The organism is Pseudomonas sp. S2_C11, from assembly GCF_054668395.1.
In genome coordinates, this window is record NZ_CP162765.1 from 4,292,780 (window position 1) to 4,350,450 (window position 57,671).

47 protein-coding genes and 1 pseudogene (2 of these 48 running past the window's edge) are annotated in these 57,671 nt (G+C 59.9%); 21 read left to right on the top strand and 27 right to left on the bottom strand.

The window, feature by feature from the left end; translation table 11 throughout:
- The 3 genes from ptsP to AB4N48_RS19510 form a co-directional block, all read left to right on the top strand.
- A protein-coding gene (gene ptsP / locus AB4N48_RS19500) for a phosphoenolpyruvate--protein phosphotransferase (protein ID WP_460094189.1) crosses the window boundary here: on the top strand, positions 1-259 show its 3' end. Its footprint begins 2,255 nt before the window's first position; the window shows 259 of its 2,514 coding nt (coding positions 2,256-2,514); its start codon lies beyond the left edge, outside the window; its stop codon occupies positions 257-259.
- A 23-nt stretch (positions 260-282) separates the two neighbouring features.
- The gene (gene nagE / locus AB4N48_RS19505) at positions 283-1,998 is read left to right on the top strand and encodes an N-acetylglucosamine-specific PTS transporter subunit IIBC (protein WP_460094190.1); all 1,716 of its coding nucleotides are present in this window, start codon (positions 283-285) and stop codon (positions 1,996-1,998) included.
- Between the two features lie 129 nt (positions 1,999-2,127).
- Positions 2,128-7,851 carry a membrane-targeted effector domain-containing toxin gene (locus AB4N48_RS19510; RefSeq protein WP_460094191.1) on the top strand — a complete coding sequence of 1,908 codons (5,724 nt, stop codon included), beginning with the start codon at positions 2,128-2,130 and terminating at the stop codon, positions 7,849-7,851.
- A gap of 57 nt (positions 7,852-7,908) precedes the next feature.
- Here the strand turns inward: AB4N48_RS19510 and AB4N48_RS19515 are convergent, their stop codons facing one another.
- The 3 genes from AB4N48_RS19515 to purL form a co-directional block, all read right to left on the bottom strand.
- Positions 7,909-8,268, bottom strand: a complete 360-nt coding sequence (locus tag AB4N48_RS19515) for a DUF6124 family protein (protein WP_406228332.1) — start codon at positions 8,266-8,268, stop codon at positions 7,909-7,911.
- 930 nt (positions 8,269-9,198) lie between these two features.
- Positions 9,199-9,510: a YqfO family protein gene (locus AB4N48_RS19520; RefSeq protein ID WP_041479517.1), complete on the bottom strand. Its 312-nt coding sequence runs from the start codon at positions 9,508-9,510 to the stop codon at positions 9,199-9,201.
- Positions 9,511-9,515: 5 nt separating this feature from the next.
- Entirely contained in the window at positions 9,516-13,412 is a 3,897-nt protein-coding gene (purL, locus tag AB4N48_RS19525) for a phosphoribosylformylglycinamidine synthase (protein WP_056783101.1), read from the bottom strand.
- Positions 13,413-13,697: 285 nt separating this feature from the next.
- On the opposite strand from purL, the gene mltF reads away from it, so the two are divergent.
- Positions 13,698-15,158 (top strand): membrane-bound lytic murein transglycosylase MltF, encoded by a 1,461-nt coding sequence (gene mltF / locus AB4N48_RS19530; RefSeq protein WP_081932530.1) that lies wholly within the window; start codon positions 13,698-13,700, stop codon positions 15,156-15,158.
- Positions 15,159-15,241: 83 nt separating this feature from the next.
- Here mltF and pdxJ read toward each other — a convergent pair whose 3' ends face one another.
- The 8 genes from pdxJ to lptF all read right to left on the bottom strand — a co-directional run bounded on the left by pdxJ (position 15,242) and on the right by lptF (position 23,647).
- The gene (gene pdxJ, locus AB4N48_RS19535) at positions 15,242-15,988 is read right to left on the bottom strand and encodes a pyridoxine 5'-phosphate synthase (RefSeq protein ID WP_016771560.1); all 747 of its coding nucleotides are present in this window, start codon (positions 15,986-15,988) and stop codon (positions 15,242-15,244) included.
- A gap of 39 nt (positions 15,989-16,027) precedes the next feature.
- Entirely contained in the window at positions 16,028-16,717 is a 690-nt protein-coding gene (gene recO / locus AB4N48_RS19540) for a DNA repair protein RecO (protein ID WP_056783095.1), read from the bottom strand.
- A 166-nt stretch (positions 16,718-16,883) separates the two neighbouring features.
- On the bottom strand, positions 16,884-17,786 hold the full coding sequence (gene era / locus AB4N48_RS19545; protein WP_016771562.1) for a GTPase Era: 903 nt from the start codon (positions 17,784-17,786) through the stop codon (positions 16,884-16,886).
- Positions 17,779-18,468 (bottom strand): ribonuclease III, encoded by a 690-nt coding sequence (gene rnc, locus AB4N48_RS19550; protein WP_024011703.1) that lies wholly within the window; start codon positions 18,466-18,468, stop codon positions 17,779-17,781. The genes era and rnc overlap by 8 nt, the downstream gene beginning before the upstream one ends.
- Before the next feature lie 169 nt (positions 18,469-18,637).
- Positions 18,638-19,492 carry a signal peptidase I gene (lepB, locus tag AB4N48_RS19555; protein ID WP_460094192.1) on the bottom strand — a complete coding sequence of 285 codons (855 nt, stop codon included), beginning with the start codon at positions 19,490-19,492 and terminating at the stop codon, positions 18,638-18,640.
- Between the two features lie 9 nt (positions 19,493-19,501).
- Positions 19,502-21,298 (bottom strand): translation elongation factor 4, encoded by a 1,797-nt coding sequence (lepA, locus tag AB4N48_RS19560; protein ID WP_016771564.1) that lies wholly within the window; start codon positions 21,296-21,298, stop codon positions 19,502-19,504.
- A gap of 173 nt (positions 21,299-21,471) precedes the next feature.
- Positions 21,472-22,533 carry an LPS export ABC transporter permease LptG gene (lptG, locus tag AB4N48_RS19565; protein WP_056783092.1) on the bottom strand — a complete coding sequence of 354 codons (1,062 nt, stop codon included), beginning with the start codon at positions 22,531-22,533 and terminating at the stop codon, positions 21,472-21,474.
- Complete coding sequence (lptF, locus tag AB4N48_RS19570) at positions 22,526-23,647, bottom strand: LPS export ABC transporter permease LptF (RefSeq protein WP_125918301.1); 1,122 nt, start codon at positions 23,645-23,647, stop codon at positions 22,526-22,528. The genes lptG and lptF overlap by 8 nt, the downstream gene beginning before the upstream one ends.
- Before the next feature lie 296 nt (positions 23,648-23,943).
- On the opposite strand from lptF, the gene AB4N48_RS19575 reads away from it, so the two are divergent.
- The 6 genes from AB4N48_RS19575 to rlmF all read left to right on the top strand — a co-directional run bounded on the left by AB4N48_RS19575 (position 23,944) and on the right by rlmF (position 31,840).
- Complete coding sequence (locus AB4N48_RS19575) at positions 23,944-25,434, top strand: leucyl aminopeptidase (RefSeq protein ID WP_150636214.1); 1,491 nt, start codon at positions 23,944-23,946, stop codon at positions 25,432-25,434.
- A gap of 60 nt (positions 25,435-25,494) precedes the next feature.
- Entirely contained in the window at positions 25,495-25,923 is a 429-nt protein-coding gene (locus AB4N48_RS19580; protein WP_125918303.1) for a DNA polymerase III subunit chi, read from the top strand.
- 8 nt (positions 25,924-25,931) lie between these two features.
- Positions 25,932-26,318: a hypothetical protein gene (locus AB4N48_RS19585; protein ID WP_056783087.1), complete on the top strand. Its 387-nt coding sequence runs from the start codon at positions 25,932-25,934 to the stop codon at positions 26,316-26,318.
- A gap of 331 nt (positions 26,319-26,649) precedes the next feature.
- Positions 26,650-27,621, top strand: coding sequence for an IS110 family RNA-guided transposase (locus AB4N48_RS19590; protein WP_056786210.1), 972 nt, complete (start codon positions 26,650-26,652; stop codon positions 27,619-27,621).
- Between the two features lie 119 nt (positions 27,622-27,740).
- Complete coding sequence (locus AB4N48_RS19595; RefSeq protein ID WP_457264285.1) at positions 27,741-30,587, top strand: valine--tRNA ligase; 2,847 nt, start codon at positions 27,741-27,743, stop codon at positions 30,585-30,587.
- 233 nt (positions 30,588-30,820) lie between these two features.
- Positions 30,821-31,840, top strand: coding sequence for a 23S rRNA (adenine(1618)-N(6))-methyltransferase RlmF (gene rlmF, locus AB4N48_RS19600; RefSeq protein WP_016771571.1), 1,020 nt, complete (start codon positions 30,821-30,823; stop codon positions 31,838-31,840).
- A 194-nt stretch (positions 31,841-32,034) separates the two neighbouring features.
- Here the strand turns inward: rlmF and AB4N48_RS19605 are convergent, their stop codons facing one another.
- Positions 32,035-32,316 (bottom strand): HU family DNA-binding protein, encoded by a 282-nt coding sequence (locus tag AB4N48_RS19605; RefSeq protein WP_003221909.1) that lies wholly within the window; start codon positions 32,314-32,316, stop codon positions 32,035-32,037.
- Between the two features lie 396 nt (positions 32,317-32,712).
- Between AB4N48_RS19605 and yejK the strand changes: the two genes are divergently transcribed.
- Positions 32,713-33,717 (top strand): nucleoid-associated protein YejK, encoded by a 1,005-nt coding sequence (gene yejK, locus AB4N48_RS19610; RefSeq protein ID WP_039759184.1) that lies wholly within the window; start codon positions 32,713-32,715, stop codon positions 33,715-33,717.
- Positions 33,717-34,067, top strand: a complete 351-nt coding sequence (locus AB4N48_RS19615; protein WP_056783081.1) for a glutaredoxin family protein — start codon at positions 33,717-33,719, stop codon at positions 34,065-34,067. Before yejK ends, AB4N48_RS19615 begins: the two co-directional genes overlap by 1 nt.
- Before the next feature lie 116 nt (positions 34,068-34,183).
- Here the strand turns inward: AB4N48_RS19615 and AB4N48_RS19620 are convergent, their stop codons facing one another.
- The 5 genes from AB4N48_RS19620 to AB4N48_RS19640 all read right to left on the bottom strand — a co-directional run bounded on the left by AB4N48_RS19620 (position 34,184) and on the right by AB4N48_RS19640 (position 38,161).
- Positions 34,184-35,119: a glutathione S-transferase family protein gene (locus AB4N48_RS19620; protein ID WP_457264288.1), complete on the bottom strand. Its 936-nt coding sequence runs from the start codon at positions 35,117-35,119 to the stop codon at positions 34,184-34,186.
- A gap of 84 nt (positions 35,120-35,203) precedes the next feature.
- Complete coding sequence (locus AB4N48_RS19625) at positions 35,204-35,506, bottom strand: GIY-YIG nuclease family protein (RefSeq protein WP_095180433.1); 303 nt, start codon at positions 35,504-35,506, stop codon at positions 35,204-35,206.
- Between the two features lie 40 nt (positions 35,507-35,546).
- A complete protein-coding gene (locus AB4N48_RS19630) occupies positions 35,547-36,017 on the bottom strand; it encodes a nuclear transport factor 2 family protein (protein ID WP_041479505.1) in 471 nt (156 codons plus the stop codon).
- Between the two features lie 190 nt (positions 36,018-36,207).
- Complete coding sequence (locus tag AB4N48_RS19635; RefSeq protein ID WP_460094193.1) at positions 36,208-37,512, bottom strand: CynX/NimT family MFS transporter; 1,305 nt, start codon at positions 37,510-37,512, stop codon at positions 36,208-36,210.
- A complete protein-coding gene (locus AB4N48_RS19640) occupies positions 37,502-38,161 on the bottom strand; it encodes a FadR/GntR family transcriptional regulator (protein ID WP_076565984.1) in 660 nt (219 codons plus the stop codon). The genes AB4N48_RS19635 and AB4N48_RS19640 overlap by 11 nt, the downstream gene beginning before the upstream one ends.
- Positions 38,162-38,327: 166 nt before the next feature.
- Here AB4N48_RS19640 and AB4N48_RS19645 point away from each other — a divergent pair.
- Positions 38,328-38,639 (top strand): annotated as a pseudogene (locus tag AB4N48_RS19645) (type II toxin-antitoxin system MqsR family toxin).
- Entirely contained in the window at positions 38,636-39,124 is a 489-nt protein-coding gene (locus tag AB4N48_RS19650) for a type II toxin-antitoxin system MqsA family antitoxin (RefSeq protein ID WP_252885402.1), read from the top strand. The pseudogene AB4N48_RS19645 and the gene AB4N48_RS19650 overlap by 4 nt, the downstream one beginning before the upstream one ends.
- A gap of 57 nt (positions 39,125-39,181) precedes the next feature.
- Here AB4N48_RS19650 and AB4N48_RS19655 read toward each other — a convergent pair whose 3' ends face one another.
- The 4 genes from AB4N48_RS19655 to AB4N48_RS19670 all read right to left on the bottom strand — a co-directional run bounded on the left by AB4N48_RS19655 (position 39,182) and on the right by AB4N48_RS19670 (position 43,344).
- Positions 39,182-39,946, bottom strand: coding sequence for an amino acid ABC transporter ATP-binding protein (locus AB4N48_RS19655; protein WP_016771581.1), 765 nt, complete (start codon positions 39,944-39,946; stop codon positions 39,182-39,184).
- A gap of 13 nt (positions 39,947-39,959) precedes the next feature.
- Positions 39,960-41,054, bottom strand: coding sequence for an amino acid ABC transporter permease (locus AB4N48_RS19660; protein WP_016771582.1), 1,095 nt, complete (start codon positions 41,052-41,054; stop codon positions 39,960-39,962).
- Positions 41,055-41,064: 10 nt separating this feature from the next.
- The gene (locus AB4N48_RS19665; protein ID WP_041479500.1) at positions 41,065-42,246 is read right to left on the bottom strand and encodes an amino acid ABC transporter permease; all 1,182 of its coding nucleotides are present in this window, start codon (positions 42,244-42,246) and stop codon (positions 41,065-41,067) included.
- A 66-nt stretch (positions 42,247-42,312) separates the two neighbouring features.
- Positions 42,313-43,344, bottom strand: coding sequence for an amino acid ABC transporter substrate-binding protein (locus AB4N48_RS19670; RefSeq protein ID WP_016771583.1), 1,032 nt, complete (start codon positions 43,342-43,344; stop codon positions 42,313-42,315).
- A 468-nt stretch (positions 43,345-43,812) separates the two neighbouring features.
- Here AB4N48_RS19670 and AB4N48_RS19675 point away from each other — a divergent pair, with 468 nt between their 5' ends.
- From AB4N48_RS19675 to AB4N48_RS19695, 5 genes are all read left to right on the top strand, one after another.
- The gene (locus AB4N48_RS19675; protein WP_056783069.1) at positions 43,813-44,469 is read left to right on the top strand and encodes an alpha/beta hydrolase; all 657 of its coding nucleotides are present in this window, start codon (positions 43,813-43,815) and stop codon (positions 44,467-44,469) included.
- A 96-nt stretch (positions 44,470-44,565) separates the two neighbouring features.
- The gene (gene rhlB, locus AB4N48_RS19680; protein WP_056783067.1) at positions 44,566-46,044 is read left to right on the top strand and encodes an ATP-dependent RNA helicase RhlB; all 1,479 of its coding nucleotides are present in this window, start codon (positions 44,566-44,568) and stop codon (positions 46,042-46,044) included.
- A 117-nt stretch (positions 46,045-46,161) separates the two neighbouring features.
- Positions 46,162-47,106, top strand: a complete 945-nt coding sequence (locus AB4N48_RS19685) for an ornithine cyclodeaminase family protein (RefSeq protein WP_150742840.1) — start codon at positions 46,162-46,164, stop codon at positions 47,104-47,106.
- Between the two features lie 149 nt (positions 47,107-47,255).
- Positions 47,256-48,383: an NAD(P)/FAD-dependent oxidoreductase gene (locus AB4N48_RS19690; protein WP_431078335.1), complete on the top strand. Its 1,128-nt coding sequence runs from the start codon at positions 47,256-47,258 to the stop codon at positions 48,381-48,383.
- An 84-nt stretch (positions 48,384-48,467) separates the two neighbouring features.
- Entirely contained in the window at positions 48,468-49,094 is a 627-nt protein-coding gene (locus AB4N48_RS19695) for a helix-turn-helix transcriptional regulator (protein ID WP_016771588.1), read from the top strand.
- 101 nt (positions 49,095-49,195) lie between these two features.
- Here the strand turns inward: AB4N48_RS19695 and AB4N48_RS19700 are convergent, their stop codons facing one another.
- From AB4N48_RS19700 to AB4N48_RS19725, 6 genes are all read right to left on the bottom strand, one after another.
- Entirely contained in the window at positions 49,196-49,972 is a 777-nt protein-coding gene (locus AB4N48_RS19700) for an ABC transporter substrate-binding protein (RefSeq protein ID WP_056783062.1), read from the bottom strand.
- A 262-nt stretch (positions 49,973-50,234) separates the two neighbouring features.
- A complete protein-coding gene (moaE, locus tag AB4N48_RS19705) occupies positions 50,235-50,687 on the bottom strand; it encodes a molybdopterin synthase catalytic subunit MoaE (RefSeq protein ID WP_016771590.1) in 453 nt (150 codons plus the stop codon).
- Between the two features lie 2 nt (positions 50,688-50,689).
- The gene (locus AB4N48_RS19710) at positions 50,690-50,932 is read right to left on the bottom strand and encodes a MoaD/ThiS family protein (protein WP_024011686.1); all 243 of its coding nucleotides are present in this window, start codon (positions 50,930-50,932) and stop codon (positions 50,690-50,692) included.
- Positions 50,929-51,402 (bottom strand): cyclic pyranopterin monophosphate synthase MoaC, encoded by a 474-nt coding sequence (gene moaC, locus AB4N48_RS19715; RefSeq protein ID WP_041479492.1) that lies wholly within the window; start codon positions 51,400-51,402, stop codon positions 50,929-50,931. The genes AB4N48_RS19710 and moaC overlap by 4 nt, the downstream gene beginning before the upstream one ends.
- A 240-nt stretch (positions 51,403-51,642) precedes the next feature.
- A complete protein-coding gene (locus AB4N48_RS19720; protein ID WP_024011685.1) occupies positions 51,643-53,037 on the bottom strand; it encodes a PhoH family protein in 1,395 nt (464 codons plus the stop codon).
- Between the two features lie 338 nt (positions 53,038-53,375).
- Positions 53,376-54,452, bottom strand: a complete 1,077-nt coding sequence (locus AB4N48_RS19725) for a polysaccharide deacetylase family protein (RefSeq protein ID WP_460095571.1) — start codon at positions 54,450-54,452, stop codon at positions 53,376-53,378.
- A 363-nt stretch (positions 54,453-54,815) separates the two neighbouring features.
- On the opposite strand from AB4N48_RS19725, the gene yaaA reads away from it, so the two are divergent.
- Positions 54,816-55,595, top strand: coding sequence for a peroxide stress protein YaaA (gene yaaA, locus AB4N48_RS19730; protein ID WP_150636190.1), 780 nt, complete (start codon positions 54,816-54,818; stop codon positions 55,593-55,595).
- A gap of 809 nt (positions 55,596-56,404) precedes the next feature.
- Positions 56,405-57,671: the 5' portion of a nucleotide sugar dehydrogenase gene (locus tag AB4N48_RS19735; protein ID WP_016771595.1), read on the top strand. 50 nt of this gene lie beyond the right edge of the window; the window shows 1,267 of its 1,317 coding nt (coding positions 1-1,267); its start codon is at positions 56,405-56,407; its stop codon lies beyond the right edge, outside the window.

The following is a 57,671-nucleotide window of genomic DNA, read 5'->3' on the forward strand; positions in this document are numbered from 1 at the left end:
GACCTGCGAGGGTGCGGCAGTACACAAGCGCTGGGTTGGTGTCTGCGGCGCCCTCGCCTCCGACCCGTTGGCCACGCCGGTGCTGATCGGCCTGGGCGTCACTGAACTGTCGGTGAGCCCGGTGCAGATCGGTGAAATCAAGGAACGCGTGCGTCAGCTGCATGAAGCCGAATGTCAGCGCCTGAGCCGCGACTTGCTCAAGCTGTCCAGCGCCGCCGCCGTTCGCCACGCCTGTCATCAACATTGGCCTCTGCGCTAACAAAAACAAAAAGGACAAACGCCATGTACCAACTCTTCATCGAAGGCCTGCAACGCCTGGGCCGCGCGCTGATGCTGCCGATCGCGATCCTGCCGATTGCCGGCCTGCTGCTGCGCCTGGGCGACACGGATCTGTTGAACATCGCGATCATTCACGATGCCGGGCAAGTGATCTTCGCCAACCTGGCGATGATCTTTGCCATCGGCATCGCCGTCGGTTTCGCCAAAGACAACAACGGCACCGCCGGCCTGGCCGGAGTGATCGGTTATCTGGTGATGATCTCCACGCTCAAGGTGCTCGATGCGAGCATCAACATGGGCATGCTCGCCGGGATCGTCAGCGGCCTGATGGCCGGTGCGCTGTACAACCGCTTCAAGGACATCAAGCTGCCGGAGTATCTGGCGTTCTTCGGTGGCCGGCGTTTCGTGCCGATTGTCACCGGTTTTGCAGCGGTGGCGCTGGGCGTGCTGTTCGGCTATATCTGGCCGCCGATCCAGCAGGGCATCAATGCGTTCGGCGCGCTGATGATGGAAAGCGGCAGCATCGGCGCCTTCGTCTTCGGCGTGTTCAACCGCCTGCTTATCGTCACTGGCCTGCACCACATCCTCAACAACATGGCGTGGTTCGTCTTCGGCAACTTCACCGACCCGACCACTGGGGCATTGGTGACCGGCGATCTGTCGCGTTATTTCGCCGGCGATCCGAAGGGTGGGCAGTTCATGACCGGCATGTTCCCGATGATGATCTTCGGCCTGCCCGCCGCGTGCCTGGCGATGTATCGCAACGCGTTGCCGGAGCGGCGCAAGGTGATGGGCGGGATCTTCCTGTCGATGGCGCTGACCTCGTTTCTGACCGGTGTGACCGAGCCGATCGAATTCGCCTTCATGTTTCTCGCGCCGTTGCTGTTCCTTCTGCACGCGCTGCTGACCGGGCTGTCGATGGCGATCACCAACGCCCTGAACATTCATCTGGGCTTCACCTTTTCCGGTGGTTTCATCGACATGATTCTCGGCTGGGGCAAGTCGACCAATGGCTGGCTGGTGGTGCCGGTCGGGCTGGCTTACGCGGTTATTTATTATCTGGTTTTCGACTTCTGTATTCGCCGCTTCAACCTGAAGACGCCGGGGCGCGAAGACGTCGCCAGCGCCGAAAAAGCCGTGCTCTCGGAAACCGAACGCGCCAGTGCGTATATCAAAGCCTTGGGCGGCGCCGAGAATCTGCTCACCGTCGGCGCCTGCACGACCCGACTGCGCCTGGAGATGGTCGATCGCAACAAGGCCTCGGATGCCGAGCTGAAAGCGCTGGGCGCGATGGCGGTGGTGCGCCCGGGCAAGGGCGGCAGCTTGCAGGTCGTGGTCGGGCCGTTGGCTGACAGCATTGCCGATGAGATTCGCTTGGCCATGCCTGCGCTGGGCCGTACAACTTTGGCAGAAACCGTAGTAGTTGCCGATGTGCCGACGACTGTTGCGCTTACCCGCAACGAGGCGCAGCAATGGCTGAATGCACTGGGCGGTCGCGACAATGTGCTGCAACTCGATTGCATCGCCATGACCCGTATTCGCCTGCAACTGGCCGATGCCAAGGCGCCGTCCGAGGCGCAGCTCAAAGCGCTCGGCTGCCTGGGTGTCAGCCGGTTGGACGGTGGCGTCTGGCATTTGCTGGTGGGGGACAAGGCCGCGAGTTTGAGTGGCGCGATCGAGGCGTTGCTGAGTCGCGGGGAGGTCAGCGCGCAGGTTTGATCTGCGCGGGTGGCGGGAGGGCTGGAGCGGGCGCCGAAAATACGGCACGCGCACGATACATGAATACCACCCTCCTCCACGCCCTGCTCGCCATGCTGGCCCTTCATCCCCAGCATGGAAATCGTGCCCATGAGCACCCCCAACGCACCCACACCCGATGAGCTCAAAAACGATCTCAACCAGATCGGTCGTCTTCTCTTCAACACCGAAACCCCGCTGTTGCCCGAGCACAAACCGAGCACCGAGCAGGCTCATCTCAAACGCCTCGAAGAGCAGCTGAAAACCTATCGCGACGGCTATCTGCAACGCAGCCGCGCGCTCTATCAGGCGCTGGCAACCACCGACCTGCAGAGCGAGGCAGGCAAGCAACTGATCGCCACGCTGAAGGTGCGCCTCAACACGCAACTGATCAACATGGATCTGCGTGACGAGATCGACGGCAAAGCGGCCAAAACCTTCCTCAAATACGACGCCGGTTTCACTGCGCTTGAGTACGAGGCGAAACAGGCCGTCACCGATCGCCTGCTGCACCCACAGGCCGGCGAGCTGATACAGAAACTGGCACTCGGCCCGCTGTTGCGTCCGGCCATGTATGCGTTGCAGTTCACTTATCAGCAAACCACTGTCGAGCTGGCCGGGGCCTTTGTTGTGACGCAAAAAGACACCCCGAAAGTAAGCGATCTGTTGACCGACCAGAACGCTGGCTTCGTCGTGTTGTTCACACCGGCCAGGGGCCTGGAGCTGTTCAGTTCCCTGGCTGATCTCGATGCCCATCTGCTCAAGACCATGCAGCACAGCATCAGCCGTGGCGAATTGATGCAGCTGCTGCCCAGCCGCTACCACGATGTCGGTACAGCGGGAATCTGGCCATTGCAGCTGGCGCCCATCGACAGCAAACCGCTGTTCGAACACATCTACGATGCCTTGATCGAAAAGCGCACCCTGGATATCGAACATGCATTGAGTTTCGCCGCCAATCCGCAGCAGGATGCCGCTGTATTGATCGCCGAGCTGGAGCGCGCCATCGGCGCTGCGCTGCCGGATCTCACCCCGCGCCTGGCACTTCAGGCACAAACCCTGTTCGAGCGGCATTTGCGCAACAGCGCCCCGGACTGGTACCGCAGCGCCGACGCCGCCAAGCGGGCCGAACTGGCGTTGCACCTGGGCAACTACAATCAGGCCCGGCAAAACCTGCTTGACCTGATGGGTCCGGCGGTCAGCCTGATGGCCGTGGCCCGCCACCAATGGCTGGAACGGCTGAGTGATGATCTGCAAATCGACGACCTGGAACCGGACAAGCTGCAGATCATTACGGATCGGCAGGTCCCCGGATTCGGCGCTTATGTGCACAAGAGCAATTTGCTCGAGCTGACCTTGCGCGGCCCGCACACCGGCGATGAGTTACCAGGCTCGGCGTTTCTCAGCCACACCCGGCTGACTTACAACGACCTGCCGTTATCCGACGAGTACGCGGACGTAACGCCCGCCTGGGTGATCAAGCAGGCACTGGAGCTGGAACCGCGCGTCGACTTCGCACGCTTGCAAACGCAGATGCAGGCGAGATCCGCGATCAAACCTGCGATCGAGCAGATGCTCGATCAGCGCATCGTCGCGCTCGCCCATGCCGCAGCGCTGCAAGGGCACCTGCTCGACGGCGATCTGCAAATGCTCCAGCGCCTGCGTAACGGCAGCGATCCACAGCTGCGCGCCGCCACCCTGTCTTTGCACGGCGCCCAGCTGCAGGATCTTTGGGTGCTGCGTCAGACCGACGAATCCGGTGCGATCCGCCGCCTGCTGCTCTGCACACCGCAGGCGCCCCGTGAACGCCAGTTCGAGGCGTTCGACAGCGAGCGCCAATTGCAGACCCATCTCTTGGGTTGGGCCAAGCAGAATGACGCCGCCGAAAGCATGGCCGGCTATCTGATCAGCCGCGCGCCGATGCGCTTTCGTTCGACCCTGCGCAAGGTGTTGTCGGGGCTGAGCCTGAAGCCGGAAGCAGCAGAGCACCAGAAAGTCACGTTCGACCACCTCGGCAACCATCTCGATTGCCTCAAAGCGATGGCTGAACACATGCTCGCCACACGCATCGACGACTACGATTTCAGCACCCCGGTGTGGTATCGCTCGACCACTGCGGCCAATCGCCGAAAACTCTCGACCCTGAGCGACGACGCCGAGGGGGCTTTGCGCGCGTTCAATCAGCATCCGCTGTCGGGCGGACGTTTTCAGGCGTTTGACGATTTCGTGCATGCGCAAGCGAAGATCAGCCTGAACCGCTTGCTCAAACGCCCTGCCAATGACGTCGATCCGGACACCGTCTGGGCCTATTCGCCAAAGTCGATCGTGCCCTCATGGACGCCGAAACCGCTGACCTATACCCGGCTGTATCGCGACGGCTATGCCGACGGCGTCGGTTTTCTCGACCAGAAATTCTCACGCTCGGCGCGCTTCAAAGGTCCGACAGGCGTCGATATCAGTAGCCTGACCGCGCAGAATGTAGCCCGCTCGGTCACGGGGGTCTGGATCGGCAAACGCTATACCGACAAAGTCAAAAACGAGCTGCAGGATTCGAAAAGCGAAGGCTACGCGTTCCGACGCAACGCGACGCTGGCCATCACTCAGCGCCAGATGCAGAGCGCCGCGCTGGAATGCCAGCTGCAAGGACATATCGCCAGCAGCGACCTGCAATGGCTGCAGCAAAGCATCAGCAGCATGGATCAAACGTCGGGGCAGACCCGGACGAAATACCCGATCCACCGGTTGATGATCGACGGCGAATGGGTGATCGATGCCTGGTTGTTCAGCCATGGCGGCGATCCGGTCCTGCTGTATACGCCGGACGCACCGGACGGCGTGCGTTTTCGCGAAGCGCGCCTGTTCAATTACCTGCTGCTGCAGTCCGGCATGATCGAGTACCTGACCCAGCGGGTGGGTGTCAGTGCCCAGACCCGGGTGCGCACGTACCTGGAAAACATCCGCAAGAAACTGCCCAAAGACCTCAACAGAACCAGCCCCAGCCCCGCCCGTTATGACTCGATGCGCCCGGCCGACGCCGTCAGCGACCTGCGTACCGCGCTCTACGACATGAAGTTGCAACGGCGGATCGACAACGTCCATGCCACGACCACCAGTCGCGCCGAAATGATCGCCGGCCTGATCTGGACGAGCGTCGAATGGGTCGCTGCCATCGCCACCGCGCCGTTCCCGCTGTTGAGCCTGAGCACCGGCCTGTTGCTGGCCTTCAAGGACGCGATGCTCGCCCTGCATGCCTATCGTCAGGGTAATAACAACGAAGCGTTCCGGCACTTGCTCGGTTATCTGTTCAACAGTGCTGGCGCGGTGCTGACGGATCTGCGTCCGGCGCTGCGTTCACTCAAGCCCGTCCGGCGCCCGTTGCGTCGGGCTGTCACCACCGTTGGCGACGAGCAAGAGGATCTTCTGCCATTGATCGACCAAATGGCGACCGAACCGGTCCGCGACGATATGCATGCCGTCGTTTTCAGAGGGCAGTCGTATTACGCCAGCACGACCCCGGACGCACTCGGCCGTTATTTGCTCTACCGCCCGGATCCGAATGGCTCCGGACTGCTTTCGACCGGCATTCTGACCGTGCGCAACTCCGACGGAGTGATGGTGCGCAGCGGCCTGTCCGGCGGTGCACCAAAATACGAAGCCGTGCCCGATACACCCGGCCCGCATAAGGACTATGGAGTCGCGATCAAGTACCGGGATCTCGTTGAAGAGTTGCTGGACCCGCAATCGCGACGACGAATGCTCCAGGAGGGCGAGCATTACATGGGCTTCTCACCCCAGGTCATCCTGGTCAACGTGGTCGACAAAATGGCCAGCATGCGCCAAGCCTATCTGCAACAGGTGGAAAAACTCACCACGGACGCCACGCGCCATTTTGCCCAACTCGCACCGCTGCCCGCTCGCGCCGAAGTGCCGGCGGTTGCCGCCAACACCTCATTCGCACAGTTGATTGCCAGCGATGCATTCGCCGCAAAGAATCTGGTCATCGGTGCACAGCCGGGCTCTATCGCCAGCAAACAGGCACTGATCGAAAATCTCGACGTGCTTTTGGAGAACGGCTACAAGCACCTCTTCCTCGAATACCTGCCGGGAGACGTATTTCATCTCAAACTGGAAAAATTCAACAAGGGAGAATCCTGGCGCCATATCAAGAAACATCTGAAAGCGCTCGATAAAGCCATGGGCCATGAGCCAGACGCGCCTTTCTCTTACCTGGCGCTGGTGCGCAAGGCACGGGAAAAAGGCATGAGCATTCATGCGCTGGACGGCTCGACCAGTTATCAACTCGAAGGGATCATGGTGATGTCCAGGCTCTCGCCTTTGACCCCGCGAAACAACCGCATCAGAAACTTTTATTCGCACAAGGCGCTTGCCACCGATATGGCCGAGATCGGCGAAGAGCGCTGGATTGCCCTGACCGAGCAGTCGCGCATGACCACGTTCGACAACACCCCGGGCCTGGCCGACCTCCACGAGGCCGTTGCCGTGCGTATTGAAGACATCGACTTGTACCAACCCGCACGCATAAGCAGGGACGCGCCCGGTGCCATCGCGGGAGACGCGACAGCGCAAGGTGATTACCTCGTACAGATGCCGAGTGCCTACAAGGCACCTCTACCTGTCTCCAAGCCGCCCGCCGCAGCTAGCGCCGTTGAACATTTCAGCGAGTTCGATATTGCTTCGCCACTGCGCGACGATATTGCTGAAATGTTGCATCATCCCAACTCCATGCACTCGAGTTACACCCCGACAATACCCAGTGAAAGAACGGCCTACGAGGCTTTCATAGCCCAGCGCAACCGGCTGGAAAAAACCGCCAGGGACGCTTTTACCGACTACGTCCCACCCGATGCGCCGATCCTGCCGGTGCTCACCGCCGACTGCACATTCGAAGCTTTTTTGCGGCAATTGACCGACGGACGTCTGAATCTGCTGATCGGCGAAGCCCACGTCGATGTAGCGAGCAAAGCGCTGCTGAAAAAGCACATGAAAGCCCTTAAGCAAGCCGGTTATGACACGTTGTACGTCGAGCACCTGCTCACCGACCTGCACCAGGCCGATCTCGACACTTTTCTGCGTACCCAGCGCATGCCCGACAGGCTCAAGGCTTATCTGCATCGTCAGGATCAAGGGCAGATGCCGAATTACACAGGGAACGATACGTACACGGCGGTCTGTCAGGCGGCGGCCAAATACAACATTCGCATCAGAGCCCTCGATTGCACGGCGTCCTATCACCTCAAGGGCGTGTATGACGAACACGTCTCGCGAAACGAGATGTTCAGCTATTTTGCAACCCAAGTGATCGAGGCTGATCAATTGGCCAACGGGCCGCATAAATGGGTGGCCTTCATCGGCAGTGCGCATACCAATTACAACCTCGGTGTGCCAGGTCTGGCCGATACACTGTCCGCCGTCAGCCTGCACGTGCGCGACACAGCCCCTGAACTGGCCCGGGATATTCACCGTGGGTCGTGGGAATTTGTCAGCGGCAAGCACGAGGCCAACGTCAGGGCTTTGAGCAGCGATTTTGTGATGGAGGTGGCCGTCCCCGGAACGAAAAAGCCTGCTGCGACGCCTTCTGTCAGTCGCAGCAAACTGACCGAACCCGGAAACTTCCTTATAGAAAATGCAGACACCCGCAACGCCAGCGTGGTGCATAAATCCAGGTCCGGCGAGATCGTTGAGACGCCGATTCAGATCAATGACAAGGGTCTGTTCTTCGTTGATCGCTGGGAGAAAAAAGATCAGACCTTCACCTACCTGCGCACGTTGATCGACATGCTCGTCACAGACGTGAAGCTGACACAGGTGACGTGACGCCCGGGCAATTGCACGTTGTGGAAAACCACTGGGCTTGAAGGCCCAGTGGTTTTTTCATGCCTGAGGATCCACCCGATCCAGCGCACGGTTCACCGCCAGCTCAGCGAGCATGATGATCTGCTGAATCGCCAGCGCCGTATTGCGCTGCGGTCGCCCCAACTGATCAGCGAAATCACTGGCCAGGGTGTTGGCTGAAGCGAGGGATTCACAGGCATGGGCGAGCAGGGTTTCGGTATCGATTTGCGGCTGGATGAGGAACATGGTGCTGGGCGGGTGCGCCTTGCCAGGTTGCGGGCACAGGTAAAAATCCAGAGCCCGCTTGATCGCTTCGCGGTTTTTCGCGAGGTCGTCGGCGCGGATGGTTTGTTCGAGGGGGGTGGGTTCGTATGGTGGATCGGGAACGATTTTATCCACAATGCTTCTCCTGCTGATGCTGATGGACAGCCATCGATCGCCGGATCTCACGCGGCGGATAGGTGGCAGCTATGTGCGAGGTGAGATCCACCGGAGCAGGCAACCGGCCAGACCGAAGTCTGCCCGCACACAGCCGCCATAAAGCAGGCAGCAGATTGAGCTGGCGCCAATTATCGTGGTGCTGGCGCCAGTTGCAAGCTATCCGGGGATCTCACTCCCGATCGCTGATTCGCAGCGACGGGAAAAGACTAGAGATCGCACGTCCGACGGACAACCTGAAAACCTTGTGGGAAGGTTCTGCGAACTCAGATACCGCTTTAAACACACTCCAGATCGCCACCCTCACCCTAGCCCTCTCCCAGAGGGGAGAGGGGACTGACCGAGTTGTTCAGGCGAGGTACGCCGACGTGAAAGTCCGAGTTGAACTCAGGATTTGCAAACCACACAAAATCGGCCCCCTCTCCCTCGGGAGAGGGCTGGGGTGAGGGGCAGCAACAACACAAATCAAAAGCCGGACACACACGCTTTTCACCACTCAATAGGCCGAGTGTCAGCTCGCCTGCTCTTGATCTTGATCCACCGGCGACGTCGGAAGGCTGAGTGGAGGGATTGATCCGGGCGTGGGAGCGTAGCGACCGTTCGACGAAGTCGAACACAGCGGAAGGAGGTGCAGCGAAGCAAACCGGAGCCGCTGCGCCCGGATCAGTCCCGAAACGAAGGAACCCGAGCCTGCGAGGGCCGAACGCAGGAGCAAGCCTTTTGGGTTACCTTTTTGGCGTTTGAAAAAGGTGACTCGCCGTAAGGGCGAAACCGCGAGCCGCCACACCCGAAGCAACGGATATTCACCCAAATCCAAATAAAACCAAGGCCAACAAAAAACCCGCAGACAATCCCTCATCTGCGGGTTTCCCGTTCAAGCAGCAAAGAAGATCAGAAATCCTCCAGCCGCCACACCTCATAAGCCGGCGTCTCATACGGATGACTGAGCTTCAACGCCGCCACAACAGCCACAATCAACTCATCCGCGACAACAAGCTCAACCTTCCATTCCTCAACCCGCTCAACCTGCCCCGCCTGACCGACAAACGGCTGACTGCCATCCAACGGTCGAAACTGACCAGAGCCAAGCACCTGCCACGCACAGTGGTCATAGTCACCGATCCGCCCACCACCGGCAGCGAACACAGCCCCTTTGACCACCTCGACATGACTGTCAGGAACAAAAAACGCCAGCTTGTACACAGGCCTTAGTTCACCCAGACGCGCGCATTACGGAACATGCGCATCCAAGGAGCATCCTCGGTCCAGTCTTCCGAACGCCACGAGTTCTGCACCGCGCGGAACACACGCTCCGGGTGCGGCATCATGATCGTCACGCGACCGTCACGGCTGGTCAGACCGGTGATCCCGCGCGGCGAGCCGTTCGGGTTGGCCGGGTAGGCTTCGGTGACCTTGCCGTGGTTGTCGACAAAACGCATCGCCACGCAACCGGACAGATCGGCTTCCAGCAGTGCTTCTTCGCTGGCGAACTCGGCATGCCCTTCACCGTGGGCGATGGCGATCGGCATGCGCGAACCGGCCATGCCCTGCAGGAAGATCGAATTCGATTCCTGGATCTGCACCATCGCTACCCGCGCTTCGAACTGCTCGGAGCGGTTGCGCACGAAGTGCGGCCAGAACTCGCTGCCCGGGATCAGCTCGTGCAGGTTGGACATCATCTGGCAACCGTTGCACACGCCCAGCGTGAAGCTGTCGTTACGTTCGAAGAAGCCCTGGAACGCATCGCGGGCGCGGCTGTTGAACAGCGCCGACTTGGCCCAGCCTTCACCGGCGCCAAGCACGTCGCCGTAGGAGAAACCGCCGCAGGCCACCAGGCCTTTGAACTCGTTGAGGTCGACACGACCGGCGAGGATGTCACTCATGTGCACGTCGATCGCGCTGAAACCGGCGCGGTCGAACGCGGCAGCCATTTCCACCTGACCGTTGACGCCCTGCTCACGCAGCACGGCAACCTGTGGGCGGATGCCTTTTTTGATGTAAGGCGCGGCGATGTCCTGATTGACGTCGTAGCTGAGCTTGACGCTCAGGCCCGGATTGTCTTCTTCCAGAAGCGCGTCGAATTCCTGCTCGGCGCAGTCGGCGTTGTCGCGCAGACGCTGGATCTGGTAGCTGGTTTCGGCCCACTGACGCTGCAGCAGACGACGCTGGCCTTCAAACACGGTGTCACCGTTGAAGGTGATGTTGATCTGGCCATTGTTGATCGGCTGACCGATCACCGACACGCAGTCGCCCAGACCGGCGGCGCTGAACTGCGCGAGGATGTCCGGGGTGGCGTCCTGGCGAACCTGGATCACTGCGCCGAGTTCTTCGTTGAACAGGATCGCGGCGATTTCCGAAGCGGATTCGGCAACGCTGTCCAGGTTCAGGCTCAGACCGCAGTGGCCGGCGAAGGCCATTTCCACCACGGAGGTCAGCAGACCACCGTCGGAACGGTCGTGGTAGGCCAGCAGGTGACCGTCGGCATTGAGGCCCTGGATCACCGCGAAGAAGGCTTTCAGGTCTTCAGCGTCATCGACGTCCGGCGCATGCTTGCCGAGTTTGCCGTGGACCTGCGCGAGGATCGATGCACCCATGCGGTTCTGGCCGCGACCGAGGTCGATCAGGATCAGGTCGGTGGTGCCCTTGTCCATGCGCAGTTCCGGGGTCAGGGTCTGACGGATGTCAGCCACTGGCGCGAAACCGGTCACGATCAGCGACATCGGCGAGGTGACGGTCTTGTCTTCGCCGTTGTCATTCCAGCGCGTGGCCATGGACATCGAGTCCTTGCCCACCGGAATGGTGATGCCCAGCTCAGGGCACAGCTCCATGCCGACCGCTTTCACGGTGTCGTACAAACGCGCGTCTTCGCCCGGGTGACCGGCCGCCGACATCCAGTTCGCCGACAGTTTGATGTCGGAGAGCTTGTTGATGCGCGAGGCAGCAATGTTGGTGATGGTTTCGCCGATGGCCATGCGGCCCGATGCCGGCGCGTCCAGCAGAGCCAGCGGAGTACGCTCGCCCATCGCCATGGCTTCACCGGTGTAGACGTCGAAACTGGTGGCGGTGACGGCAACGTCGGCCACCGGCACTTGCCATGGGCCTACCATCTGGTCACGGGCGACGAGGCCAGTGATGGTGCGGTCGCCGATGGTGATCAGGAAGCTTTTGCTGGCCACGGCCGGATGATGCAGAACGCGTTCGATGGACTCGCTGATGTCGAGGTTCGACGGATCGAAGTCATCGCCCAGCTCGGCTTCACGAACCACCGAACGGTGCATGCGCGGCGCCTTGCCCAGCAACACTTCCAGCGGCATGTCCACCGGGTTGTTGCCGAAGTGGCTGTCGGTGACGGTCAATTGCGGTTCGGCAGTGGCTTCCCCGACCACGGCAAACGGGCAACGCTCGCGTTCGCAGATCGCCTGGAAGCGCTCGAAATCTTCCGGGCCGACCGCCAGCACGTAACGTTCCTGGGATTCGTTGGACCAGATTTCGTGCGGGGCCATACCCGGCTCGTCGTTTGGAATGTTGCGCAGTTCGAAACGGCCACCGCGATCGCCGTCGTTGACCAGTTCCGGGAAAGCGTTGGACAGACCGCCCGCGCCAACGTCGTGAATGAAGCTGATCGGGTTCTTGTCGCCCAACTGCCAGCAACGGTCGATGACTTCCTGGCAACGACGCTCCATTTCAGGGTTTTCACGCTGTACCGAAGCGAAATCCAGGTCTGCCGAGCTGGTGCCGGTGGCCATGGAGGAAGCCGCGCCGCCACCGAGACCGATCAACATCGCCGGGCCGCCGAGCACGATCAGCTTGGAGCCGACGACGATCTCGCCTTTCTTGACGTGTTCTTCACGGATGTTGCCCATGCCGCCAGCGAGCATGATCGGCTTGTGGTAACCGCGAACTTCGTCACCGTGCGGGGTGGTGATCGATTGTTCGAAGGTACGGAAATAGCCGGTCAGGGCCGGACGGCCGAATTCGTTGTTGAACGCAGCGCCGCCGAGCGGGCCTTCGATCATGATGTCCAGCGCGGTGACGATGCGCTCAGGCTTGCCGTACGGCACTTCCCACGGCTGTTCGAAGCCTGGGATCTGCAGGTTGGAGACGGTAAAACCGGTGAGGCCGGCCTTGGGCTTGGCGCCACGACCGGTTGCACCTTCGTCACGGATCTCGCCACCGGAACCGGTGGATGCGCCCGGGAACGGAGCAATCGCGGTCGGGTGGTTATGGGTTTCAACCTTCATCAGGATGTGCACCGGCTCCTGCACCGCGCCGTACTGGCGGGTTTCAGGGTTCGGGAAGAAGCGGCCGGCAACGTTGCCGACAATCACCGAAGCATTGTCCTTGTAAGCGGACAGCACGCCTTCGCTGTGCATCTGATAGGTGTTCTTGATCATGCCGAACAGGCTTTTTTCCTGGCTCTGGCCGTCAATGTCCCAACTCGCGTTGAAGATCTTGTGGCGGCAGTGCTCGGAGTTGGCCTGGGCGAACATCATCAGTTCGATGTCGTGCGGGTTGCGCCTCAGACCGTTGAAGGCGTTGACCAGATAGTCGATCTCGTCTTCGGCCAGGGCCAGGCCCAGCTCGGTGTTGGCCTTTTCCAGCGCGGCGCGGCCGCCACCGAGGATGTCGATGGCGGTCAGCGGCTTCGGCTCGGCGTGGCTGAACAGTCCGGCGGCCTGCTCGAGGTTGGCCAGCACGATCTGGGTCATGCGGTCATGCAGCGCGTCCGAAATCAGCTGGGCTTCGGCTTCGCTGAACTGCCCTGCAACATAGAAGGCGATACCGCGTTCCAGGCGCTGGATCTTGCTCAGGCCGCAGTTGCGGGCGATGTCGCTGGCCTTGCTCGACCACGGCGAGATGGTGCCGAAACGCGGCAACACCAGAAACAGACGACCGGTCGGCTCTTGAACCGGAACACTTGGGCCGTACTTCAGAAGGCGCGCTAGCACCTGCTGTTCGTCGCCGGTCAGGACGCCGGTGACTTCGGCGAAGTGAGCGAATTCAGCATACAGGCCACTGACAGCTGGAACCTTCTGGCTCAGTTGCTCAAGGAGTTTGCTGTGGCGAAAGGCAGAAAGGGCAGGAGCGCCGCGCAGGATCAACATCTTCGGGACAGCCTCGGGAAGGGGTGTGCTTTGAGGCCGTGCATTCTAGCCTAAACCGACCTCAACATCACCCGAAACGCTACGCACGGTTGCACTCGGGTAGCAATCTGTGTTTCTGCCTTCGGGGTCAGGTAAATCGAGCGTTTCAGCATGGCTTATTTTTACTGTAACAAAATGCCCTGAAGGCCCGTATTCAAGGGATTTCGCTCGGATTTGTGATCGCTAGCAGACTAGTCCTACGCTGTCGAGATATGGCGCTCGTGGCCGTTTGCGTATACTGCGCAGATGTTTTTCCCAACGGCTTTGCGTCCGCGATACGCCAAATGGCTGATCGCAACCGGACTCTTCCTGATGCTCGGTGGCTGTGTTGATAAACCCAACACACTCGAGCGCGTAAAGGAGGATGGTGTGCTGCGCGTGGTTACCCGCAACAGCCCCGCCACCTACTTTCAGGATCGCAGCGGTGAAACCGGCTTCGAATACGAGCTGGTGAAGCGCTTCGCCGACGATTTGGGCGTCGAGCTGAAGATCGAGACGGCCGACAATCTCGATGACCTGTTCAACCAGGTCGGCAAGCCGAACGGCCCGGTACTCGCGGCCGCCGGTCTGGTCAGCAGCGACGAGCGCAAGAAGCAGGTGCGGTTCTCCCACTCCTACCTCGAAGTCACCCCGCAGATCATCTACCGCAACGGTCAGTCGCGCCCTACAGATCCGGCGGATCTGGTCGGCAAGAAGATCACCGTGCTCAAGGGCAGCACCCACGCCGAACAACTGGCCGCGCTGAAACAGAAATATCCCGGTATCGAATACGAAGAATCCGACGCCGTTGAAGTGGTCGATCTGCTGCGCATGGTCGATGAAGGCCAGATTGACCTGACCCTGGTCGACTCCAACGAAGTGGCGATGAATCAGGTGTACTTCACCAACATCCGCGTGGCCTTCGACCTCGGCGACGCGCGCAGCCAGAGCTGGGCGGTGGGCCCGGGCGAAGACAACAGCCTGCTCAATGAAATCAATGCGTATCTGGACAAGGTGCAAAAGAACGGCACCCTGCAACGCCTGAAAGACCGCTACTACGGCCATGTCGATGTGCTTGGCTACATGGGCGCCACCACCTTCGCCCAGCACTTGCAGCAGCGTCTGCCGAAATACGAACAGCACTTCAAGAACTACGCGAAGAAAGAGAAAGTCGACTGGCGCCTGCTGGCCGCCATCGGTTATCAGGAATCCCTGTGGCAGCCGACGGTGACCTCGAAAACCGGCGTGCGCGGTCTGATGATGCTGACCCAGAACACCGCGCAGGCGATGGGCGTGTCGAACCGCCTCGATCCCAAGCAGAGCATTATGGGCGGTGCCAAGTACCTGGCTTATATGAAAGATCAGCTCGACGATTCGATCCAGGAACCGGATCGCACCTGGTTCGCCCTGGCGGCGTACAACGTCGGCAGCGGTCATCTGGATGACGCGCGCAAACTGGCGGCGAAGGAAGGCTTGAATCCGGACAAGTGGCTGGACGTGAAAAAGATCCTGCCGCGCCTCTCGCAGAAGCAGTGGTACAGCAAGACCCGCTACGGTTACGCCCGGGGTGGCGAACCGGTGCACTTCGTGGCGAACATCCGTCGCTACTACGACATCCTGACTTGGGTGACCCAGCCGCAGCTTGAGGGCGATCAGGTGGCCGAGGGCAACCTGCATGTGCCGGCGATCGACAAGTCGAAACCGGCGCAAGAGCCCGCCCCTCTTTAAAGCAAAAGATCGCAGCCTTCGGCAGCTCCTACAGGGTTATGTGTACACCTGTAGGAGCTGCCGAAGGCTGCGATCTTTTGATCTTAGCCCTTGAGAGCAGCAGCCAGAATCAGCGCTTTCATTTCCGATACGGCGGACTTGAAGCCCACGAACAACGCATGCGCCACCAGCGCGTGGCCGATGTTCAGTTCGTTGATGCCTTTGATCGCCGCCACGGCCTCGACGTTGTGGTAATGCAGGCCGTGCCCGGCATTGACGATCAGGCCCTGCGCCAGTCCAAACGCCACGCCATCAGCGACGCGTTTGAGCTCTTCTGCCACTTCAGTCGGGGTTTCGGCATCGGCGTAGCGCCCGGTGTGCAGCTCGATAGCCGGCGCACCGACGCGCTTGGAGGCGGCGATCTGGCGCTCGTCGGCGTCGATGAACAGCGACACTTCGCTGCCGATCTTCGACAAACGCTCGACCGCAGCCCTGATGCGCTCCTCCTGCCCCGCTACATCCAGACCACCTTCGGTAGTCAGTTCCTGACGGGTTTCCGGGACCAGGCAGATGTGCGCCGGGCGAATACGCTCGGCGAACGCCATCATTTCTTCGGTGACGCCCATTTCGAAATTCATGCGCGTTTGCAGCACATCCTTGAGCAGCAACACGTCGCGCTCCTGGATGTGACGGCGGTCTTCGCGCAGGTGCACGGTGATGCCATCGGCGCCCGCCTCTTCTGCATCCAGCGCCGCCTTGACCGGATCCGGGTAGCGCGTGCCACGGGCCTGACGCAGGGTGGCGACGTGGTCGATGTTCACGCCGAGAAGAATGCGATTGCTGCTGGTCACGGATGCGCTCCTGAATTGAGAGATTCGGCGCACAGCATATCAGGGCTTGCGAAACAGCTCGCGACTGACAAGCGGACGCCCGCCCAAATGCACTGCCAGCGCCTGGCGCATCAGACGCTTGGCCGCCGACAGCGCACCGGGCGCCGACCAGTCGGCTTCGGCCATGGCCAGCAGCTCGGTACCGTTGAACAGGCCGGGTTGCAGCAGATACACCCGCTCGAGTCCGGCGTCCACTTGCAAACGGTAGAGGCCGTCAGCAGCGACGGGCTCACCGTGCATATCGGTGTTCATGGAGAAGCCGTAGCCGAGATCATCCAGCAATCGCCATTCGAAAGAGCGCAGCAACGGTTCCAGTGGTCGACCTTCGGCCAGCGCCAAGAGGGTCGCGGCATAGTGGTCGAATACGGCGGGATGCGGATCTTCGGCAGGCAACAGGCGAATCAACAGCTCGTTGAGATAGAGGCCGCTGAACAGCGCCTCGCCATTGAGCCACGCAGAGGTACCAGAACTCTCCATGCGCCCGACATTCTTCAGCTCGCCCTTGCCACGGAACTCGACCTCCAGCGCCACGAACGGCCGCGCCAGCGTCCCGGCCTTGCCCCGCGCACTGCGCAACACCGCCCGCAGCCGACCTTGCGGCGTGAGGAAATCGACCAGTGCGCTGGTTTCGCGATAGGCGCGCGAATGCAGGACGTAGGCGGGTTGGGCGGGAGGCGGGTTTTGCGACATTGAGTTCTCGATGAAGAAACGCGGTTTTACATACAACCCAAAACCACTGTGGGAGCGAGCCTGCTCGCGAAAGCGGAGTGACAGTCAACATCAATGCTGAATGTTACATCCTCTTCGCGAGCAGGCTCGCTCCCACAGTGAGTAGCGGTGTTTTCGAGATCGCTACTTACAGATCGCCGTAACCCAGCGAACGCAGCGCGCGCTCGTCATCGGACCAGCCGCCCTTCACCTTGACCCACAGGTTGAGCATGATCTTGGAGTCGAACAGCAGCTCCATGTCCTTGCGCGCCTCGGTGCCGATGCGCTTGATGCGCTCGCCCTTGTCGCCAATGATGATTTTCTTCTGGCCGTCACGCTCGACGAGAATCAGCGCGTGGATGTGCAGGGTCTTGCCCTGCTGCTTGAATTCTTCGATTTCGACGGTGATCTGGTACGGCAGCTCGGCACCCATCTGGCGCATGATTTTCTCGCGCACCAGTTCGGCGGCAAGGAAACGGCTGCTGCGGTCGGTGATCTGGTCTTCCGGGAAGAAGTGATCATTCTCCGGCAAGTGATCGGCGATGACCTTTTCCAGCGCTTCGAGATTGTGCCCGTGCTGCGCGGAAATTGGGATGATCTGGGCGTTTGGCAGCTGTTCCTGCAACCAGCTCAGGTGCGGCATCAGCTCGGCTTTGTCTTCGATGCGATCGGTCTTGTTCAGCGCGACGATCAGCGGGCCGGTCACGTATTGCACTCGCTCGAGCACCATCTGGTCTTCGTCGGTCCACTTGGTGCGGTCGACGACGAAGATCACCACGTCGACGTCTTTCAACGCCGCCGAAGCGGTTTTGTTCATGTAACGGTTCAGGGCCTTTTCGCCACCCTTGTGCATGCCCGGAGTGTCGACGTAGATCGCCTGGACGTCGCCCTCGGTCTTGATCCCGAGCATGTTGTGGCGGGTAGTCTGCGGCTTGCGCGAGGTGATCGCGAGCTTCTGCCCGAGGATGTGGTTGAGCAGCGTCGACTTGCCGACGTTGGGACGGCCGACGATGGCAACGTAGCCACAGCGAGTTGCGTTTGTATCAGTCATTGCCATTCTCCACGCCCAGGGCAATCAGTGCTGCGGCGGCCGCTACCTGTTCGGCAATACGACGGCTCACACCCTGACCTCGGCTTTTTTCATTCAGTAAGACCACTTCGCATTCGACGAAGAAGGTACGGCAGTGCGGTTCGCCCTGAATATCCACCACTTCGTAGCGTGGCAGTTCGCAACCGCGCGATTGCAGGTGTTCCTGCAAGCGGGTTTTCGGATCCTTGTTGGTGTCGACCAGCGTCAGGCCTTCGAATTCGCCGGCCAGCCACGCCAGTACGCGCTCGCGGGCGACGTCCATGCCGGCATCGAGGTAGATCGCGCCAATCAACGCTTCGAGGGCATCGGCCAGAATGGATTCACGGCGAAAACCACCGCTCTTCAGTTCACCCGAACCCAGGCGCAGATAATCGCCGAGGTCGAAACCGCGAGCCAGTACGGCCAGCGTCTCACCTTTTACCAGCCGTGCGCGCAAACGCGACAACTGGCCTTCGCGGGCCAGCGGGAAGCGATCGAACAGCGCCTCGCCAGCGACGAAGTTGAGGATGGCATCACCGAGGAATTCCAGACGCTCGTTGTTGCGCCCGGCAAAACTGCGGTGCGTGAGGGCCAGCAGCATCAGCTCCTGATCTTTGAAGGTGTAACCGAGCTGGCGCTCGAGACGGCTTAGAGAAACGCTCACGGTTTACCCACGCTGAGTTCGTGGCTGGTTTCCACTGCCATCGCCGGGGTACGGCGCAGGCCTGGGACAATTAACGCTGTGTTCAAAAAATAGATCCTGGCGATTGCGAAGCCGATTGTGCCGGCTCCAGAAATGCATTCGGCGCTGTGGTCAACAGCGCCGTGTTTGATTACTTGATCAGGCCGACCCGCGAGAAATTCGGCAGGTGGCTGAGTTTCGGCTCTGGCCAGCTCATCCAGACCGCGAAGGCCTTGCCGACAATATTCTTGTCGGGAACCATGCCCAGCAGATCCTTGGGAATGTTCGGATCATCCCAGTAGCGGCTGTCGTTCGAATTGTCGCGGTTGTCGCCCATCATGAAGTAGTGCTCGGCAGGCACCGTCCACGAACGATCCGGAGTGGCGCGGTAACGGCTCATTTCCTTGCGGATCAGGTGCTCGGCTGCGCCGAGTTTTTCCTGATAGAGCTCCGCGCTGCCCAGCGAACCTGCTTCGGCGCCGGCCATCTTCTCGGCGATCGACTCACCGTTGACGAACAGACGCTTGTCGGCGGTGTAACGCACCGTGTCACCCGGCAGGCCGACCACACGCTTGATGTAGTTGACGTTCGGGTCGCTCGGGTAGCGGAACACCATCACATCGCCGCGCTGCGGGTCACCGACTTCGATGATCTTCTTGTCGATCACCGGCAGACGGATGCCGTAGGAAAACTTGTTCACCAGAATGAAGTCGCCGACGTCCAGCGTCGGTTTCATCGAGCCGGACGGAATCTGGAACGGCTCCACCAGGAACGAACGCAGCACCAGCACGATGAACAGCACCGGAAAGAACGACTTGCCGTATTCAACCAGCAGCGGCTCTTTGTTCAGCTTTTCGACCACCACAGGCTCGGGCTGGCTGACACTGCCTTGATAAGAGGCAATGGCAGCCCGCCGACGCGGTGCCAGGAACAGCAGATCAATCAACGCCAACAGGCCGCAGACGAACACGGCGATGACCAGCAACAGCGGGAAATTTAGCGACATAGGACCTGATTATTCCAACCTGAGCACGGCGAGGAAGGCTTCCTGTGGAATTTCCACGTTGCCGACCTGTTTCATGCGTTTCTTACCGGCCTTCTGCTTCTCGAGCAGCTTCTTCTTACGACTGACGTCACCGCCGTAGCATTTGGCCAATACGTTCTTTCTGAGCGCCTTGACGGTTGTCCGGGCCACGATCTGACCACCGATGGCGGCCTGGATCGCCACGTCGAACATCTGACGAGGAATCAGTTCTTTCATCTTCTCGGTCAACTGGCGACCTTTGAAGTGCGAATTGTCACGGTGCACGATCAATGCCAGGGCATCGACCTTGTCGCCGTTGATCAGCACGTCCAGTTTCACCAGATTAGCCGATTGGTAACGATCGAAATGGTAGTCCAGCGAAGCATAGCCGCGGCTGGTGGATTTGAGACGGTCGAAGAAGTCCAGGACCACTTCGTTCATCGGCAGGTCGTAGGTGACTTGCACCTGATTGCCGAGGAACAGCATGTCGACCTGAACACCGCGTTTCTCGATGCACAGGGTGATGACGTTGCCAAGGTGTTCCTGCGGCACGAGGATATTGGCGCGCACGATTGGCTCGCGCATGTCCTCGATCGCCGACACATCCGGAAGCTTCGACGGGTTGTCGACGTAAATCGTTTCACCGGTTTTCAGCACCAGCTCGAAAATTACTGTCGGCGCGGTGGTGATCAGGTCCAGGTCGTATTCGCGCTCGAGGCGCTCCTGGATGATTTCCATGTGCAGCATGCCGAGGAAGCCGCAACGGAAGCCAAAGCCCAGGGCGTCGGAGCTTTCCGGGGTGTACTGCAGCGACGAGTCGTTCAGGGTCAGCTTCTGCAGCGCTTCGCGGAAATCCTCGAAGTCGTCGGAACTGACCGGGAACAGACCGGCGTAAACCTGTGGCTGAATGCGTTTGAAGCCCGGCAGCACCGGCACATCAGGGGTGGAGCTCAGGGTCAGGGTGTCACCAACCGGCGCACCGTGAATGTCCTTGATGCTGGCGATGATGAAGCCCACTTCGCCGGCCTTCAGATCAACGGTGGCAGTGTGTTTCGGGTTGAACACGCCGACGCTGTCGACCAGGTGCACCTTGCCGGTGGACTTGACCAGAATCTTGTCGCCCTTCTTCACACGGCCGTGGCGCACGCGTACCAGGGAAACAACGCCCAGGTAGTTGTCGAACCAGGAGTCGATGATCAACGCTTGCAGCGGATCTTCGATGTTGCCGGTCGGCGCAGGAATGGTGTGCACCAGACGCTCGAGCACTTCGTCGACACCCAGGCCGGTCTTGGCGCTGCAGGTGACGGCGTCGGTGGCGTCGATGCCGATGATCTTCTCGATCTCGTCCTTGACGCGATCCGGCTCGGCTTGGGGCAGGTCGATCTTGTTCAGGACCGGCATGACCTCCAGGCCCTGCTCGATGGCGGTGTAGCAGTTGGCCACGGACTGGGCTTCTACGCCCTGCCCCGCATCGACCACCAGCAAGGCGCCTTCGCACGCCGCCAGGGAACGGCTGACTTCGTAGGTGAAGTCGACGTGGCCCGGGGTGTCAATGAAGTTCAGCTGGTAGGTGATGCCGTCTTTGGCTTTGTAATAGAGGGTAACGCTGTGGGCCTTGATGGTGATCCCGCGTTCACGCTCAAGATCCATGGAATCCAGTACCTGGGCTTCCATTTCACGCTCGGCCAGGCCGCCGCACATCTGGATGAAACGGTCAGCCAGCGTCGACTTGCCATGGTCAATGTGGGCGATGATGGAGAAATTGCGGATATGACTCAAATCACTCACGGATCAACACTCAAAAAGGCTGCAGGCTTGGCCCGCCGAAAAATAGCCGGGAATTGTACCTGATACACGGCGCAAGCGTCACGTTCGCCTGTCACCCGGATCGCATGCAAAAACGCCCCGGTCTGGCGACCGAGGCGTTTTCAGGGATCAGGCGCTGAATGAAAGCTTGTTCATCAGCCCGCTCGCCTGAGCAGCCAGACACCTGCCAGCGCACACACGCCGGCCGGCACCAGCACCGCAAACAGCGGCGAGAATCCGAACACCAGACTCGATGGCCCCAGCAGATCCTGGACGATGCGGAAGGTGAAGCCCACCAGCACGCCGGTGAAAACACGCTGACCGAGGGTCACCGAACGCAGCGGGCCGAAGATGAACGAGATCGCCATCAGCACCAGCGCGGCGGTCACCAGCGGCTGCAACACCTTGACCCAAAATGCCAGCCAGTAGCGACCATTGCTCAGGCCCTGCTCCGCCAGATAGTGGATGTAGCCCCACAGACCGCTGATCGACAGCGATTCCGGCGCCATCACCACGGTGCTGAGCAGCTGCGGGCTCAACGCCACGTCCCACTCCTCGCTCGGGCTGTTGACCACTTCAGTACTGCGCTCATGGAACAGCGTGGTGGCAACGTCGGTGAGCTGCCACTTGGTGCCGTCAAACTCAGCCTTCTTGGCGAAGCTGGAGCTGAGCAGATGGCGCTCCTTGTCGAAGTGATAGCGCGTCACGCCGTACAACAGACCGTTCGGCTGAACCGCGTTGATGTGGATGAATTCCTCACCCTGACGGTGCCACATACCGTGCTTGGCGCTTTGCGCGTCGCCGCTGCCCTGGGCCAGCGAGCGATTGGCCTGGGCCATGCTTTCGGTGGCCGGGGCGACGTATTCGCCGATCAGCACGCCGGCGAGCATCAGCACCAGCATCGGCTTCATCACAGCCCAGACAATGCGGCCGATCGACACGCCAGCAGCGCGCATGACCGTCAGCTCACTGCTGCTGGCCAGACTGCCGAGACCGATCAGGCAGCCGATCAATGCGGCCATCGGCAACATTTCATACAGCCGGCGCGGTGCGGTCAGCAATACAAAACCGAGCACGTCGACCAGGGTGTAGGTGTCGCTGACGTCGCCCATTTCATCGATGAAGGCAAACAGCGTCGCCAGGCCGAGGATGATCGCCAGCACAGCGATGATCGCCATGAACACGCTGCTGCCGATGTAGCGGTCGAGTTTAACCACGGGCCACCTCCAGCGCGGCGCTGCGACGGCTGGCCACTTTCAGGCGCAGCGGCTCCCAGTAAAGCAGGCCGAGGCCGATCACCAGGAAGATCGCGTGCACCCACCACAGGCCGAGGGCCGGCGGGATCTTGCCTTTTTCAAGGGCGCCGCGAGCGGCAATCAGGATGGTCAGGTAAGCCATATAAAGAAGAATCGCCGGCAGCAGCTTGAGGAAACGCCCCTGACGCGGATTCACCCGCGACAGCGGCACCGCCATCAGGGTCACGATGAACACCAGCAGTGGCAGGGACATGCGCCATTGCAGTTCGGTTTTCGAACGGATGTCATCACTGCCCCACAGGGACGAGGTCGGCATCGCGTCACGGTCGGTGACTTCTTCGCTGACGTCCGGCTTGGGCAGCAGTACGCCGTAGGTTTCGTAATGGATGGCGCGGTAATCAGCCTGCCCGGGGCTGCCGTCATAGCGATAGCCGTTGTCGAGAATCAGGTAACGATTGCCGTCGGGGCGGATTTCCTGACGGCCCGACTCGGCCACCAGCACGGAAATCCCGCGGTCCTTCTTATCGGCACCGAGGTTCTTCTGCGAGATGAACACGCTGCCGAGATTGACGCGATCGTCGCTCAGGGTTTCGGTGTAGGTCACCCGAGTGCCATCACGCAGGGCCTGGAATCGGCCCGGCTCGAGGGTATCGAACTCGGTCAGCGCGTCCTGCTTGTTCAGCAGCAGCTGAAACTGGTTGGCGCCCTGCGGAGCCAGGCCGAGGCTCAGCCACGCGACCACCAGTGCCACCAGCGTCGCCGGAAACAGGGTCATGCGAAACAGCTTCTGCTGGCTCATGCCGGTGGCCGAAAGCACGGTCATTTCGCTTTCGAGGTACAGGCGACCGTAGGCCAGCAGGATCCCGAGGAACAGGCCCAGCGGCAGAATCAGTTGCAGGAAGCCCGGCAGACGAAAGCCCATGATCAGGAACAGCGAGCCCGGATCGAGCTGACCGGCCGCAGCCTGCGCCAGGTATTTGATGAAGCGACCGCTCATGATGATGACCAGCAGCACGGCACTTACGGCGCTAAGGGTCAACAGGACTTCGCGGGACAGATAACGGAAGACGATCAAACCAGACACTCCAGGGTTGTCAGGCTAAGGCGGCCAAACAAGCAAACACATCGACCGGCCCGCCATGCAGAGCGGTCGAAAAAAGATGCGGCATTATCCTGTGATTGGGTGCGCCTGTCACTGCGCACACTCATCCATCGCTGTAATCCTTTGCTGAGGGTTGTCAGGCGCGGGGAGCGAGGTTCAAACTGCGGCCCTTGTCGCAGGCTTTGGCCTGCGCCTCTTCTATCTATAAGCAGGCGACTGCGAACAGCGTCGAACGCCTGCGTGTTGACCATTCATTCAGGGATCCGGACATGGAACTGGTTGTAAAAAGCGTTAGCCCAGAAACGTTGAAAACCGCCACCCTGGTGGTTGCCGTCGGCGAAGGCCGCAAACTCGGTGTCGCCGCCAGACTGGTCGACGAGTCGAGCGGTGGTGCCATCAGCGCCGTGCTCAAGCGTGGCGACCTGGCTGGCAAGGTCGGTCAGAGCCTGCTGCTGCACAGCCTGCCGAACCTGAAAGCCGAGCGCGTGTTGCTGGTCGGCGTGGGCAAGGACGAAGAACTGGGCGACCGTCCGTTCCGCAAAATCGTTGCCGGCATCCTCAACACCCTCAAAGGCCTGGGCGGCGGTGATGCCGTGCTGGCGCTGGATGAAGTCATCGTCAAAGGTCGCGACAGCTACGGCAAGACTCGCCTGCTGGCAGAAACCCTGGTCGACGGCGGCTACACCTTCGACCAGTTCAAGAGCCAGAAAGCCGAACCGCGCGCCCTGAAGAAAATCACTCTGCTGACCATCAAGGCTGCGCAGGCCGAAGTGCAGCGCGCCGTGAACCACGCCACCGCCATCGCCAACGGCATGGCGTTCACCCGCGATCTGGGCAACCTGCCACCGAACATCTGCCACCCGACGTTCATGGGCGAACAGGCCAAGAACCTGGGCAAAGAGTTCAAGGATCTGAAAGTCGAAGTGCTCGACGAGAAGAAGATCAAATCCCTCGGCATGGGCTCGTTCTACGCCGTGGGCCAGGGCAGCGCCCAGCCGCCGCGCCTGATCGTCATGCAATACAACGGTGGCAAGAAATCCGAGAAGCCATACGCGCTGGTCGGCAAGGGCATCACCTTCGACACCGGCGGCATCAGCCTGAAGCCGGGCGCCGGCATGGACGAGATGAAATACGACATGGGCGGCGCTGCCTCCGTGTTCGGCACATTGCGCGCAGTGCTTGAGCTGAAACTGCCGATCAATCTGGTGTGCATCCTCGCCTGCGCCGAAAACATGCCGAGCGGCAACGCGACCCGTCCGGGCGACATCGTCACCACCATGAGCGGCCAGACCGTGGAAATCCTCAACACCGACGCCGAAGGCCGTCTGGTGCTGTGCGATGCGCTGACCTACGCCGAGCGCTTCAAGCCACAAGCGGTGATCGACATCGCCACCCTGACCGGTGCTTGCGTGGTGGCCCTGGGCGCACACACGTCCGGCCTGCTGGGCAACAACGACGAACTGATCGACCAGTTGCTCAGCGCCGGCAAGGCTGCTGACGACCGCGCCTGGCAACTGCCGCTGTTCGACGAGTATCAAGAGCAGCTGGACAGCCCGTTCGCCGACATCGCCAACATTGGCGGGCCGAAGGCCGGCACCATCACCGCCGCCTGCTTCCTGTCGCGCTTCACCAAGAACCTCAACTGGGCGCACCTGGACATCGCCGGCACGGCATGGACCAGCGGCGGCAAGGACAAGGGCGCCACTGGCCGTCCGGTTCCGCTGCTGACCCAGTACCTGCTCGATCGCGCCAAAGCCTGACACCGCTGATGGGCGGCGGCGTCACTTTCGGGTGACGCCGCTTGCCGCTCTGGAACCGCAATGACCAAAGTCGACTTCTATATCCTGCCCAGCGCCGATCCTTCAGCGCGTCTGGATTTCGCCTGCAAGCTCACCGAGAAAGCCTGGCGCATGGGCCATCGCATCTACCTGCATTGCAGCGATGCGGCCCAACGTGACGATCTCGATGCGCGGCTGTGGGCATTCAAGGGCGAAAGTTTCGTGCCTCACGGCCCTGCCGACAGCGAACCGGACGGTTTGATCGTGCTGGGACTGGGCGAAGACTGCGGGGAACATCAGGATCTGCTGGTCAATCTCGACCTGAAAGTCCCGGCCTTCGCCAGCAAATTTGCCCGCGTGGCGGAAGTGGTGGTGGAAGATCCGACCATCCGAGCGGCGGCGCGGGAGAGTTTCCGTTTCTACCGCGAACAGGGCTATTCTCTGCAAGACCACCGTTTACAGCGACTCTGAGCATTCCAATGGACACTCCGAAACCGCAACAGAAGTCCGCACATCTGCTGGACGATCTTGAATCGATCCGCCAGTTGCTCGGCGATGACAACCTGCAACCGCCGCTCTTGACCGATACGGTCGATGACGGCGAACAGGAACAGATTCCGATGCTGTTCGATTCCGTCGGCAATCAGCCGGCGGCCGTCGAGCCGCCACCAGCGCCGCCGGCGGCCCCGGCTGCCGCACCGGTCGATAAAGGCCCGGATGCCTTGCTGCACCTGGACAGCGAACTGCGCGCCGCCGCGCAATTGATCATGCAAGACGTGATCGACGACTTCGCCCCGCACATCGAAACCGAAATCAAACGTCGCCTGGATGCGCGGATGGAGCGGCTGCTCAGCCAGTACGAATAAGCCGCTGGTGTAGGAGCTACCGAAGGCTGCGATCTTTTGACTTTGCTTTCACAAAAAACAAGATCAAAAGATCGCAGCCTTCGGCAGCTCCTTGTATCTCGACTAACGCTCCGTCAGGAGCGATAGTTCTCGACTGATCATCGAGGGAGGGACTTGGAAGCCGCGCAGCTCCTTAGGCTTTTTGCCTGTGACGTAGATCGTGCTCCAGCCCTCCACACTCACTCGTACAGTTCGCACGGTATCTTGGGCCCGCCTGCGGCGAGAGCCCGCATTCGCAAGGTTGGACAGAGTGACGTGATGATCGCAACAGGGAACAAGTGGAGAATCAATCATGTCCGGTTTCGTTGGCGTCGACATCGCAAAGAACACCTTTGATATCGCTACACACCAGCCCAACGGCAAGCACAAAACCAAGGCCAAGCTGGCCAACGATCCAAAGGGCTTTAAAGAGTTTGAGGCGTGGCTAGAAAAAAATGCCGAGCGTTCGGCCCTGATCGTGATGGAAGCCACCAGCGTCTACCATTTGGAGCTCGCGGAATTCGTTTACAACAAAGGCTTCCGGGTCTGCGTCGTGAACCCGGCTACGACCAAAGCGTACGCTGACAGCGAACTGCGCCGCATCAAGACTGATAAAAGCGATGCCAAACTGATCGCCGACTTTGCCCGGGAAAAGGATCAAAAACTTCACCCATGGGCGCCTGAGCCGCTGAAATACCGCCAGTTAAAAGCAATGGTGCGCCGCCTGGATGACCTTCAGGAAATGGAACAAATGGAGCTCAATCGTCTGGACGTTTCCGACGAAAAGGTCAAAGACTCGATCAACTCCGTTCTGCGCCATATCGAAAAAGAGATCGTAGAAACGCATAAGGCGATCAAAAAACACATCGATGACGACCCGGATATGCGTCAGATGCGGGATCTCATCGTAACCATCGACGGCATCGGACAAAAAACGCTTGAACGATTGCTCGCCGAACTGGGTGACTTGCGCAAATACAGTGATCCTCGCCAACTGGTCGCTGCTGCAGGGCTCAATCCAAAGCTGCAGGAATCAGGAAAGCTCAAAGGTCACACCCTGATCTCAAGAGTAGGGTCAGCACGGCTGCGTGCAGGCCTTTACATGCCTGGCATGGTGGCGCTGAAACACAATAAGGCGATCAAGGCGATGAAAGAACGCCTGGAAGCCAATGGCAAGGCCCCCAAGCAGATCATCTGCGCAGCAATGCGCAAGCTGCTGCACTTCGTTTACGGAGTGCTCAAGTCAGGACTGCCATATGACCCGAAACTTGCGCTTGCCCGGTGAGGCTCAAGACGGTATCTACATTTAGATCTCCGCCCGACCTCCCCCGCTCGCCCTCGGCACCACGCCCCGCTATACTTCCCGGCTTTTCCTGAATAAATGCCAATAGGGTCCCGCCGCGCATGGATAAGACCTACCAGCCGCACGCCATTGAAACTTCCTGGTACAAGACCTGGGAGTCCGAGAACTACTTCGCCCCGCAAGGCGCGGGCGAGTCCTACACCATCATGATCCCGCCGCCGAACGTCACCGGCAGCCTGCACATGGGTCACGGTTTCAACAACGCGATCATGGACGCGTTGATCCGTTTCCGCCGCATGCAGGGTCGCGACACCCTGTGGCAACCGGGCACCGACCATGCCGGTATCGCCACGCAGATGCTGGTGGAGCGTCAGCTCGAAGCCCAGGGCCAGAATCGTCACGATCTGGGCCGGGAAAAATTTCTCGAAAAAGTCTGGGAATGGAAAGATCAGTCCGGCGGCAACATCAGCCGGCAGATCCGTCGCCTCGGCTCGTCCGTCGACTGGAGCCGCGAGCGCTTCACCATGGACGACGGCCTCTCGGAAGCGGTCAAGGAAGCTTTCGTGCGCCTGCATGAAGACGGCCTGATCTACCGCGGCAAGCGTCTGGTCAACTGGGACACCAAACTGCACACGGCGATTTCCGACCTCGAAGTGGAAAACCACGAAGAGAAAGGCTTCCTGTGGAACCTGAAATACCCATTGGCCGATGGTGTAAAAACCGCCGAGGGCGATGACTTCCTGATCGTCGCCACCACCCGTCCGGAAACCATGCTCGGTGACTCCGCCGTCGCGGTTAACCCGAACGACGAACGCTACAAAGCGCTGATCGGCAAATTCGTCGAGCTGCCACTGGTTGGCCGCCGCATCCCGATCATCGCCGACGATTATTGCGACCCTGAATTCGGCACCGGCTGCGTGAAAATCACCCCGGCCCACGATTTCAACGACTACGAAGTCGGCAAGCGCCACAACCTGCCGCTGCTGAACATCTTCGACAAGAACGCCAACGTGCTGCCTGCCGCTCAGGTGTTCAACCTCGACGGCACGCTGAACGAGAGCATCGACGGCAAGATTCCGGCCGAGTTCGCTGGCCTGGAACGTTTCGAAGCGCGCAAGCAGATCGTTGCCGCGTTCGACGCCGCCGGCCTGCTGGTGAGTGTCAACGATCACAATCTGAAAACGCCGAAAGGCGATCGCTCCGGCACGGTCATCGAGCCGTGGCTGACCGACCAGTGGTACGTATCGACCAAGCCGCTGGCCGAGCCGGCGATTGCTGCCGTTGAAGACGGTCGCATCCAGTTCGTGCCCAAGCAGTACGAAAACATGTACTTCTCGTGGATGCGCGACATCCAGGACTGGTGCATCAGCCGTCAGCTGTGGTGGGGCCACCGGATTCCGGCCTGGTACGACGAGTCGGGCAAGGTCTACGTCGGTCGCGACGAAGCCGAAGTCCGTGCCAAGCACAACCTCGGCCCGGACGTTGCGCTGCAACAGGACAACGACGTACTCGACACCTGGTTCAGTTCCGGCCTGTGGACCTTCTCGACCCTGGGCTGGCCTGAGCAGACCGAGTTCCTGAAGAAATTCCACTCCACCGACGTGCTGGTCACCGGTTTCGACATCATCTTCTTCTGGGTTGCCCGGATGATCATGATGACCATGCACCTGATGAAGAACGAAGACGGCACGCCGCAGGTTCCGTTCAAGACCGTTTACGTACACGGTCTGGTGCGCGACGGCCAAGGCCAGAAGATGTCCAAGTCCAAGGGCAACGTCCTTGACCCGCTGGACATCATCGACGGCATCGATTTGGAAACCCTGGTGCAGAAGCGCACCTCGGGCCTGATGCAACCGAAACTGGCGAAGAAGATCGAGAAAGCCACCCGCGAAGAGTTCGCCAACGGCATCGAAAGCTACGGCACCGACGCCCTGCGCTTCACGTTCTGCTCGCTGGCCTCGACCGGTCGCGACATCAAGTTCGACATGGGTCGCGTCGAAGGCTATCGCAACTTCTGCAACAAGATCTGGAACGCCGCGCGTTACGTTCTGGACAAGGGCGAAGACTGCGGCCAGAACGGCGAAGCCTGCGAGCTGTCGCTGGCTGATCGCTGGATCATCTCGCAGCTGCAACGCACCGAAGCCGAAGTGACCCGCCAACTGGATCAGTTCCGTTTCGACCTCGCCGCGCAAGCGCTGTACGAGTTCATCTGGAACCAGTACTGCGACTGGTATCTGGAACTGTCCAAGCCTGTGCTGTGGGACGAGAACGCACCGGTCGAACGTCAGCGCGGCACTCGCCGGACGCTGGTACGCGTGCTGGAAGTGGCGCTGCGTCTGGCGCATCCGTTCATGCCGTTCATCACTGAAGAAATCTGGCAGCGCATCGCGCCGCTGGCCGGCATCCAGGGCAAGACGATCATGTTGCAGCCTTGGCCGGTGGCCAACGAAGAGCGCATCGATCCGGCGGCGGAAAACGACATCGAATGGCTCAAGGAACTGATGCTCGGCACGCGCAACATTCGTGGCGAGATGAACATCGGCCCGGGCAAGCCACTGCCGATCTTCCTGAAGAACGTCAGCGCTGACGACCAGCGCCGCCTGACCGAGAACGAAGCGCTGCTGAAGAAGCTGGCGCGCCTGGAATCGATCACCGTACTCGCCGCTGGCGAAGAAGCACCGCTGTCCGCCACCGCACTGGTCGGCGAGATGGAAGTGCTGGTGCCGATGGCCGGTCTGATCGACAAGGGCGCCGAACTGGCGCGTCTGGACAAGGAAATCCTGCGTTTGCAGGGCGAAGTCCAGCGGGTTGGCGGCAAGCTGTCCAACGCCGGTTTCGTCGACAAGGCCCCGGCCGAAGTCATCGAGAAGGAACGCGCCAAACTGGCCGAGGCCGAACAGGCCCTGGGCAAACTGGCCGAGCAGCACGCGCGGATTGCCAGCCTGTAACGGCAAATCGCAGTGAAAAAGGGAGGCCCAAGTGGCCTCCCTTTTTTATTCCTGAAAAACCTTGAGTCCCCTGTGGGAGCGAGCCTGCTCGCGAAAGCGCTGTGTCAGCCGACAAATCTGCCGGATGTGAAACCGCCTTCGCGAGCAGGCTCGCTCCCACAGTTTGAACGGTGTTGCCTTCAGATGTGGGACAATGCCCGCCACTTTCAGCCATACCCGAATCGACCACGCCCATGACCGCCCCCCGCACACCCAAACCTGCGCGCAAGAAGCCTGACGCCGCCTCCCCGAGCAAAGCCGTCGAGCCGCGCGAGAAGGCCAGCCTGCATCCGCGCAATCGCCATCAGGGTCGTTACGACTTTCCGGCACTGATCAAGACCACGCCGGAACTGGCCAAGTACGTGATCACCAATCCGTACGGCAAGGAAAGCATTGACTTCGCCAGCCCCGACGCGGTACGTGTGTTCAATCGGGCGCTGCTCAAGGCGTTCTACGGCATCCAGCATTGGGACATCCCGGCGGACTATCTTTGCCCTCCTGTTCCGGGGCGTGCCGACTATGTGCACTTTCTCGCCGACCTGCTGGCGAGCATGAACGACGGCAAGGTCCCGCGCGGCGCGATCGTCAATGTGCTGGATATCGGCATGGGCGCCAACTGCGTGTATCCGCTGATCGGCAACAGCGAATATCGCTGGCACTTCCTCGGCTCGGAGATCGACCCGACAGCCGTGGCGGCGGCGCGAGCCATCGTGCAGTCCAATGATCTGAGCAAAGTGATCCAGCTGCGCCAGCAGGAAAACCGCAAGCACATCCTCATTGGCTTGCTGGAGCCGGGCGAGCGTTTCGACCTGACCATGTGCAACCCGCCGTTCCACGCTTCGATGGAAGAAGCGACCAAGGGCAGCGAGCGCAAGTGGCGCGCCTTGGGCAAGGCCGACCCGAAACGCAAGCTGCCGGTGCTGAACTTCGGCGGGCAATCGGCGGAGCTGTGGTGTGAAGGCGGTGAAGCACGCTTCGTGACGCAGTTGATTGCCGAGAGCGCGAACTTCCAGCACAAGGTGTTGTGGTTCAGCACACTGGTGTCGAAGGCCTCGAACCTGCCGGCCATTGAAACCGCGCTGAAGAAGGCTGGCGTGCTGGAGAGCCAGGTCGTGGAGATGTCGCAGGGCCAGAAGCAGAGCCGCTTTGTTGCCTGGACCTTCCAGACCAAGTCCGAGCAGCAGATCTGGCGACGCGAGCGCTGGGTTCGCTAACACACAGCAGATCCCCTGTGGGAGCGAGCCTGCTCGCGAAGGCGGCGTGTCAGTCAGCTTCAATATCGACTGACCTACCGCTTTCGCGAGCAGGCTCGCTCCCACATTGGCACTGCGATTCAGTCGCTAAATCACAGACACAAAAAAACCGTGCCCCGGATCACTCCGAAGCACGGTTTTTTTATCGCTGCGTCTTACTTGTTCACAGCGTCGGTCAGGCCTTTGGCCACAACCAGCTTGATCACTTTCTTTGCAGGGATTTCGATGGCAGCGCCAGTCGAAGGGTTACGGCCGGTGCGGGCAGGACGCTCGGTCACTTTCAGCTTGCCGATACCTGGCAAGGTGATTTCGCCGCCGTTTTCCAGCTGATCGGCAACGATTTGGCCCAGTTGGTCCAGAGCGTTACGCGCGGTGGTTTTCGGCGCGTCGATAGCTTCAGCGATGTCGGCGATCAGTTGGTCTTTAGTAAGAGCCATGTAGTGTTCCTTCCCTATCAAATTCATATGGATTGCAGAGTGCAGTGTCAGCCATCGAGCCCGATCTTCTGGATCTGGCACCCTCGGCGATTAACCACGACGAGTCGGGTTATAGATGCCGAAATCAGGGTTTGGTTCGACCTGACAAATGCTGAATGCACGCTTAACGCAGTGACTTCGCGTAAGACCGGGCAAAACTAGCACAGCGACAAGGAAATATCCGCCTCTAGCTACCCATTTGGTCAGCTTTATTGCGCTAAATCGGTAAAAAACCGCTTAAGGCCGGGCGCGCGCCCCGGTTTTGCCCTGCAACCCGCGCCAAAACCAGTGGTTGCGGTACACTGAGCGCTTTTTCGGGGGAGCCTGCCCTCCTCCCTTCCAACAGCCGAGAAGCCCATGCCGATCCGTCATTGCATCGTCCACCTGATCGACAAAAAACCCGACGGCACGCCCGCAGTTCTGCACGCCCGTGACTCTGAACTGGCCGAGTCCGCAGCCATCGAAAACATGCTCGCCGACCTCAACGAAAGCTACAACGCCAAACAGGGCAAAGCCTGGGGCCTGTTCCATCCGGAATCCGGCGCATTCCCGTTCAGCGGCTGGCTGAAGGAGTATATGGAAGGCGGCCGTGACTTCACCGCGTTCAGTAAAGTGGCGGTCGAGCATCTGCAGAAACTGATGGAAGAATCCAACCTGTCGGTGGGTGGCCACGTGCTGTTCGCCCACTATCAGCAAGGCATGACCGACTATCTGGCGATCGCCCTGCTGCATCACAGCGAAGGTGTGGCGGTGACCGACGAGCTCGACGTGACGCCCTCGCGCCATCTCGACCTTGGCCAGTTGCATCTGGCAGCGCGGATCAATGTCTCGGAGTGGCAGAACAACAAGCAGTCGAAACAGTACATCTCGTTCATCAAGGGCAAGAATGGCAAGAAGGTCTCGGAGTATTTCCGCGACTTCATCGGTTGCCAGGAAGGCGTCGACGGCCCCGGCGAGACGCGCACACTGCTCAAGGCCTTCAGTGACTTTGTCGAGAGCGAAGACCTGCCGGAAGACTCGGCCCGCGAGAAAACCAAGACCCTGGTCGACTATGCCAGCAGCCAGGCCAAGCTCGGCGAACCGATGGGTCTTGAGGAGCTGTCGGAGCTGATCGACGAGGAACGCCCGAAAGCCTTCTACGATCACATCCGCAACAAGGACTATGGCCTGTCGCCAGAGATTCCGGCAGACAAGCGCACCCTCAATCAATTCCGTCGTTTCACCGGCCGCGCCGAAGGTTTGTCGATCAGCTTCGAAGCGCACCTGCTGGGCTCGAAGATCGAGTACGACGAAGAGAACGGCACCCTGATCATCAAAGGCCTGCCGACTTCGCTGACCGATCAGTTGAAGCGGCGTAACTGATGCTCGGCAATGTGCTGAAAAAGGTCGCCCTGGTGCTGCTGGTGGTCGTGGTCTATCAGAACTGGGGCAAGATCGAGCGGGTATTCAATCCCGCGCAAATGGTCTCGCCGCAGACCCGGGCGCAAGCCAATGTCGTGCTCTATGCCACCGACTGGTGCGGCTACTGCAAACAGACCAAACGCTTTCTCGACAGCAAGGGCATACCGTTCAAGGAGTTCGACATCGAGAAGGATGCCGATGCGCGCAAGGCGTATGAGGCACTGGGTGGACGCGGGATTCCGCTGATCGATGTGAACGGCACGTTGATTCGCGGGTTCGATCCGGACGAAATCCTTGCAGCCCTGAAATAACCAATGTGGGAGCGAGCCTGCTCGCGAAAGCGCTGCATCAGCCAACAACCATGTTGAATGATCCATCGTCTTCGCGAGCAGGCTCGCTCCCACAGGTTTTGCAGCTGCTTGATAAATCAGCGCGCTTCGATACGGAAACCAAAACGCGGAAAGTGCACATGCACCACGCCGCCACGTTCGTCTTCACGGCGAATGATCAGCTCTTCACTGCCAGCAAACAGCAGCTCGCCCACCACCGGATCAACGCCGTAATCGATAGCGGCAATTGCCACTTGCTGTCCCGTCTTGAAGCCGTTCGGATCAACGAACCGCTCATCCGGCAATGCCGCTGGCGTCGCGTTACGCGCGACCTCCAATGCCTCGGCAGAGGACATCTCGCTCGCTGCGCCATGGCCGAACCCGAGCACCCGACCCAGCCACGCCGCCACCGCCGGATATTCATCCACCAGCGGCGCCGTGACGTGGGTCGCCTTGAGGAACCACAGCGGATGCGCCAGGGCGAAGTCGGCAATCGATGGCTCGCCGAAGAGGTAGTCGCCCTGTTCGCGCTGCAACTGCTGCTCCAGACGCGCCATGATCGTCGGCCACTGATGCTTGGCCTGCTCGGCGGACAGGCGTGTGGCGCTGCCACCGCTGAACAAGCCGGCGCGGTCGGCCAGGAAGGCCTTGATCGCTTCCGGCGGCAATTTGCCGAAACGCACGGCTACCGATTCTGGCTGGAACACCAGGCTCACCGCGTGCTGAAACACCACCGAGTCGGCCCACGCCGCAAAACTGGCGCTGGTCATTTCCTGGCCTTCGGGGAAAAACGCCGGCAGGGCTTTTTCCTGTTCCAGGCGTCGAGCGATCAGTGCGGTATCGCAATAGATGTCGGCACCGATCTGCAACACTGGGGTCTTGCGGTAGCCACCGGTCAATGCCGTCAGATCAGGCTTGGGCATCACCGGGGAAATATGCACCGAACGCCAGGACAGGCCTTTGAAGCCCAGCAGCAGGCGCGCCTTCTCGGCAAATGGAGAGGTCGGGTAATGGTGCAGAATCAACTCGGACATGCTCGGCTCCGCCGCTGGAAAAGTGAATCCGCAGCTTAGCGCGCATTGCCTGACAGGCCTACCGATCTGCCTGATGGGAACCAATCAGTCAGATTGATAAGACGCGACCAGGCATTCCTTGGCGCTCTTCTTGAGCTTTTTGATCAGCCGTTCCTGGCGCAAAGCATCGCTTTTGTCGCGGCACAGTTCCGTGTAGACCAGGGCCATCGCGGGGCTGGAAAGAAAGAACCGCGCTCCCTTGCCGCTCTGGTGCTTGGCGAAACGGCGTACGGGGTCGTCGCTGATTCCGCAATACAACGAGCCATTGGCGGCACGCACGAGGTAGACGAACCAGGATTTACTCACTGGTTCGGCAGCATCGACGGATTTTTCGCTAAGGCTGGTCACTTCGGGATCTGAACGTGTAGGAAAACAGGCGGCGATCTTATCAGCGCCCGGCCTGAAATGCCTTCAGTCCCTTGCGCGCCTGGGCACGTACCGCGTTGCGCACCAGCGGCGTCCAGCCCAGCAGCAGGCCTTTGAAACCCAACGCCTGCCGCGACCAGCGCCACAGATCGAAGTGGTCGTGGTGCTCACAGATCTTGCCGTCCCGGAAGACGAAGCGCGCCTGGATGTCGTTGACCACGACGTTGCCGGTCTGACTGAACAGGTAAGTCGCCACCCAATGCGCGCCGCCGGTGCGCTCGTCGGCGCGGACATTGTCAAAAGTCAGGGAAAAATCCTTGGCGCGGGTAGTCAGCATGCGCCACATGTCGCCGGCATCGCGCCCGCGCAACTCGCCGAAGGCCGGATCGCTGAAGACCACATCATCGGTGTAGCAGGCCGCCATGGCCTCGGCGTCGAGGCGCTGAAAGGCTTGGTAGAAGCGGGTGATCAGGGCGCTATGGGCTTCGCTCAAGGCAATCTCCAAGGAAATAGGTACAGATTGCCAGCACCATAATCTGCCGCGCGCAGAAACACTATCGGCAATACGCAAAACCCTTGTGGGAGCGAGCCTGCTCGCGAAGGCAATTCAACATTCAACATCCATGTTGACCGAAACACCGCTTTCGCGAGCAGGCTCGCTCCCACATTTGCACCCAGTGCATTCAGATCTTTTCGCTTTGCACCTGCACATACAACGCCCGCCCGGCACCCAGCCCGGCCAGGATCGCACCAGCGCCGATAACGCCGAAGATCCAGCCCAGGGCATTCCAGCCGCCGGTCCAGTCATGCACCACGCCCACGGCAAACGGCCCCATGGACGCCAGCGTGTAGCCAAAACCCTGGGACATGCTAGACAGGTTCGCCGCGACATGGGAATCACGCGAGCGCAGCACGATCAGGGTCAGGGCGAGACTGAACGTGCCGCCCTGCCCCAGTCCGAGCAGAATCGCCCAGCCCCACAGACCTTCGATCGGTGCGTACAGGCAGCCGAACAGGCCGGCCAGGGTCAGCGCCATGACCACGACGATCGCCAGGCGCTGATCCTTGCCCCGGGTCGCCAGCCACGGCGCGGCCAGCGAACTGGCCAGTTGAATGATCACCGAACCGGACAGCACCAATCCGGCCTGAGTCGGTGTCAGCCCGCGCCCGATGAGGATTGACGGCAACCAGCCAAACACGATGTAGGCCAGCGACGATTGCAGGCCCATGTACAAGGTCACCTGCCAGGCCAGCGGATCACGCAGCAACCCGCGCACGCGATAGGCGACGTTGTGTGCGCCATGTTTGGAGCCGACTTGTGGCAGCCAGAACACTGCGGCCACCAATGCCGGAATCACCCAGAAGCCCAGGCCCATCGCCCAGCTGTTGCCTAAGTGTTCACTCAGCGGCACGGTCGAACCCGCCGCCATCGCTGCGCCCAGGCACAGCGCCATGGTGTAGACGCCGGTCATGGTCCCGGCATGTTTGGCGAAATCGCGTTTGACAATGCCCGGTAACAGCACGCCGACAATGCCGATGCTGGCGCCCCCAAGCACGCTGCCGGCGAACAGGCCGATCTCGCCGAAATTACTGCGCAGGATAATCCCGCCGGCCAGCGTCAGCAGAATCCCCAACACCACCCGCTCAGCACCGAAACGCCGCGCCAGAATCGGCGCCAGCGGCGCAAACAGGCCCAGGCACAGCACCGGCAACGTGGTCAGCAATCCCGCCTGCGCCGCAGACAGTCCGAGACTGCTGGAGACCTCGCTGAGCAACGGCGCCATGCTCGACAACGCCGGGCGCAGGTTCAGCGCCACCAGAATCAAGCCGAGCAGCAACAGCCACGGGCGTTTTACCAATGGGTGGCTTTGCTGGACCTGCTCGTCATCAGCCTCGGCATCGATCAGCAGCTCTTCAAGTTCGGGGGTGCGTTTCGACACTGTGGATAACTCACTGCGGGGCATGGATTTCTCGGTTTCAAGGTTCATTGATCAACTGCCTCGACAAGGCTTTGGCCCGTTCCGGGTCGCGTTGCTCGACCGCATCGAGCAAGTCGATGTGCAGATCGAACACTTCCTGACGGCGCGGGGAGATATTCAGGGTCTGGCGCAATTGCGCGCCGACGATGCTGGAAAAGTAGCGATACAGCTCGCTGAGGGTCGGGTTGTGCGCGGCGTCGACCAGTCGGCGATGGAACACCAGATCGCAGGCGATATAGGTGTCGAGATCGCCGTGGTAATGGCTGCCGCTGGTGCCGAGCGCTTCACGCAGCGCCGCCAGATCCTCATCGGTACGGCGCAACGCGGCCAGGCCGATGGCCTCGACTTCAAGGATGTGCCGGGTCTCCCGAGCCTGCTCCAGGGAACAGCGGGACAACGCCTTCAGCGTATCCAGCGGATCGACCACGGCGCGCAGATAACTGCCGTCGCCCTGGCGAATTTCGATCAATCCCGAGAACGCCAGAACACGCATCGCCTCACGCACCGTGTTGCGGCTGATGCCCAGCTCGGCGCACAGCTCAGGTTCGGTCGGCAGACGCTCGCCGACCTGCCACGCACCGCTGTTGATGCGCTGACGCAGTTGATCCAAAGCCTGATCGACCAGGGATCGCTTGATCAAAGGGGAAATATCTGACATGAGCCTCGCCTTTTCATCCAATCATAGGATGAATTTTCCGACATGTTAGTCAGACCCATGTAGGGCGGCAACCACCTAGGGTCAATCGGAGACACATGGAGCGGCATTTTCGATTGGTCAAAATTACCCTTTAAGGGTAATTTCAGGGACAGGGTTTTGGCTTCTTATGGAAAAGAACACACCCCATTACGACTTGGCAGTCGTGAAGGCCGAAGTAATTAGACGAGGCAAAGAAGCCTTTACACGTTATGCACTTGAGACAGGCCGGGACATGGGCATGTCCTGGAAAGTGATGATGCAGGTTGTGGCAACGCTTGAGCGGCGGATGCTCTACAAATCCATGACCTCTTATTCCAACCATCGGAACTGGCACGACGTCTATCACGTATCGTTTTGAAATCGGGAGATCTACATCAAAGTGACCTACTGCACGAGCGGTGGTTCTCCGGTGATCTCCTTCAAGGAGAAAAACACATGAGCAAGAGGCAATGCCTGAGTTGCGGCACCGAACACGCAATGCACCACTTTCAAGATCGCAGTCTCGACGTCAATTACAAACAGTTTTCGCGGCCCGTACACCTTCTCGCCGGCTGGGAGTGCAGGGTCTGTGGCGAAATCATTTTTGACAGTGGTACCGACAGTGCCGAGCGCTACGTAGATGCCGGCGATCAATTACTCGAAGACGTACTTGGGCTGATCGGTACCGAAATGAAGCGTATTCGCCGAAAGCTCCATCTCACTCAAAGAAGTGCGGTGAAGTGGCTGTCAGGAGGTGGGCATAATGCGTTTTCACGATATGAACGCGGCGAACTGGCTCCGCCGCAGCCGTTGTTCACATTGATGCGGCTTCTGGATCGTCATCCCTATCTGCTAGAGGAAATTCAGGCACTCCACACAGACGACGGTCTCAAACAGCTTCTGGAAACTCGTTACCCGGAGCGGGAACCTGTTCTGGCCAGATGAGCCCAGATAAAACAAACCCGGAACTGAGTCCGGGTTTGTTTCAGTGCCTGACGGGCATCAATGCAAAATCTGACTCAAGAACAACTTGGTCCGATCATTCTGCGGATTGTCGAAGAAGTCGTTCGGCGCGGCCTGTTCAACGATTTCGCCCTTGTCCATGAAGATCACGCGGTTGGCCACGGTGCGGGCGAAGCCCATTTCGTGGGTCACGCAGAGCATGGTCATGCCGTCTTCGGCCAGACCGATCATGGTGTCCAGAACTTCTTTCACCATTTCCGGATCAAGCGCTGAAGTCGGTTCGTCGAACAGCATGATTTTCGGCTTCATGCACAAGGCGCGGGCGATCGCCACACGCTGTTGCTGGCCGCCGGACAGTTGCCCCGGATATTTGTGCGCCTGCTCCGGAATGCGTACGCGTTCCAGATAATGCATGGCGATTTCTTCGGCCTTGCGCTTGGGCATCTTGCGTACCCACATCGGCGCCAGGGTGCAGTTCTGCAGGATGGTCAGGTGCGGGAACAGGTTGAAGTGCTGGAACACCATGCCGACTTCGCGACGGATCGCTTCGATCTGCTTGAGGTCGTTGGTCAGTTCCACGCCATCGACGACGATGCGCCCCTGCTGGTGTTCTTCCAGACGATTGAGGCAACGGATCGTCGTGGATTTACCGGAGCCCGACGGACCACACAGGACGATGCGTTCGCCCTGTTTGACGTTGAGGTTAATGTCCTTGAGTACGTGAAACTGGCCGTACCACTTGTTCACGCCCTGCATCTGGATGATGCCTTCCGGACCCACAGGCTTTTTGATTGCTTCGCTCATTTACAGAGAACTCCTAACGCTTGTGGCCAGTGTCGAGCTTGCGTTCCAGATGCATGGAATAGCGCGACATACCAAAACAGAAAATCCAGAACACCAGGGCGGCGAACACGTAGCCTTCGGTGGCCATGCCCAGCCATTTCGGGTCGGCAGCGGCTTGCTTGACGCTGTTGAGCAGGTCAAAGAGACCGATGATGATCACCAGGCTGGTGTCCTTGAACAGAGCAATGAACGTGTTGACGATGCCCGGGATCACCAGCTTCAGGGCTTGCGGCAGGATCACCAGGCCCATCGAACGCCAGTAACCGAGGCCCATCGCCGCAGCCGCTTCGTACTGCCCTTTGGGAATCGCTTGCAGACCGCCACGCACCACCTCGGCGACGTACGCCGACTGGAACAGGATCACGCCGATCAGCGCCCGCAGCAGCTTGTCGAAGTTCATGCCTTCGGGCAGGAACAGCGGCAGCATTACCGAGGACATGAACAGCACCGTGATCAACGGCACGCCGCGCCAGAACTCGATGAAGGTCACGCAGACCACACGAATCGCCGGCATGTTCGAACGTCGTCCCAGCGCCAGCACGATACCCAGCGGCAACGCCCCGGCGATGCCGACGGTGGCGATCACCAGGGTCAGCATCAGGCCGCCCCACTGGCTGGTCGGCACGGTGGTCATTCCGAAACCGCCATGCAGCAAAGTGAAGGCAATGATCGGGTACAGCACCAGGAAGCTCAGGCCGTACACCGCTTTACGCGGCACGCGCGAGATGAACAGCGGTGCTGCGCCAATGACCGCCAGCCACACGGTCAGATCAACGCGCCAGCGCAGCTCGGTCGGGTAGTAGCCGTACATGAACTGGCCGAAACGCTGCTGAATGAACACCCAGCAGGCGCCTTCCTTGGTGCAGTCGGCGCGGGTGGTGCCGACCCAGTTGGCATCGACGATCGCCCAGCTGAGGATCGGTGGCACGACGAGGTAGATCAGGTAGAACGCAAACAGCGTCAGCAGGGTGTTGAGCCAGCTGGAGAACATGTTCGCGCGCATCCACGCCACCACGCCGATGCTGCTGTTCGGTGGAGGCATGTCGGGTTTGAAAGTATGAGTACTCATGCGCTTTTCCTTACCGCTCGATCAGCGCAATGCGCTTGTTGTACCAGTTCATCAGCAGGGAAATGCTGATACTGATCGCCAGGTACACGCTCATGGTGATGGCAATCACTTCGATGGCCTGCCCGGTCTGGTTGAGCACGGTGCCAGCGAACAGCGAAACCATTTCCGGGTAACCGATACCGGCTGCCAGCGAGGAGTTCTTCGCCAGGTTGAGGTATTGGCTGGTCAGCGGCGGAATGATCACGCGCAGGGCTTGCGGGATGATCACCTTGCGCAGGGTCGGGCCGTTGCGCAGGCCAAGCGAACGCGCCGCTTCGGTCTGACCGTGGCTGACCGACTTGATCCCGGAACGCACGATCTCGGCGATAAACGCTGCGGTATACACAGTGAGCGCCAGGGTCAACGCCAGCAGTTCCGGGATCAGCACCCAGCCACCGACAAAGTTGAAGCCCTTGAGCTCGGGCATTTCCCAGTGCAACGGAGCGCCGAAGATCAGCGCGCACAAGGTCGGGATCACCAGCGCAATTGCCAGGCCGGTCCAGAACTTGTGGAACGGTACGCCGGTTTCTTCGAAACGCTTGTTGGCCCAGCGGCACATCAGCACGATGCCGACGATGGCCAGCACGATGCTGATCACGAACGCCCAGAAGCCGTCAGCGGCGAGTGCGGCCGGCATGTTCAGGCCACGGCTGCTGACGAAGAAGGTGTCGCCGAAGTTGTGGCTGTTGCGCGGCCCCGGCATGGTCAGGAACACCGCGAAGTACCAGAACAGGATCTGCAGCAGTGGCGGAATGTTGCGGAACACTTCCACATACACCGTCGCCAGTTTGGCGATGATCCAGTTCTGCGACAGCCGCGCCACGCCGACGATGAAACCGAGGATCGTCGCCAGGATCACGCCGATAAAGGTCACCAACAGGGTGTTGAGCAGGCCGATGACAAACACCCGCGCGTAGCTGTCCGCTTCGGTGTAGTCGATCAGGGTTTGAGCGATGCCGAACCCGGCACTGCGCTCCAGAAAGCTGAAACCGGAAGTGATACCCCGGTGCTGAAGGTTGGTTTGCGTGTTGTCGAACAGGTACCAGCCAAGCGAGATCACCGCCACAACGGTGATGATCTGGAATAGCCACGCACGCACTCGTGGATCGCTGAGGCTGAGCCTCTGCTTTGGTGCGCCGATAGAATTTTGCATGAAGTGCCCCGGAAGAAATGGAACAAGAACATCACCCGGCGGTTGGCCCGCCGGGCGATAGAACCATTAGCGCACTGGTGGTGCGTACTGAATGCCGCCGTTGTTCCACAGGGCGTTCAGGCCACGGTCGATTTCCAGCGGAGTGCTCTTGCCGAGGTTTTTCTCGAAGATTTCGCCGTAGTTGCCGACCTGCTTGACGATCTGCACAACCCAGTCTTTCGGCAGTTTCAGGTCTTTGCCGTATTCGCCGTCAGCACCGAGCATACGGGCCACGTCCGGGTTCTTGGTGGACTTGGCTTCAGCTTCGACGTTCTTCGAAGTGATGCCAGCTTCTTCAGCATTGAGCAGCGCGTAGCCGACCCAACGCACGATGGCCAGCCACTCGTCGTCGCCGTTACGTACGACCGGACCCAGTGGTTCTTTGGAAATGGTTTCCGGCAGAACCACGTAGTCCTTCGGCGAGGCCAGCTTGCTGCGCTGGGCGAACAGCTGGGACTTGTCGGAGGTCAGCACGTCGCAACGACCGGATTCCAGCGACTTGGCGCTTTCATCGGAGGTGTCGAAGGTGATCGGGGTGTATTTCAGACCGTTGCCACGGAAGTAGTCGGAAACGTTCAGCTCGGTGGTGGTACCGGCCTGGATGCAGATGGTAGCGCCGTCGAGCTCTTTGGCACTTTTCACGCCCAGCTTGTTGTTTACCAGGAAGCCGATGCCGTCGTAGTAGGTGATGAAGCCCGGGAATTTCAGGCCCATGCCCGCGTCACGGGAGCTGGTCATGGTGGTGTTGCGCGATAGGATGTCGATCTCGCCGGACTGCAGCGCGGTGAAGCGCTCCTTGGCGTTCAACTGGCTGAACTTGACCTTGTTGGCGTCGCCGAAAACGGCTGCGGCCACAGCGCGGCAGACGTCGGCGTCGATGCCGAGAATCTTGCCGGTCGCATCCGGTACCGAGAAGCCCGGCAGACCGTCGCTCACGCCACACTGCACGAAACCTTTTTTCTGTACCGCATCCAGGGTTGCACCCGCCTGAGCGAACCCGCTGACGCCGAGTACTGCTGCAGCAGTCACGACCGCCAGAGTGGATTTCAACATCTTCATTCAAACCTCCAGTTTTGCTCTTGTTGTGTCGGAGCTTGAGTCCAGTCGCACCCTTTTGAGGCGTTGTTGACCCGTGTTGGCTTTTTTTGGGGTCAACCGACGTAAGACCTTCGCTATGAGTCTAGTAGGAGAAAATCCACATCATGGATCACTCACTTCTCACCAATCGGCCGAACGGGCTGTAGCCCTTTCACGTTCGCTAAGCCCGTAGCGGCCATTGGCGAACATCCATCACCGGATTCGTTGCTATCCCATCACGCGACTGACACTGATAGTGTTACCGCCACGCGTAGGACGCTTCGTACGCAAACCTCCATAGCAAACGCCGTACCACACCGCTTGCGAAAGTGATTGCGCGACACGTCAATAGCTAAACTTGTAACCTTGCGACATCTTGTTAACGGATCAACCGGGCGCGCACTTCAATCACGCACTCAATGAGAGCGCCCGCACATTTTTGGAGCAGACATGACCGAGCCCTTGATTCTTCAGCCTGTTAAGCCCGCAGACGCCTGCGTGATCTGGCTGCACGGCCTCGGCGCCGACCGTTACGACTTCCTGCCGGTGGCCGAGGCGTTGCAGGAAAGCCTGCTGAGCACGCGTTTTGTGCTGCCGCAGGCGCCGACGCGTCCAGTGACGATAAATGGCGGATATGCCATGCCCAGCTGGTACGACATCAAGGCCATGAGCCCGGCCCGGGCGATCGACCGTGACCAGTTGGAAGCTTCGGCAGAGCGCATCATCGAACTGATCGAAGCCGAGCGCGCCAGCGGAATAGACGCCTCGCGGATTTTTCTCGCCGGGTTTTCCCAGGGCGGCGCGGTGGTATTGCACACCGCATTTCTGAAGTGGCAGGGGCCGTTGGGTGGGGTGCTGGCGTTGTCGACTTACGCACCGACATTCAGCGACGAACTGGAGTTATCCGCCAGCCAGCAGCGCATTCCGGTGCTCTCGCTGCACGGCCAGTTCGATAACGTGGTGCAGAACTCGATGGGCCGCAGTGCTTACGAGCATTTGAAGAAGCATGGTGTCACCGTGACATGGCAGGAATACCCAATGGAGCACGAAGTGTTACCTGAAGAGATTCGCGACATTGGTGTCTGGTTGAGCGAACGACTGCGCTGATTGTCGACCAATCCCTGCCCATTGATCCCTCCTACTACGCCGCGCCCGATTCTTGCATTACACTGGCCGGCGTACATTCCTTAACCAATTGATGAGATGACCGTGCTCAAAGCACTCAAGAAAATGTTCGGTAAAAGCGAGGCTGAGCAGCTCGCGCCAGTTCCCAGTGCGCCGTCGCACGCCCCCGGTCATCGCGCCGATGCCCCGCAGGCCGACCGCCCCGCTCCCGCAGCCGCACCGAAGCCCGAAGAAAAACCCGCTGCGGCCGCGCCAATGGCCGTAGAGCCTGCACCCGGCGAAGCGCCGAAACCGGCCAGACCGCGTCGCGAACCGAAGCCCAAGGCACCGGTCATTCCATGGAAACTCGAAGACTTCGTCGTCGAGCCACAGGAAGGCAAAACCCGCTTTCACGATTTCAAGCTTGCCCCGGAACTGATGCACGCCATTCAGGACCTGGGCTTTCCTTACTGCACGCCGATCCAGGCGCAGGTGCTGGGCTTCACCCTCGCCGGCAAAGACGCCATCGGCCGCGCGCAGACCGGCACCGGCAAGACCGCCGCGTTCCTCATCTCGATCATCACCCAGTTGCTGCAGACGCCGCCGCCGAAAGAGCGCTACATGGGCGAACCGCGCGCACTGATCATCGCGCCGACCCGCGAGCTGGTGGTGCAGATCGCCAAGGACGCCGCTGACCTGACCAAGTACACCGGCCTCAACGTCATGACGTTCGTCGGCGGTATGGATTTCGACAAACAGCTCAAGCACCTCGAAGCGCGGCATTGCGACATCCTCGTCGCTACGCCGGGCCGCTTGCTCGACTTCAACCAGCGCGGCGATGTGCACCTGGACATGGTCGAAGTGATGGTCCTGGACGAAGCTGACCGCATGCTCGACATGGGTTTCATCCCGCAGGTACGGCAGATCATTCGCCAGACCCCGCCGAAATCCGAGCGCCAGACCCTGCTGTTCTCCGCGACCTTCACCGAAGACGTGATGAATCTGGCCAAGCAATGGACCACCGACCCGGCGATTGTCGAAATCGAAATCACCAACGTTGCCAACGAGAACGTCGAGCAGCACATCTACGCCGTGGCCGCTGCCGACAAATACAAGCTGCTCTACAACCTGGTCAACGACAACGGTTGGGAGCGAGTCATCGTGTTTGCCAACCGCAAGGACGAAGTACGCCGCATCGAAGAACGCCTGGTGCGTGACGGCATCAACGCCGCGCAACTCTCCGGTGATGTGCCGCAGCACAAGCGCATCAAGACTCTGGAAGGTTTCCGCGAAGGCAAGATCCGCGTGCTGGTAGCCACCGATGTCGCCGGTCGCGGCATCCACATCGACGGCATCAGCCACGTGATCAACTTCACCCTGCCGGAAGTCCCGGACGATTACGTGCACCGCATTGGCCGTACCGGTCGTGCTGGCGCCGATGGCGTGTCGATCAGCTTTGCCGGCGAGGACGACTCTTACCAGTTGCCGTCGATCGAAGAAAAGCTTGGTCGCAAGATCAGCTGTGAAACCCCGCCGACGCATCTGCTGCGTGCGGTTGAGCGCAAGCGTCCGCAGTAAGCGCCACGAAATGAAAAAGCGCAGCCGGCAACGGACTGCGCTTTTTTTATGCCCGATGGTTGCTCGCCAGAACTAAAAGTCCATAATGGAAAAATAAGTTTAGTTTCGGAGCGCGAAATGTCCAGTACGCCCTATGTGATCGATCAAGCCCAGGCCCATGAGCTATTGGCGCGTATCGATGTTCCGCAAATCCTGCACAAGCTGTTCCGCGATCTGGCGGCCGGGAACGCCGTGCAGCCGGCGCAGCAATGGGTCGAGTTTCCGCAGGGTGCCGGCGACTTCATCAACTACTTGGGTGTACTGGCCGAGGACGGCGTGTACGGAGTGAAGACTTCGCCGTACATCGTCCGTGAGCAGGGAGCGCTGGTGACGGCATGGACCCTGCTGATGTCGATGAAAACCGGCCAGCCGCTGCTGCTCTGTGATGCCGGCGAACTGACCACCGCGCGCACCGCCGCGACCACGGCCGTGGCGGTCGACGCCCTCGCCCCGTTGAATGCCCAGCGACTGGCGATCATCGGCAGCGGCAAGGTTGCTCAAGCGCATCTGCATTACGCCAAAGCGCTGCGCGACTGGAAGAGCATCAGCCTGTATTCGCCGTCGCTGCTGGAAGATGCGCAAACACAGGCCGAGTTGAAGTGCATTGTGCCGTCAGTGAAGATTGCCGACAGCCTTGAGACCGTCACCGCCGATGCGGATGTGATCATGCTCTGCACCTCGTCGGCCGGGCCGGTGATTGATCCTGCAACGTTAAGCAAACCGGCGCTGATCACCTCGATCAGCACCAACGCCCCCCGCGCCCATGAAGTACCGCCGCAAAGTCTCAACGACATGCAGGTGTTCTGCGACTATCGTCTGACCACGCCGGGTTCGGCAGGTGAGATGCTGATTGCCGCCGAGCAGCATGGCTGGAACAAGGATTCGATTGTCGGCGACCTCGCCGACTTGCTCAGCGAAAAAGTGCAGCGCCCGGGTTACGACCGTCACGTGTTCTTCCGTTCAATCGGCTTGGGCCTGGAAGACATTGCCCTCGCCAATGCGGTTTATCACTTAACCCACTAACGCCAAAAATCCCCTGTGGGAGCGAGCCTGCTCGCGAATGCGGTCTGACATTCAGCGAAGATGTCGACAATACACCGCTTTCGCGAGCAGGCTCGCTCCCACAAGGGACTAGCGAACGCCTTGATATTGCGTACCCACTGGAGACCTACATGAGCCACGCAGATTTCATCATCATCGGCGGCGGGATTGCCGGCGCTTCCACCGGGTTCTGGCTGGCGCCGCACGGCAAAGTGATCGTGCTCGAGCGTGAAACCCATCCCGGCTATCACTCCACCGGTCGCTCCGCCGCGCTGTACACCGCCGCCTACGGCACCGCACAGGTCCGCGCACTGACTCAGGCGAGCCGCGCGTTTTTCGACAGTCCTCCGAGCGGCTTTTGCGAGCACCCGCTGCTGACTCCGCGCGGCGAAATGACCGTCGACTTCATCGGTGATCCCGCCGAACTGAACAATCAATACCTCAGCGCCAAAGCCACCGTGCCGCAGATGCAACTGCTCAGCGCCGACGAAGCCTGCGCGCGTCTGCCGATCCTGCGCCGGGAAAAAGTCCACGGCGCGATCTACGACCCATCGGCCTGCGACATCGACACCGACGCGCTGCATCAAGGCTACCTGCGCGGCATCCGGCGCAACCACGGCGAAGTGCGCACCGATTGCGAAGTGCTCGGCTTGAGCCGCGATGCCGATGGCCTGTGGATCGTGCAGACCAATGGCGAGACGTTCAGCGCACCGGTGATCATCAACGCCGCCGGTGCGTGGGCCGACAAGATCGCTGCCCTGGCCGGTGCGCAGCCGCTGGGGCTGCAAGCGAAACGCCGCGCCGCATTTATCTTTGCCGGCCCGGAAGGCGTGGACACTCATCATTGGCCAATGCTGGTCAGCCTCGACGAATCCTTCTACATGAAGCCCGACGCCGGCATGTTCCTCGGCTCGCCGGCTAACGCCGATCCGGTCGAACCACACGATGTGCAGCCGGAAGAACTCGACATCGCCATGGGCATCTATCAGATCGAAGAAGCCACCACGCTGACCATCCGCCGTCCGACCCGCACCTGGGCCGGTCTGCGCAGTTTCGTTGCCGACGGTGATTTGCTCAGCGGCTTTGATCCGCAGGTGCCAGGGCTGTTCTGGGTCGCCGCGCAGGGCGGTTACGGCATTCAGACGTCGCCGGCGATGGGCCAGGCCAGTGCGGCGCTGGTGCGCGGCGAGCCATTCCCCGAGCACCTGCATCAATTCGGCCTGGACAGCGCCATGCTCTCCCCGGCCCGACTGGCTTGATCACATCGACTCGTCGAAAAGATTGCGGCACACTCGCAGCGCCCCGGCACAAGGGGCGCTGACGCTGCCTGGAGCTCCACTGTCATGACTGCCCCCGAATTCGACCCGGCGCTGGATAACTTCCGCGCCATCGCCGACGCCATCGCCACGCTCTTCTTTCCCCATGCCGAGGTGGTGCTGCACGACCTGCGTACGCAGAAGGTCGACTACATCGCCAACAACCTGTCCAAGCGCGAGATCGGCGACGACTCGTCACTCGAAGACATGCTCAGCGAGGATGTCAGCGACAGGAACATCGGCCCGTACGAAAAGCTCAACTGGGACGGTCAGAAAATTCGCAGCCTGAGCACCGTGCTGCGTGACAGCGAAAGTCGGCCGCTGGCGGTGCTGTGCATCAATCTGAATATTTCCCTGTTCGAGAACGCCAAAGCGGCGCTGGACCTGTTTCTCTCGCCGAGCAAGCTGATTCCGCAGCCGGACTCGCTGTTCCGTGATGACTGGCAGGAACGCATCAACACCTTCCTCCACGCCTGGTTGCGCGAGCGGCAGTTGAGCCTGAACCTGCTGACCCGCGATCACAAACGCGAACTGGTGCTGGCGCTGCACGCCGAGGGCGCGTTCAAGGGCAAGAGCGCCTCGAACTACGTGGCCAATGTGCTGAACATGGGGCGGGCGACGGTGTACAAACATTTGAAGGAATTGAAGGGCTGAAGATTTGCATCGCTAGCGCTGGCCTCTTCGCGAGCAGGCTCGCTCCCACATTTGGAATGCGTTACCCCTGTGGGAGCGAGCCTGCTCGCGAAAGCGCTTGATCAATCGCCGTAGATATCGGTCTTGAAATACTTCTCGGAAATCTTCTGATACTCGCCATTCGCGCGAATCCCGTCGATGGCGCTGTTCAACTGGCTGACCAGTTCACCGTTGCCCTTGCGCACGGCAATCCCCGCACCCTCGCCGACGTACTTCGGATCCTTCAGCTCCGGCCCGACAAACTCATAACCCTTGCCACGCGGCATCGACAGAAAGTCATTGAGCGGGATGGTGTCGGCGAAAATCGCATCGAGGCGCCCCGCCGCCAGGTCCATGTAGATTTCTTCGTTGTTGCTGTAGCGCTTGACGTTGATGCCCTTGGGTTCGAACACCTCGGTGGCATAACGATCGGTGGTGGTCGCGCGCTGCACGCCGACGTTCTTACCTTTGAGGCTGGCGTACTGATCATCCACCGTCGCGCCTTCCTTCATGACCAGACGCGAAGAAGTGAAATAGTACTTGTGGCTGAAATCCACCGACTTCTTGCGATCTTCGTTGATGGTCATCGACGACAGCGCCATGTCGATCTTCTTCACTTTCAGCGAAGGAATCAGCCCGTCGAACTCACCTTCGACCCACACGCACTTGACCTTCATCTGCGCACAAAGGGCATTGCCGATGTCGTAGTCGAAGCCGACGATTTCACCTTTGTCGGTTTTCGACGCGAATGGCGGATAGGCCGCTTCGATGCCTATACGCAGGGTTTTCTCGGCGGCGAAGACGCTGGAGCAGGCCAGCAGACTGAGAGCCAGACCGGTGATGAGGGGAAGTTTCTTCATGTTCGTTCTCTCGCGGGTTGTTGTTGGTTTGGCGAAGAAGAGCAGCTACAAGCGGCAAGCTGATAGCTGCAAGACAGAAGCTTTTTTGTACTTGGAAATCCATACTGGACTCTCAGGTACAAATCGTCAATCGGGTAGAGAGGGAAGGATTTTCGGTGTCACAGATGACGCCTTCGCGAGCAGGCTCGCTCCCACAGGGGAACGCTTTCCAATTGTGGGAGCGAGCCTGCTCGCGAAGACTGACCGGAGGGCGCTACAGAAACTACTTCTTCCAGCGATCCGCAGCCGCATGATCACTGTCACGCCCTTCGACCCAACGCGGGCCGTCACTGGTGTTTTCTTTTTTCCAGAACGGCGCGCGGGTTTTCAGGTAGTCCATGACGAAGGCGCAGGCGTCGAACGCGGCCTGGCGATGGGCGCTGGCGGCACCGACGAATACGATCGGCTCGCCCGGTTCCAGCGCGCCGATGCGGTGCAGCACTTCCAGTTTCAACAGCGGCCAGCGCTGCTCGGCTTCGACAGCGATCTTGCCGAGAGCCTTTTCGGTCATGCCCGGATAGTGTTCGAGGAACATCCCGGCCACGTCGAGCCCGTCGTTGAAGTCGCGCACATAACCGACAAAGCTCACCACCGCGCCCACACCGACATTGGCCGCGTGCATCGCATTGACTTCAGCGCCCGGATCGAACGGCGTGGCCTGCACGCGAATCGCCATGTTCAGCCTCCGGTCACGGTGGGGAAAAACGCCACTTCATCACCATCGACAACTGGCTCGTCGAGCTGGCAGAGGTCTTCGTTGCGTGCGCACATCAGGTTTTGCTCGCTCAGCACTTCGGCGCCATCACGTTCTGCCAACAGTGCCCGAACGTCATCGACGGTGGCGAAATCGCCTTCAACCGCAACCGAATCCACGCCCAACGCTTCACGGTAACGGGCAAAAAACTTCACGGTCAGTTTCATGGCTGCTCCGCCTGGAAGTGGCCGCTCTTGCCGCCGACTTTCTCCAGCAGACGCACGCTTTCGATGGTCATGCCCCGGTCGACGGCTTTGCACATGTCGTAAATGGTCAGGGCGGCGACGCTGGCGGCGGTCAGCGCTTCCATCTCGACGCCGGTCTGCCCGGACAGCTTGCAGCGGGCGACGATACGCACGCTGTCATCGCCTTCGGCGCTGAGTTCGACTTTGACGCCGGTGAGCATCAGCGGGTGGCACAGGGGAATCAGATCGCTGGTCTTCTTCGCCGCCTGAATTCCGGCAATGCGCGCCACGGCGAACACATCACCCTTGGGATGACCGCCGCTGACGATCATCTGCAAGGTTGCGGGGAGCATGCGCACCAGCGCTTGAGCGGTCGCTTCACGGAACGTCACGGCTTTTTCAGTGACGTCGACCATGTTGGCGCGACCTTGGGAATCGAGATGAGTCAGCACGGGATTACTCCTGATCAGGAGCGTGGATTGTAAACCTGTGGGTCAGATATCCGCATCACTGATTATGAAATCACCGTTGCCCCCTGTGGGAGCGAGCCTGCTCGCGAAAGCGGATTCAGATTCACTATAGATGTCGACTGATACACCGCATTCGCGAGCAGGCTCGCTCCCACAGGAGATATGCATTTATCCATAAAAAAACCGGGCGGCTTTAAGGGCCGCCCGGTTCTGGGTGAAAGGTTACAGATGCGATTCGGCGTATTCGGCCAGGATCGAGCGAGGCACCCCTTGCAGGGTGATGTGCACACCGTTGGGGAAGTCCTTGAAACGTTCGGTCAGGTAGGTCAGCCCGGAGCTGGTCGCGGACAGGTAAGGGGTGTCGATCTGCGCCAGGTTGCCCAGGCACACCACTTTGGAACCGGCGCCGGCACGGGTGATGATGGTTTTCATCTGGTGCGGCGTGAGGTTCTGGCATTCGTCGATCAGGATCAGGCTCTGCTGGAAGCTGCGACCGCGAATGTAGTTGAGCGATTTGAACTGCAACGGCACTTTGCTGAGGATGTAGTCGACGCTGCCATGGGTGTTTTCGTCATCCATGTGCAAGGCTTCGAGGTTGTCGGTGATGGCGCCCAGCCAAGGCTCCATTTTTTCCGCTTCGGTGCCGGGCAGGAAGCCGATTTCCTGGTCCAGACCCTGCACGCTGCGGGTGGCGATGATGCGGCGATAACGTTTGCTGACCATGGTCTGCTCGATGGCAGCGGCCAGCGCCAGAATGGTTTTACCGGAACCGGCGGCGCCGGACAGGTTGACCAGATGAATGTCCGGGTCAAGCAACGCGTACAGCGCCAGACTCTGATAGATGTCGCGCGGCTTCAGGCCCCAGGCCTCCTGATGCAGCAGTGGCTCCTGGTGCAGGTCGAGGATCAGCAGGCGGTCTTCCTGGATTTCCTTGATCCAGCCGACAAAGCCCTGCTCGTCGATGATGAACTCGTTGATGTGCACGGCCGGCAGGTTGTCGATCAGTTGTACCTGATGCCAGGTGCGGCCGTGGTCCTGACGGGTTTCGACCTTGCTCACGCGGTCCCAGAAGGAGCCGGTCATGTTGTGGTAGCCGTTGGGCAGCAGGGACACGTCATCGACCAATTGGTCGGTGCTGTAGTCCTCGGCGTCGATCCCACAGGCGCGCGCCTTGAGGCGCATGTTGATGTCTTTGGTGACCAGCACCACCGGTTTTTGCGGATCGCGGGTATGCAGATCAATCAGTTGGTTGATGATTTTGTTGTCGTTCAGATGCTCGGGCAGAATCAGGTTCGACTCGGCCTGCTTGCTCATCAGAATTGACAGCAAGCCCTTCGGCCCGCCCTTGCCACGCTGGATCGGCACGCCCAGCTCAACGTCTTCAGGGGACGCATCGCCCAGGGTCTTGTCGATCAGGCGGATCGCCTGGCGGCATTCGGCGGCCACGCTGTGATGGCCGCTCTTGAGCTTGTCCAGCTCTTCCAGCACGGTCATCGGGATGGCGACGTGGTGTTCTTCGAAATTGAGCAGGGCATTTGGATCGTGAATCAATACGTTGGTATCGAGTACATACAGGATTGGCTGGTTGGAGGAAGGGCTGCGTCCGTGATCATCCATACTCGGTCACCTTTGTGGGAGCCATTCGACGCAATACCGTGACAGTGCTGCGCCTCGAGGTGACTGCCGAATTCATCCACGAGGGCCTGGATGAACTGCACACAATAGGAGTCTGGGAAGACGCCACCTGTGTCGCAGGTTTCGGCGGTCTGTCTTCGTAATACTCCAAAACCGATGACATAAAAAAGCACTTTGACGGTTTTTTTAAGTTTATTTTGCAGAGTGACGAAAAGCCCTTGGCGGACTCCCCGTACCCCGCTAAAGTCGGAAGTCCGCCTGCATCGAATTCCTCCTGAAAATCACCCCATGTCCAATGTTTACGGGCTTTTTCTCATTTCTCAACGAAACGCGTCCTGACAGTCTTCCCAGACGATGCCGCTCTGCGCAGTCTGGGTGATCAGCCACGGCAGGGACGTCTTCACCGCATCCTGTTTCATGTTGAAATTGATCACCCCGTGGCGCCACAGCAGCATCAGGGTCAGCACCCGCTGCGCGCTCGCCGGGCCTTTGAGTTTGCCGGCACCGTCCTGGGCATCGATGTCCCACAGCGCCACTTGCAGGCCCTGGCTGTTGAAGAAACCTTGTGCGTCACTGCGGCGCTGGCCATCCGGCGGACGGAACAGCGGCACGTAGTTTTCCGGCAGTTTGTTCTTCACCAGATCGGCGCTGCGCCGCACCGAATCCTGCCAGTCCTGCCAATGGCTGTGGGAGCGGAACTCCCAGCCCTGCACGCCAACGCACTGCCGGGAGAAACTCGCCTGCAGGCTGCTGACCGAACGGCCAGCGAGTCGCGCCTGAATATCCTTGCCCAGTACAAAGAATGTCCCGCTCAGATTAGATTTTCGCAGGTATTCGGTCAGCCAGTCGGTGTTGTCCGGTTGCACGTTGGCGGCGCTGTCGAAGGTCAGCAGAAACAGCCGGTCGTGCATGTCGTCGCCGTTGCGCTCGTAGTCGCCGAAACGATCGAATTCGTTACTGGTTTGCGGTGACAGCGCGGCCTTGCGCATCAGCTCGTCGAGGTACTGCAAATGGAAGATCCGGCTCGGCTCGGCCCATTTGGTGTAATAGCTGTCGTCGCTGACGACGAACTTGGCCGCCTGCTCGCGCAGGGTCGGCAGGTCTTCGACGAGGAAGCAGAACGAGGCGTCCTGATCGCAGCTTTGCTGGGCGTGGTTGTAGTTGGCGAGCAAGCGCTGCCAGAGGCGCTGGCGCAGCTGATTGACCGCATCGATATTGACCGTGCGCAGGCCCAGGCGCTGGGCCAGTGCCGCCTCGTCGATGGACTCGGTGCCGAGCAGGCCGCGAGCGAACATGAGGATTTCCGCCCGCGACGCGACGTCGAACAGGGTCGGGTTGCTGAGCTGCTCCGGCCAGGTCGTGCGATCCAGCGTTGCCGCATCGCCGGGCGCCGCCATGGCGCCGAAGCTCAGCAGCCACGCGGTGAATAAAAGAACAATGCGCAAAGGGATGTCTCCATAACAAAACCCGCGCGGCACTATAGCTGATCCTGTCCTATTCCCCTCAGCCATGGATGATCGTTCCCACGCTCTGCGTGGTAACGCCTCCCCGGACGCTCCGCGTCCGACGACTGTGACGCAGAGCGTCACGGGCTGCATTCCCACGCGGAGCGTGGGAACGATCATGTGAATCCGCTTTCGCGAGCAGGCTCGCTCCTACAAGGGGTTTGAGTTAAGCCGTCGATCACCTATGGGCTTGATAGCTGGAGTCAACAAGGACAACCCCCTAGAATCGCCCCCACGATTAAAGGAGACGACTTCATGCTGATGGTGATTTCCCCCGCCAAGACCCTCGACTACGAAACACCGCCGGCGACCCAGCGCTTTACCCAGCCGCAGTACCTCGACCATTCCCAGGAATTGATCCAGCAGTTGCGCGAGCTGAGTCCGGCGCAGATCAGCGAGTTGATGCACGTGTCCGACAAGATCGGTGGCCTCAACGCCGCGCGTTTCGGCAGCTGGACACCCGCCTTCACCCCGGAAAACGCCAAGCAGGCCCTGCTCGCCTTCAAGGGTGACGTGTATACCGGCCTCGACGCTCAGTCCTTCAGCGAGGCGCAATTCGACTACGCGCAAAAGCACTTGCGCATGCTCTCCGGCCTTTATGGCCTGCTGCGGCCGCTGGACCTGATGCAACCCTATCGCCTGGAAATGGGCACCAAACTGGCCAACGGCCGTGGCAAGGATCTGTATGCGTTCTGGGGTACGCGCATCAGCGAGTGGCTGAATGAAGCGCTGGCCGATCAGGGCGATGACGTACTGCTCAACCTTGCATCCAACGAATACTTTTCTGCGGTCAAGCGCAGCGCGTTGAAGGCGCGGATCATCAATACCGAGTTCAAGGATCAGAAGAACGGCCAGTACAAGATCATCAGTTTCTACGCGAAGAAAGCGCGCGGCCTGATGAGCCGTTTTGTGATCCAGGAACGCATCAACGACCCGGCTCAGCTCAAGCAATTCGATGTACAGGGTTATCGCTACAGCGCCGAACAATCGAAACCTGACAATCTGGTGTTTTTGCGCGACCACGCCCCGGAATAAAGCATGCCCTTTGCACGACTCTTTTCCTCCAGAGTCGTGCAGTCCGCCCGAAGTCAAAATTCCCCCGCTGCATATCGCCAAATTCATGGCGCCAATAAAACCACACACTCTTTTCTAATTTTAGTCTCACTCGACACTGAAGTTTTTTTTCAGTAGTGGCACTTAAATTTTTTACCCGTAGTGGCACAAAACTATCGCCCCCGGTTTCGCCCCGATAACTAAAGGGCGAAATCGTTAGTGCTATCAGTTTGCACCCAGTGCCATCTTCATCAATATTTCAAAAAATTTCGGCTGGCACGATGAGCGGGCTGGAACTATGTCCAAATGCGTTGCTCATACCACCGGTAACGATTCTCGCCGAGTTTGTACGAGATAACTTACGCAGAGCTGATAGCCATGTAACCAAGTTGTCACAGCAACTTGCCTGAGTGACTAACTAGTCTCAAAACAATCGAAGGACAGGAGATACGCACCATTAATATCCCCTACAAAGGCCAAGGCCGCGCCCCTATAAACGTGCTCGCCTGAGCACCTAACTGCTTGATTTACCGGCCCCCTACCGGACGTCGAGCAGGCTACACGACTGCACTAGAGTCTTCCCGCACGGAAGATCGGCTGCATAACAGGGCAAGTCATAACAACAAGGCCTAGTTGCGCACATCTTGAGTGCACTTATTAGACACTCGGAACTTTGTATGCCTGCACACGGCATTGTGGCGCCTGTAAGCCGCACTTCCGAGTGCACTAGTGACCGCTGAACACCATTAACTCCGGCCTTCTAAGGCCTGATATATACAGAGGTAATTGCGATGCGCATCAGCATATTTGGTTTGGGTTACGTTGGCGCAGTATGTGCCGGTTGCCTGTCTGCACGGGGCCATGACGTAGTTGGCGTCGATGTTGCCAAAGACAAGATCGACATGATTAACGCCGGCAAATCGCCGATCGTTGAACCGGGCCTGGGTGAACTGTTGCAACAGGGTATCCAGACCGGTCGTCTACGCGGCACGACCAACTTCGCCGAGGCGATTCGTGATACCGACCTGTCGATGATCTGCGTCGGCACGCCAAGCAAAAAGAACGGCGACCTGGAACTGAACTACATCGAGGCCGTGTGCCGCGAGATCGGTTTTGTCCTGCGCGAAAAAACCACCCGCCACACCATCGTCGTGCGCAGCACCGTGCTGCCAGGCACCGTGGCCAACGTGGTCATCCCGATTCTGGAAGACTGCTCGGGCAAGAAAGCCGGCGTCGATTTCGGCGTTGCGGTCAACCCGGAATTCCTCCGCGAATCCACCGCCATCGCTGACTACGATCAGCCACCGATGACCGTTATCGGCGAGTTCGATACCGCCTCGGGCGACGTTCTGCAATCGCTGTACGAAGAACTCGACGCCCCGATCATCCGCAAGGACATCGCCGTTGCCGAGATGATCAAGTACACCTGCAATGTCTGGCACGCGACCAAAGTGACCTTCGCCAACGAGATCGGCAACATCGCCAAAGCCGTCGGCGTCGATGGTCGTGAAGTGATGGAAGTGGTCTGCCAGGACAAGACCCTGAACCTGTCCCAGTACTACATGCGTCCGGGCTTCGCCTTCGGCGGTTCGTGCCTGCCCAAAGACGTACGTGCGCTGACCTACCGCGCCGGTTCCCTGGACGTCGAAGCACCGCTGCTCAACTCGCTGATGCGCAGTAACGAATCGCAAGTGCAGAACGCTTTCGACATCGTTGAAAGCCATGAAAAACGCAAAGTCGCCCTGCTCGGTCTGAGCTTCAAGGCCGGCACCGACGACCTGCGCGAAAGCCCGCTGGTCGAACTGGCGGAAATGCTGATCGGCAAGGGTTACGACCTGAGCATCTACGACAGCAACGTCGAATACGCCCGTGTCCACGGTGCGAACAAGGACTACATCGAATCGAAGATTCCGCACGTATCGTCCCTGCTCAACTCCGACTTCGACTCGGTGATCGACAACTCCGACGTGATCATCCTCGGCAACCGCGACGAGAAATTCCGTTCGCTGGCCCAGGAAGCGCCGCAGGGCAAGCAAGTCATCGACCTGGTGGGCTTCA

Coding starts and splice junctions, on each gene's coding strand:
- nagE (WP_460094190.1), top strand. CDS start 283: ATGTACCAACTCTTCATCGAAGGCCTGCAACGCCTGGGCCGCGCGCTG.
- AB4N48_RS19510 (WP_460094191.1), top strand. CDS start 2,128: ATGAGCACCCCCAACGCACCCACACCCGATGAGCTCAAAAACGATCTC.
- purL (WP_056783101.1), bottom strand. CDS start 13,412: ATGTTGATCCTGCGCGGCGCTCCTGCCCTTTCTGCCTTTCGCCACAGC.
- mltF (WP_081932530.1), top strand. CDS start 13,698: ATGTTTTTCCCAACGGCTTTGCGTCCGCGATACGCCAAATGGCTGATC.
- recO (WP_056783095.1), bottom strand. CDS start 16,717: ATGTCGCAAAACCCGCCTCCCGCCCAACCCGCCTACGTCCTGCATTCG.
- era (WP_016771562.1), bottom strand. CDS start 17,786: ATGACTGATACAAACGCAACTCGCTGTGGCTACGTTGCCATCGTCGGC.
- lepB (WP_460094192.1), bottom strand. CDS start 19,492: ATGTCGCTAAATTTCCCGCTGTTGCTGGTCATCGCCGTGTTCGTCTGC.
- AB4N48_RS19575 (WP_150636214.1), top strand. CDS start 23,944: ATGGAACTGGTTGTAAAAAGCGTTAGCCCAGAAACGTTGAAAACCGCC.
- AB4N48_RS19580 (WP_125918303.1), top strand. CDS start 25,495: ATGACCAAAGTCGACTTCTATATCCTGCCCAGCGCCGATCCTTCAGCG.
- AB4N48_RS19585 (WP_056783087.1), top strand. CDS start 25,932: ATGGACACTCCGAAACCGCAACAGAAGTCCGCACATCTGCTGGACGAT.
- AB4N48_RS19590 (WP_056786210.1), top strand. CDS start 26,650: ATGTCCGGTTTCGTTGGCGTCGACATCGCAAAGAACACCTTTGATATC.
- AB4N48_RS19595 (WP_457264285.1), top strand. CDS start 27,741: ATGGATAAGACCTACCAGCCGCACGCCATTGAAACTTCCTGGTACAAG.
- rlmF (WP_016771571.1), top strand. CDS start 30,821: ATGACCGCCCCCCGCACACCCAAACCTGCGCGCAAGAAGCCTGACGCC.
- AB4N48_RS19605 (WP_003221909.1), bottom strand. CDS start 32,316: ATGGCTCTTACTAAAGACCAACTGATCGCCGACATCGCTGAAGCTATC.
- yejK (WP_039759184.1), top strand. CDS start 32,713: ATGCCGATCCGTCATTGCATCGTCCACCTGATCGACAAAAAACCCGAC.
- AB4N48_RS19615 (WP_056783081.1), top strand. CDS start 33,717: ATGCTCGGCAATGTGCTGAAAAAGGTCGCCCTGGTGCTGCTGGTGGTC.
- AB4N48_RS19620 (WP_457264288.1), bottom strand. CDS start 35,119: ATGTCCGAGTTGATTCTGCACCATTACCCGACCTCTCCATTTGCCGAG.
- AB4N48_RS19635 (WP_460094193.1), bottom strand. CDS start 37,512: ATGAACCTTGAAACCGAGAAATCCATGCCCCGCAGTGAGTTATCCACA.
- AB4N48_RS19640 (WP_076565984.1), bottom strand. CDS start 38,161: ATGTCAGATATTTCCCCTTTGATCAAGCGATCCCTGGTCGATCAGGCT.
- AB4N48_RS19650 (WP_252885402.1), top strand. CDS start 38,636: ATGAGCAAGAGGCAATGCCTGAGTTGCGGCACCGAACACGCAATGCAC.
- AB4N48_RS19655 (WP_016771581.1), bottom strand. CDS start 39,946: ATGAGCGAAGCAATCAAAAAGCCTGTGGGTCCGGAAGGCATCATCCAG.
- AB4N48_RS19660 (WP_016771582.1), bottom strand. CDS start 41,054: ATGAGTACTCATACTTTCAAACCCGACATGCCTCCACCGAACAGCAGC.
- AB4N48_RS19665 (WP_041479500.1), bottom strand. CDS start 42,246: ATGCAAAATTCTATCGGCGCACCAAAGCAGAGGCTCAGCCTCAGCGAT.
- AB4N48_RS19670 (WP_016771583.1), bottom strand. CDS start 43,344: ATGAAGATGTTGAAATCCACTCTGGCGGTCGTGACTGCTGCAGCAGTA.
- AB4N48_RS19675 (WP_056783069.1), top strand. CDS start 43,813: ATGACCGAGCCCTTGATTCTTCAGCCTGTTAAGCCCGCAGACGCCTGC.
- rhlB (WP_056783067.1), top strand. CDS start 44,566: ATGACCGTGCTCAAAGCACTCAAGAAAATGTTCGGTAAAAGCGAGGCT.
- AB4N48_RS19685 (WP_150742840.1), top strand. CDS start 46,162: ATGTCCAGTACGCCCTATGTGATCGATCAAGCCCAGGCCCATGAGCTA.
- AB4N48_RS19690 (WP_431078335.1), top strand. CDS start 47,256: ATGAGCCACGCAGATTTCATCATCATCGGCGGCGGGATTGCCGGCGCT.
- AB4N48_RS19695 (WP_016771588.1), top strand. CDS start 48,468: ATGACTGCCCCCGAATTCGACCCGGCGCTGGATAACTTCCGCGCCATC.
- AB4N48_RS19700 (WP_056783062.1), bottom strand. CDS start 49,972: ATGAAGAAACTTCCCCTCATCACCGGTCTGGCTCTCAGTCTGCTGGCC.
- moaE (WP_016771590.1), bottom strand. CDS start 50,687: ATGGCGATTCGCGTGCAGGCCACGCCGTTCGATCCGGGCGCTGAAGTC.
- AB4N48_RS19710 (WP_024011686.1), bottom strand. CDS start 50,932: ATGAAACTGACCGTGAAGTTTTTTGCCCGTTACCGTGAAGCGTTGGGC.
- AB4N48_RS19720 (WP_024011685.1), bottom strand. CDS start 53,037: ATGGATGATCACGGACGCAGCCCTTCCTCCAACCAGCCAATCCTGTAT.
- AB4N48_RS19725 (WP_460095571.1), bottom strand. CDS start 54,452: ATGGCGGCGCCCGGCGATGCGGCAACGCTGGATCGCACGACCTGGCCG.
- yaaA (WP_150636190.1), top strand. CDS start 54,816: ATGCTGATGGTGATTTCCCCCGCCAAGACCCTCGACTACGAAACACCG.